At 57.3% G+C, this 56865-nt stretch carries 53 protein-coding genes (1 of these 53 only partly in view); 24 read left to right on the forward strand and 29 right to left on the reverse strand.

The features are described from left to right. Positions 1–75: 75 nt before the first annotated feature. From MDG893_RS04825 to MDG893_RS04835, 3 genes are read right to left on the reverse strand one after another with little or no spacing between them, the layout of a single operon-like run. Entirely contained in the window at positions 76–399 is a 324-nt protein-coding gene (locus tag MDG893_RS04825; RefSeq protein WP_007152605.1) for an AzlD family protein, read from the reverse strand. Further along, positions 396–1145: an AzlC family ABC transporter permease gene (locus MDG893_RS04830; protein ID WP_007152606.1), complete on the reverse strand. Its 750-nt coding sequence runs from the start codon at positions 1143–1145 to the stop codon at positions 396–398. Before MDG893_RS04830 ends, MDG893_RS04825 begins: the two co-directional genes overlap by 4 nt. Before the next feature lie 53 nt (positions 1146–1198). Beyond that, positions 1199–2053, reverse strand: coding sequence for an NAD-dependent protein deacetylase (locus MDG893_RS04835; RefSeq protein ID WP_007152607.1), 855 nt, complete (start codon positions 2051–2053; stop codon positions 1199–1201). Positions 2054–2288: 235 nt separating this feature from the next. Between MDG893_RS04835 and MDG893_RS04840 the strand changes: the two genes are divergently transcribed. Then, entirely contained in the window at positions 2289–2717 is a 429-nt protein-coding gene (locus MDG893_RS04840; protein WP_007152608.1) for an organic hydroperoxide resistance protein, read from the forward strand. Positions 2718–2779: 62 nt separating this feature from the next. On the opposite strand, the gene MDG893_RS04845 is transcribed toward MDG893_RS04840, so the two are convergent. Next, positions 2780–3394, reverse strand: coding sequence for a LysE family translocator (locus tag MDG893_RS04845; protein ID WP_007152609.1), 615 nt, complete (start codon positions 3392–3394; stop codon positions 2780–2782). Between the two features lie 114 nt (positions 3395–3508). Next, positions 3509–4072, reverse strand: coding sequence for a DUF1415 domain-containing protein (locus MDG893_RS04850; protein ID WP_007152610.1), 564 nt, complete (start codon positions 4070–4072; stop codon positions 3509–3511). Positions 4073–4242: 170 nt separating this feature from the next. Between MDG893_RS04850 and MDG893_RS04855 the strand changes: the two genes are divergently transcribed. Then, entirely contained in the window at positions 4243–5148 is a 906-nt protein-coding gene (locus MDG893_RS04855; protein ID WP_007152611.1) for a haloalkane dehalogenase, read from the forward strand. Here the strand turns inward: MDG893_RS04855 and MDG893_RS04860 are convergent. Then, the gene (locus MDG893_RS04860; protein WP_007152612.1) at positions 5139–6725 is read right to left on the reverse strand and encodes an ABC-F family ATPase; all 1587 of its coding nucleotides are present in this window, start codon (positions 6723–6725) and stop codon (positions 5139–5141) included. The genes MDG893_RS04855 and MDG893_RS04860 overlap by 10 nt on opposite strands. Positions 6726–6918: 193 nt before the next feature. Between MDG893_RS04860 and MDG893_RS04865 the strand changes: the two genes are divergently transcribed. The 3 genes from MDG893_RS04865 to MDG893_RS04875 all read left to right on the forward strand — a co-directional run bounded on the left by MDG893_RS04865 (position 6919) and on the right by MDG893_RS04875 (position 9016). Continuing rightward, complete coding sequence (locus MDG893_RS04865; RefSeq protein ID WP_007152613.1) at positions 6919–7197, forward strand: peptidylprolyl isomerase; 279 nt, start codon at positions 6919–6921, stop codon at positions 7195–7197. Further along, positions 7197–8141 carry a hypothetical protein gene (locus tag MDG893_RS04870; protein WP_007152614.1) on the forward strand — a complete coding sequence of 315 codons (945 nt, stop codon included), beginning with the start codon at positions 7197–7199 and terminating at the stop codon, positions 8139–8141. Before MDG893_RS04865 ends, MDG893_RS04870 begins: the two co-directional genes overlap by 1 nt. 92 nt (positions 8142–8233) lie before the next feature. Beyond that, positions 8234–9016 carry a substrate-binding periplasmic protein gene (locus tag MDG893_RS04875; RefSeq protein ID WP_007152615.1) on the forward strand — a complete coding sequence of 261 codons (783 nt, stop codon included), beginning with the start codon at positions 8234–8236 and terminating at the stop codon, positions 9014–9016. An 11-nt stretch (positions 9017–9027) separates the two neighbouring features. On the opposite strand, the gene MDG893_RS04880 is transcribed toward MDG893_RS04875, so the two are convergent. Beyond that, entirely contained in the window at positions 9028–10206 is a 1179-nt protein-coding gene (locus MDG893_RS04880; RefSeq protein WP_007152616.1) for a M24 family metallopeptidase, read from the reverse strand. A 74-nt stretch (positions 10207–10280) separates the two neighbouring features. Beyond that, entirely contained in the window at positions 10281–11099 is an 819-nt protein-coding gene (locus MDG893_RS04885; RefSeq protein WP_007152617.1) for a DUF2059 domain-containing protein, read from the reverse strand. A gap of 205 nt (positions 11100–11304) precedes the next feature. Here MDG893_RS04885 and MDG893_RS04890 point away from each other — a divergent pair, with 205 nt between their 5' ends. Next, positions 11305–11958, forward strand: coding sequence for a transglycosylase SLT domain-containing protein (locus MDG893_RS04890; protein ID WP_007152618.1), 654 nt, complete (start codon positions 11305–11307; stop codon positions 11956–11958). A 20-nt stretch (positions 11959–11978) separates the two neighbouring features. Here the strand turns inward: MDG893_RS04890 and MDG893_RS04895 are convergent, their stop codons facing one another. Next, entirely contained in the window at positions 11979–12872 is an 894-nt protein-coding gene (locus tag MDG893_RS04895) for a LysR family transcriptional regulator (RefSeq protein WP_007152619.1), read from the reverse strand. 127 nt (positions 12873–12999) lie between these two features. Here MDG893_RS04895 and MDG893_RS04900 point away from each other — a divergent pair, with 127 nt between their 5' ends. Further along, entirely contained in the window at positions 13000–13197 is a 198-nt protein-coding gene (locus MDG893_RS04900; RefSeq protein ID WP_007152620.1) for a hypothetical protein, read from the forward strand. Positions 13198–13290: 93 nt separating this feature from the next. Here the strand turns inward: MDG893_RS04900 and MDG893_RS04905 are convergent, their stop codons facing one another. Next, a complete protein-coding gene (locus tag MDG893_RS04905; protein WP_040474332.1) occupies positions 13291–14973 on the reverse strand; it encodes an AMP-binding protein in 1683 nt (560 codons plus the stop codon). 208 nt (positions 14974–15181) lie between these two features. Between MDG893_RS04905 and MDG893_RS04910 the strand changes: the two genes are divergently transcribed. Further along, positions 15182–16096 carry a glutathione S-transferase family protein gene (locus tag MDG893_RS04910; protein ID WP_007152622.1) on the forward strand — a complete coding sequence of 305 codons (915 nt, stop codon included), beginning with the start codon at positions 15182–15184 and terminating at the stop codon, positions 16094–16096. A gap of 4 nt (positions 16097–16100) precedes the next feature. Here MDG893_RS04910 and MDG893_RS04915 read toward each other — a convergent pair whose 3' ends face one another. From MDG893_RS04915 to MDG893_RS04930, 4 genes are all read right to left on the reverse strand, one after another. Further along, on the reverse strand, positions 16101–17342 hold the full coding sequence (locus MDG893_RS04915) for a DUF5610 domain-containing protein (RefSeq protein ID WP_157132766.1): 1242 nt from the start codon (positions 17340–17342) through the stop codon (positions 16101–16103). 89 nt (positions 17343–17431) lie between these two features. Continuing rightward, positions 17432–18058, reverse strand: coding sequence for a TPM domain-containing protein (locus tag MDG893_RS04920; protein ID WP_007152624.1), 627 nt, complete (start codon positions 18056–18058; stop codon positions 17432–17434). Positions 18059–18118: 60 nt separating this feature from the next. After that, complete coding sequence (locus tag MDG893_RS04925; protein ID WP_007152625.1) at positions 18119–18874, reverse strand: TPM domain-containing protein; 756 nt, start codon at positions 18872–18874, stop codon at positions 18119–18121. Next, positions 18874–19476, reverse strand: coding sequence for a LemA family protein (locus MDG893_RS04930; RefSeq protein WP_157132772.1), 603 nt, complete (start codon positions 19474–19476; stop codon positions 18874–18876). The genes MDG893_RS04925 and MDG893_RS04930 overlap by 1 nt, the downstream gene beginning before the upstream one ends. Positions 19477–19682: 206 nt before the next feature. Here MDG893_RS04930 and MDG893_RS04935 point away from each other — a divergent pair, with 206 nt between their 5' ends. Beyond that, a complete protein-coding gene (locus tag MDG893_RS04935) occupies positions 19683–19958 on the forward strand; it encodes a YebG family protein (RefSeq protein WP_007152627.1) in 276 nt (91 codons plus the stop codon). Positions 19959–20022: 64 nt separating this feature from the next. Here the strand turns inward: MDG893_RS04935 and MDG893_RS04940 are convergent, their stop codons facing one another. Both MDG893_RS04940 and MDG893_RS04945 read right to left on the reverse strand, forming a co-directional pair. Further along, a complete protein-coding gene (locus MDG893_RS04940) occupies positions 20023–21570 on the reverse strand; it encodes a peroxidase family protein (RefSeq protein ID WP_007152628.1) in 1548 nt (515 codons plus the stop codon). Positions 21571–22196: 626 nt separating this feature from the next. Further along, entirely contained in the window at positions 22197–22625 is a 429-nt protein-coding gene (locus tag MDG893_RS04945; protein ID WP_040474313.1) for an Lrp/AsnC family transcriptional regulator, read from the reverse strand. 130 nt (positions 22626–22755) lie between these two features. Between MDG893_RS04945 and MDG893_RS04950 the strand changes: the two genes are divergently transcribed. After that, positions 22756–23886, forward strand: coding sequence for an arginine N-succinyltransferase (locus MDG893_RS04950; RefSeq protein WP_007152630.1), 1131 nt, complete (start codon positions 22756–22758; stop codon positions 23884–23886). After that, entirely contained in the window at positions 23873–24679 is an 807-nt protein-coding gene (locus MDG893_RS04955) for a DUF1338 domain-containing protein (RefSeq protein WP_007152631.1), read from the forward strand. Before MDG893_RS04950 ends, MDG893_RS04955 begins: the two co-directional genes overlap by 14 nt. Positions 24680–24691: 12 nt before the next feature. Here MDG893_RS04955 and MDG893_RS04960 read toward each other — a convergent pair whose 3' ends face one another. After that, the gene (locus MDG893_RS04960) at positions 24692–25564 is read right to left on the reverse strand and encodes a diacylglycerol/lipid kinase family protein (protein WP_007152632.1); all 873 of its coding nucleotides are present in this window, start codon (positions 25562–25564) and stop codon (positions 24692–24694) included. 154 nt (positions 25565–25718) lie between these two features. Then, complete coding sequence (locus MDG893_RS04965) at positions 25719–26507, reverse strand: TSUP family transporter (RefSeq protein WP_007152633.1); 789 nt, start codon at positions 26505–26507, stop codon at positions 25719–25721. Between the two features lie 235 nt (positions 26508–26742). On the opposite strand from MDG893_RS04965, the gene MDG893_RS04970 reads away from it, so the two are divergent. Beyond that, entirely contained in the window at positions 26743–27408 is a 666-nt protein-coding gene (locus MDG893_RS04970) for an AbiTii domain-containing protein (protein ID WP_007152634.1), read from the forward strand. A 16-nt stretch (positions 27409–27424) separates the two neighbouring features. Here MDG893_RS04970 and MDG893_RS04975 read toward each other — a convergent pair whose 3' ends face one another. From MDG893_RS04975 to MDG893_RS04985, 3 genes are all read right to left on the reverse strand, one after another. Continuing rightward, complete coding sequence (locus MDG893_RS04975; protein ID WP_007152635.1) at positions 27425–28492, reverse strand: peptidoglycan -binding protein; 1068 nt, start codon at positions 28490–28492, stop codon at positions 27425–27427. Positions 28493–28504: 12 nt separating this feature from the next. Further along, positions 28505–29227, reverse strand: a complete 723-nt coding sequence (locus MDG893_RS04980; protein WP_007152636.1) for a hypothetical protein — start codon at positions 29225–29227, stop codon at positions 28505–28507. 105 nt (positions 29228–29332) lie between these two features. Further along, positions 29333–30118 carry a substrate-binding periplasmic protein gene (locus MDG893_RS04985; protein WP_007152637.1) on the reverse strand — a complete coding sequence of 262 codons (786 nt, stop codon included), beginning with the start codon at positions 30116–30118 and terminating at the stop codon, positions 29333–29335. A 203-nt stretch (positions 30119–30321) separates the two neighbouring features. Here MDG893_RS04985 and MDG893_RS04990 point away from each other — a divergent pair, with 203 nt between their 5' ends. The 8 genes from MDG893_RS04990 (at position 30322) to MDG893_RS05025 (ending at position 41368) form a co-directional block, all read left to right on the forward strand. Then, positions 30322–34023 carry a DUF1631 family protein gene (locus MDG893_RS04990; protein ID WP_007152638.1) on the forward strand — a complete coding sequence of 1234 codons (3702 nt, stop codon included), beginning with the start codon at positions 30322–30324 and terminating at the stop codon, positions 34021–34023. Positions 34024–34059: 36 nt separating this feature from the next. Next, on the forward strand, positions 34060–34344 hold the full coding sequence (locus MDG893_RS04995) for an Rdx family protein (protein ID WP_007152639.1): 285 nt from the start codon (positions 34060–34062) through the stop codon (positions 34342–34344). Between the two features lie 165 nt (positions 34345–34509). After that, positions 34510–35217 (forward strand): DUF3581 family protein, encoded by a 708-nt coding sequence (locus tag MDG893_RS05000; protein ID WP_007152640.1) that lies wholly within the window; start codon positions 34510–34512, stop codon positions 35215–35217. Positions 35218–35221: 4 nt separating this feature from the next. Further along, entirely contained in the window at positions 35222–35725 is a 504-nt protein-coding gene (locus MDG893_RS05005; protein WP_007152641.1) for a DUF4112 domain-containing protein, read from the forward strand. 48 nt (positions 35726–35773) lie between these two features. Beyond that, entirely contained in the window at positions 35774–37534 is a 1761-nt protein-coding gene (locus MDG893_RS05010) for an N-acyl-D-amino-acid deacylase family protein (RefSeq protein WP_007152642.1), read from the forward strand. A 475-nt stretch (positions 37535–38009) separates the two neighbouring features. After that, on the forward strand, positions 38010–38852 hold the full coding sequence (locus MDG893_RS05015) for a formate/nitrite transporter family protein (protein WP_007152643.1): 843 nt from the start codon (positions 38010–38012) through the stop codon (positions 38850–38852). 6 nt (positions 38853–38858) lie between these two features. Continuing rightward, positions 38859–40577, forward strand: a complete 1719-nt coding sequence (locus MDG893_RS05020; RefSeq protein WP_007152644.1) for a bifunctional protein-serine/threonine kinase/phosphatase — start codon at positions 38859–38861, stop codon at positions 40575–40577. Between the two features lie 47 nt (positions 40578–40624). After that, positions 40625–41368 carry a maleate cis-trans isomerase family protein gene (locus tag MDG893_RS05025; protein ID WP_007152645.1) on the forward strand — a complete coding sequence of 248 codons (744 nt, stop codon included), beginning with the start codon at positions 40625–40627 and terminating at the stop codon, positions 41366–41368. On the opposite strand, the gene MDG893_RS05030 is transcribed toward MDG893_RS05025, so the two are convergent. Beyond that, the gene (locus tag MDG893_RS05030; protein WP_007152646.1) at positions 41365–42258 is read right to left on the reverse strand and encodes a DMT family transporter; all 894 of its coding nucleotides are present in this window, start codon (positions 42256–42258) and stop codon (positions 41365–41367) included. The genes MDG893_RS05025 and MDG893_RS05030 overlap by 4 nt on opposite strands. Before the next feature lie 144 nt (positions 42259–42402). Beyond that, positions 42403–42882, reverse strand: coding sequence for a sll1863 family stress response protein (locus MDG893_RS05035; protein WP_007152647.1), 480 nt, complete (start codon positions 42880–42882; stop codon positions 42403–42405). 221 nt (positions 42883–43103) lie between these two features. Between MDG893_RS05035 and MDG893_RS20630 the strand changes: the two genes are divergently transcribed. Continuing rightward, entirely contained in the window at positions 43104–43280 is a 177-nt protein-coding gene (locus MDG893_RS20630; RefSeq protein WP_007152648.1) for a DUF1328 domain-containing protein, read from the forward strand. 33 nt (positions 43281–43313) lie between these two features. Here MDG893_RS20630 and MDG893_RS05045 read toward each other — a convergent pair whose 3' ends face one another. Further along, positions 43314–43838 (reverse strand): shikimate kinase, encoded by a 525-nt coding sequence (locus MDG893_RS05045; protein WP_007152649.1) that lies wholly within the window; start codon positions 43836–43838, stop codon positions 43314–43316. Between the two features lie 179 nt (positions 43839–44017). Here MDG893_RS05045 and MDG893_RS05050 point away from each other — a divergent pair, with 179 nt between their 5' ends. Next, positions 44018–44719, forward strand: coding sequence for a lytic transglycosylase domain-containing protein (locus MDG893_RS05050; protein ID WP_007152650.1), 702 nt, complete (start codon positions 44018–44020; stop codon positions 44717–44719). Positions 44720–44724: 5 nt separating this feature from the next. On the opposite strand, the gene MDG893_RS05055 is transcribed toward MDG893_RS05050, so the two are convergent. Both MDG893_RS05055 and mtgA read right to left on the reverse strand, forming a co-directional pair. Continuing rightward, positions 44725–45351: a LysE family translocator gene (locus MDG893_RS05055; protein WP_007152651.1), complete on the reverse strand. Its 627-nt coding sequence runs from the start codon at positions 45349–45351 to the stop codon at positions 44725–44727. A 68-nt stretch (positions 45352–45419) separates the two neighbouring features. Further along, entirely contained in the window at positions 45420–46121 is a 702-nt protein-coding gene (mtgA, locus tag MDG893_RS05060) for a monofunctional biosynthetic peptidoglycan transglycosylase (RefSeq protein ID WP_007152652.1), read from the reverse strand. A 65-nt stretch (positions 46122–46186) separates the two neighbouring features. Here mtgA and MDG893_RS05065 point away from each other — a divergent pair, with 65 nt between their 5' ends. Next, the gene (locus MDG893_RS05065; protein WP_040474338.1) at positions 46187–46879 is read left to right on the forward strand and encodes a pseudouridine synthase; all 693 of its coding nucleotides are present in this window, start codon (positions 46187–46189) and stop codon (positions 46877–46879) included. 55 nt (positions 46880–46934) lie between these two features. On the opposite strand, the gene MDG893_RS05070 is transcribed toward MDG893_RS05065, so the two are convergent. Beyond that, on the reverse strand, positions 46935–48677 hold the full coding sequence (locus MDG893_RS05070; protein ID WP_007152654.1) for an extracellular catalytic domain type 1 short-chain-length polyhydroxyalkanoate depolymerase: 1743 nt from the start codon (positions 48675–48677) through the stop codon (positions 46935–46937). Positions 48678–48909: 232 nt separating this feature from the next. Between MDG893_RS05070 and MDG893_RS05075 the strand changes: the two genes are divergently transcribed. Further along, positions 48910–49554, forward strand: a complete 645-nt coding sequence (locus MDG893_RS05075) for a DsbA family oxidoreductase (protein ID WP_007152655.1) — start codon at positions 48910–48912, stop codon at positions 49552–49554. Between the two features lie 49 nt (positions 49555–49603). Here the strand turns inward: MDG893_RS05075 and putA are convergent, their stop codons facing one another. Further along, complete coding sequence (gene putA, locus MDG893_RS05080; protein ID WP_007152656.1) at positions 49604–53233, reverse strand: bifunctional proline dehydrogenase/L-glutamate gamma-semialdehyde dehydrogenase PutA; 3630 nt, start codon at positions 53231–53233, stop codon at positions 49604–49606. Positions 53234–53402: 169 nt separating this feature from the next. Next, positions 53403–56865 carry the 3' portion of an NAD-glutamate dehydrogenase gene (locus tag MDG893_RS05085; RefSeq protein WP_007152657.1) on the reverse strand. Its footprint extends 38 nt past the window's final position, so 3463 of the gene's 3501 nt are visible here — the last part of the coding sequence; its start codon lies off the right edge, out of view; it ends in the stop codon at positions 53403–53405.

A 56865-nucleotide genomic window follows, 5' to 3' on the forward strand; every position in this document is an offset into this window, starting at 1 on the left:
CGCTTGGGCTCCGCCATCCATGGCTCCGCACATTTTTGGGAGACCGTTCGTGCCCCGCCGTAGATTCAGATGGCCTTACAGTGCTGTGACTCCTAAGTAACGGACTAACCCCGCAGTTACAATACCGGCTGCGATAGCGGGTAAAGGCTTTTTCGTAGCCAGCATGATGATCGCAGTGACAACCAGCGCTGCCAATGAGCCAGCATCGCCGCTTACCGCCATGGGGACGATGATCGCGATCAGCACCGAACTGGCCATGGTGTTGATGAAGCTTTCGATTCGGGGGTTGATCGTTACGAACGACATCAGGAACACACCGCCGAAGCGCGTCGCCAGGGTGACAAGCGTCATGATGGCAATCAGGGCCAGGGTTCCGGCAACCGTGGTTTCAACCGTCATGATGGACTGCCCTCCTCATCCGTCGCCGGACTACCCTCACCGGACTTCTTTTCCATCCAGAAAAAACCAATAGCGCCACCTGCCAACGCACCTACAACCACGTGGGTATTGGGCGGCAGCCACTTCCAGGCAGCCAGTGACGAGATCGCTGCAACCGTCCAGGCTACCAGTGTCCGCGGTGACTTGTTGCCTCCAAGCGCCATGGCCAGCAGGAAACAACCGAGAACCATATCCAGGCCCAGTGCTTTGGGGTTCTGCAGCAACCCACCGAAGTAAACGCCGAGCCAGGTTCCGATAATCCACGCCACCCACAGAACAAGACCGCCACCAAGGATGACTTCGAGGTTGCGCTTACCGCTCTGGTATTCCTGTGCGGAAACAGCCCAGTTGGCGTCAGTCAGGAGTAGCAGTAGGCCATAGCGTCGCCCCGGGGACACATCCCTGAGCATGGGGTACAGGGAAGCCCCCATCAGCAGATGGCGGGAATTAATGGCGAATACAACAGCCATCAACGGAATCAGCGATACCTCGCTACCCCACATATCGACAGCGGCAAACTGGGAAGCGCCCGCAAATACCGTGGTGCTCATGAGTATCGCCTGCAGTGGCTCCAGGCCTTTCTGGAGGGCTACCAAGCCAAAGGCAGCGCCGAACGCCACCACAAATAGCGAGATGGGAAGAAGCCGGAAAAATTCCGCGCGGACTTTTTCGGGTTGAAGCTGGTAGGAATATGTATGAACGTTCATCTGAGCAAGCTAATGAAACCAGCTTCAGATGCGTATAGGTAGATGCCGAAGAGTCAGAGCTGGCCCAGAGTGTAGGACAGGGTATCGCTGATGCCGGCGTTTAGTTTCAGGTCCACCAGCGAATCGGCACGGGTACGGCCCAGGTTCAGTGTCGCCATGGGTTTGCCCCATTCCTTGGCATAGCGACAAAACCGAAATCCGGAATAGACCATCAACGAAGAACCGATCACCAACAGGCCATCACACGTCTTGAGCGTGTCCAGTGTCGACGTCACCCGGTCTTTGGGCACGTAGTCCCCGAAAAACACCACATCCGGTTTGAGGATGCCGTCGCAAAAGGGGCAATCCGCAATCCGAAACTCAGAGAAGTCCACCTCCAGATCTGCGTCACCATCCGGCGCGGCACTCGCGGAATAGCGCTCAAACGTCGGGTTCATGTCCGCACAGCGCTCATGGACTTCGTCCCGCTTGCAGCGATACCCGCACTCCATACAGATAACCTCGTCGGCCCTGCCGTGCAAATCCGTTACCGAACGGCTACCCGCCTGCTGATGCAGGCGATCCACATTCTGGGTGACGAGCAGGCGGCTGTGTCGGCGAAATTCCAACTCAGCAACATGATGATGCGCTGTGTTGGGTCTGGCATTGCGGATGATCGGCCAGCCAATCAGGCTTCGCCCCCAGTATCGCTGGCGAACCATCGTGTTTGTCATGAAATCCTGATGCTGAACCGGCTGTTTACGTTTCCACGCACCATCGCCGTCCCGATAATCAGGAATGCCGGAATCGGTACTGACACCGGCTCCCGTCAATACCACCAGGCCAGGATGACGGTGGATGAACTCCGCCAGCATGGCTCCCGCCTGTTCGGAAGAATGCAGCTCCAGTGGCTGGTCAGCAGCCGGCATTGTTATACCTTTGACCGGTTTTGGAATGACAGGCATCACACTCGCACTCGTTGGGAAACCTCTTTACTTTAGGGAGCAAACCCGCCGCTGCCAATGGTAGCAACCGGAAAACTTTTTGCTGGGGCACATTGCGCTATTTGTATTGTGCAAAATTTAATTTTGTGCAACCATTGATCGCGTTATAAAATGATCAACACACGATGCGTTAGTAATGCGCATAAAGGAGAGTCGAAACATGTCTATTGAACAGGTTGTTTATCGCGCGTCAGCAGAAGCCACCGGTGGCCGTGACGGCCGGGCCATCTCCTCGGACGGCGTTCTTGATGTTGAGCTGACAACACCGAAAGAAATGGGCGGTGCCGGCGGCAAAGGCTCCAACCCGGAGCAGTTGTTCGCGGCCGGTTATTCTGCGTGCTTCATCGGCGCCATGAAGTTTGTTGCTGGCCGGGACAAGCTTCCCATGCCAGAGGATGCGTCCATTGAGGGCGTGGTCGGCATCGGCCAGATTCCCGGAGGCTTCGGGATTGAGGTGGAACTGAAAATCTCTCTGCCGGGCATGGACGATAGCAAGGCAAAGCAGCTGATTGATGCGGCCCACCAGGTGTGCCCCTATTCCAACGCTACCCGTGGCAACATCGATGTGACATTGACCCGAGTGGATTGATATCGACCTGGTCGATCACGGAATTCTGACAGCGGGCACGTACACCCGCTGTCAGAAACCGACTAGACCAGCTTTGCGGTTTCCACCGACAACATGGGAATCACCGACAGCGCAAGCAGCGCGCCCATGGTCCAATTGAACATCCGTCGATACAATGGCTTGCGCAGTAGTTTCCGCAACCCTGCCCCACCAAGCATCCAGCTGCCGACACAGGGCACGCTGACCAGTAAAAAGGTCAGCCCGATCCAGAATGACTGCTGCAACACTTCGCCACTGCTGACCGTAGTGAACGTCGCCAGCGCGCCAACCGCCATGACCCAGGCCTTGGGATTCACCCATTGGAAGGCCGCCGCCTGAAGGAACGACAACGGCTTGCTGGTTTTCTCACCGTCGATTTCTGTGGCTGTGGTCGCGATTCGCCAGGCGAGATACAGCAAATAGGTTATGCCAAGAACCTTGATCACCAAATGCAACTGCGGAAATGCTTCAAACACTTTCCCCAGGCCCAGGCTGATCGCAACCACCATGGCGGGAAAGCCGATACAGATGCCGAGATAGTGAGGCAGCGTTCGCCACACCCCAAAATTGACGCCCGATGTCATGATCATGATGTTGTTCGGGCCCGGTGTCACCGTCGATACCAGCGCGAAGAGCAATACGCTTAATAAGATTTCCATGTTGCTTGCCAAGCTCCCTGTTACCAATTCGTTCCTCGTAAATCCTACAAAGCGGGCTGCCAGCGAAACAGACTCAGAAGTGTGTTTTTTTGACCATAACAGTTGAGAGGCTCATTACCCGTCAAAGCTTTTCTGCGGGTACAAAGCCCGGATCAACAGCTCGCGCATGTGACCTGCACCCAATCGATTCATCAGCTCGATGTTCTGCTCCGGTATCGATTCCGTTCCGGGGTAGCCGGCGATGGCACGCTCCAGACTGCGCTCCCTCAGCAGGTGCAGCATCGGGTAAGGAGAGCGATTGGTGTAGTTTTCGGCGTCAGTTGGAAGGGTACCACCAAACTGGTAGTCAGGATGAAAACTGGCAATCTGATACTCCCCGTCCAACTCGAGATGCACAAGAAGACCGTCTGCGGCATCGAGAAAGTCGTTGTAGTCCAAGAAGTTTGTCAGCACTTCGGGGTGCACAAGTAGCGTTGTCTCGACTTCCGGATGCTGGTCCAGATGCATCATTTCTTCCTGCAGTGAAGTTAACAGCCCCTCCTCAGAGTTGGCATCCGTGACCACAAATCGAATGCGCTCATTCACCAACTCCCGACGGGCAAATGGACACAGATTGAGACCAATGACCACCTCTGACACCCACCGCCGCGTGGCGGCCAGAACCGTTTTACTCTCCAAGTTGGAACTCCCATACGTTAAAAAAAAGGGGGGGGGTGAAGGGTGGCGAAAATGCTGCCAGAGTACTCAAAAAGTGCCGAAAAAGACTGAAAGCAACCAACACAGCCGGGATAAGTCATGATACGTTAAGCAAGCTTACAATAATTTCGTGACCGATGCCGGAGAACACGATGAACGCGCTGCGAACACCTGATAAACGATTTGAACGCCTGCTGGATTATCCGTTTGCCCCTCATTACGTGGAGGTCGACGGACTGCGCATGCATTACGTCGATGAAGGCCCATCGGACGCCAGCCCGGTGCTGATGATGCACGGCGAGCCTTCCTGGTCATACCTCTACCGCCATATGATTCCCATCTGCGCAGCCGCAGGGCACCGGGTGATCGCGCCGGACCTGATCGGTTTTGGTAAATCCGACAAACCCACGGACATCAACGCTTACAGTTACCAGAGCCACATGGACTGGATGCAGGCGTTTCTGGAACAGACCGACCTACAGAACATCACCCTCGTATGCCAGGACTGGGGATCTCTTCTCGGCCTGAGACTGGCGGCGGAAAACCCGGACCGGTTCCGCGCCATCGTTGTCGGTAATGGCATGCTGCCTACCGGCGACCAGCCCGTGCCCAAAGCGTTCCAGTTGTGGAAGAACTTCGCCCTATACAGCCCCTGGTTTCCCATTGCCCGCATTATCAATGCCGGAAGCTTCCGCACATTGGGCCCCGACGAGCGCCGTGCCTACGATGCGCCATTCCCCGACAAAAAGTACAAAGCCGGTGCCCGCGCTTTCCCGAAACTGGTGCCGGTGACACCGGACAATCCCGCCAGCGCGGCCAATCGCGAGGCCTGGAAGGTTCTGGAGCAATGGAAGAAGCCGTTCCTGACCACCTTCAGCAACGGCGACCCGATCACCCGGGGCGGCGACCGCTATATGCAGGAGAGAATTCCCGGCGCGAAGAACCAGCCGCACACCACCCTTACCGGCGGACACTTCCTGCAGGAAGACTCACCGGTTGAGTTTGCGGGGGCGATCAATGCCCTGCTGGCCCGCCTGGACGAAAGCGATCAGACGTAACCCTGGCTTCGCAGGTAGTCGTCGTAACTACCGCTGAAGTCAGTTATGCCGTCAGCCTTCAGTTCAATAATTCGAGTGGCAAGGGATGAAACGAACTCCCGGTCATGGCTGACAAACACCAGCGTGCCCGGGTAATTTTCCAGCGCCAGGTTCAGGGCTTCGATGGATTCCATATCCAGGTGGTTGGTGGGCTCGTCCATCAGCATGACGTTGGGTTTCTCCAAAATCAGCTTGCCGAACAGCATGCGGCCCTGCTCTCCGCCCGAAATGACTTTCACCGATTTACCGATATCATCCCCTGAAAACAGCATGCGGCCGAGGGTTCCCCTAACCAGCTGTTCTCCGCCGGTGGTCCATTGCGACATCCACTCGGTCAGATCCATATCCTCCTCAAAGTCGGCGCCGTGATCCTGGGCGTAGTAGCCTACCTGGGCACTGTCGGTCCACTTAACATCACCGCTGTCAGGCGCCATGGCACCGGCCATACATTGCATCAGCGTGGTTTTACCGATGCCGTTGGGCCCGATGATGGCCACCCGTTCCCCCGCTTCGATCTGCAGATTCATTCTGTCGAACAGGGGCTTGCCATCGAAACCCTTGGTGAACTCCTTCAGCGTTACCGCCTGGCGATGTAGCTTCTTGGTCTGCTCAAACCGGATGAACGGGCTTACCCGACTGGACGGTTTGACTTCCTCCAACTGGATCTTGTCGATTTGACGAGCGCGGGAGGTCGCCTGCTTGGCTTTGGAAGCGTTGGCGGAAAAGCGACTGACAAACTGCTGCAACTCGGCGATCTGGGCTTTCTTCTTGGCATTATCCGACAGCATGCGCTCACGGGCCTGGGTGGCAGCGGTCATGTATTCGTCGTAGTTGCCCGGGAACAGCCGAAGTTCACCATAATCCAGGTCCGCCATGTGGGTGCACACGCTGTTCAGGAAGTGGCGATCGTGGGAAATGATGATCATGGTGCTGTTGCGGGCCACCAGGATGTTTTCCAGCCAGCGAATGGTATTGATGTCCAGATGGTTGGTGGGCTCGTCCAGCAACAGGATATCGGGGTCGGAGAACAACGCCTGGGCCAGCAGAACTCGCAGCTTCCAGCCTGGCGCAACAGCGCTCATGGGACCGTTGTGCTGTTCCAGGGGAATATCAAGGCCCAGCAGCAGTTCGCCGGCACGGGCGTCGGCGGTATAGCCGTCCATCTCGGCGAACTGCACCTCCAGGTCCGCCACGGCCATGCCGTCTTCCTCACTCATTTCCGCAAGCGAGTAGATACGATCCCGCTCGGCTTTTACGCGCCAGAGCTCTTCGTGGCCCATAATGACCGTATCAATCACCGAGCAGTCCTCGTAGGCAAACTGATCCTGGCGCAGCTTACCCAGCCGCTGGTTCTGGTCCACCATGACCTGGCCGGCCGACGGCTCCAGGTCACCGCCGAGGATTTTCATGAACGTGGACTTGCCGCAGCCATTGGCGCCGATCAGACCGTAGCGGTTGCCATTGCCGAATTTGACGGAGACGTTTTCGAAAAGGGGTTTGGCCCCGAACTGCATGGTAATGTTCGCGGTGGATATCAAGAATAGACCTGCTGAGAGTGAAGACCGGGCACGGGCCGGCGAAAGAAAAGCCGGCATTGTACAGGTTTGTGGCCCAAACCGTGAGACAGCAGAAACACGGATAAAAAGCGCTTGCCTCAACGGCCCAGTGCGGGCAGCATTTCACCCTCGGTGATTGCAACATAATCCTCAATCGAAAAAAGGAAACCACACCATGACACAGGCAACCGCGCGTCACATCCTTGTAGACAGCGAAGCAAAATGCGAAGAGCTGAAGCTAGCCATTGAAGGCGGCCAGGACTTCGCGGAAGTGGCGAAGCAACATTCTTCCTGCCCCTCTGGCCGCAACGGCGGCGACCTGGGCGCGTTCGGCCCGGGCCAGATGGTTCCGGAATTCGACAAGGTGGTTTTCAGTGGTGAAGTGAACAAAGTGCTCGGCCCGGTAAAAACCCAGTTCGGCTACCACCTGCTGGAAGTGACCAGCCGGAGCTAATGGCCTTAAACCTGCCAATGTACCGGCCTGCCCGCAACGCCCAGATATTCCGGTATCTGGCGTTTGCGGGCATGATTCTGATTGCACCTCTGTTTTTTGTCGGCGGCCCCGGTTGGTCCGATGGGCCGTTGTTCAAGTCCGCCTGGAATCTCGGGCACATCCTGTTCTTCGCTCTGTCGACCCTGGCCATTCAGCCCTGGCGGATCTGGACGGGATGGTCTCTCTGGGGCATTGGCACCCTTGCCGTACTCGTACTGGGCACTGGCATCGAACTGCTTCAACACGGAACCAGCCGCCAGATGGACTGGCAGGATATCCTCCGCAACCAGGTAGGCGTATGGACCATCCTGGCCGTGCGGCCACGGGCCTCGCTCACCCGGCAGGTCTGGCCATTGAGGCTCATTGTGACCGCGCTGCTGGTTGCGGAAATCGGCGCCACGGCAAGAATCGCCATTCAGCAGTACCGCGTCAGCCAACTATTGCCGACACTCTACGACTTCCGCCAGCCAGACCCTTCGCCATTTTGGGACGGCGTCATAGAGCCGGTAACCGACCATGCTATAAACACCCATAACCGTGCACTGAGGATATCCCTGTCCACAGCGCGTTATTCAGGAGTTTCCCTACACAATTTACCCGAAGACTGGCGTGACTATGACCGCCTCGTCATCAATTTGTACAACCCTCAGGATCACCCATTGCCAATGATTCTGAGAATCAACGACATGGAGCATGACCTGGGCGACAACGACTACAATGACCGCTTCAACACCCGTCTCCCCCTGGCGCCCGGCCCCAACCAATTCGAACTGGACCTCGACAGGATCAGGACAGCCCCGAAAGGCCGATCAATGAATATGCAGGCCATCAGGCGGCTGATTCTGTTCACGGTTGCACTGCCAGAGCCCAAGACCCTCTACCTGCGTGACATTCGGCTGGAATGACGGATCATTATCCCTGGTCTACTATCAAAAGGAGAAGCACCCGTAAGGTATCTCCTTGCCTCTCTTTGCAACATCCTTGTGTAGGCGATTGCATGAAAGCTTTAAAAGCGTACTTCGTTGCGCTGGTTGTGTTGTGGTCGGTTCCGGCATTAGCAGATGATGGCGAGCGACAACTGAGCATTAGCGTTGGCGACTGGCCTCCCTTTTTCGTGGAGAGTGAGCCTGGTCAGGGCACGGTTGCCCGGCTGGTCAGAGACATCTTTGCGGCGGAAGGTTACACGGTCAAATTCCACTTCCTGCCCTGGAAACGTGCCTATCGTGAAGCCGCGAATGGCAGGCACGACGCCACAGCCATCTGGATGTACACCGCCGACCGACAGAAAGACTTCCTCTACAGTGATCCGGTGATGAACGAGCGCTTCGTGCTGTTTTACCGCAAGGATACGCCCATTGAATGGAACCAGATGCAGGACCTTGCCGACCTTACGCTTGGGGGAAGCATCGGATACAGCTACGGCCCCGAATTCGATAGCGCCATCGAGAACGGTACCCTGAACGTGGAATGGGTCGCCTCCACGGAACTTAATTTCCGCCGCCTGCTATTTGGCCGGATTGATGCCTTCCCGGAAGAAATCAACGTTGGCTACTACATTCTTCGCAGGGAAACGGATCCACAGGAAACCAGTCAGATTACCCATCACCCGGAGCCTATTCTGGAGAATCAAAGCTTCGTGCTGTTCCCGGCCAACGAACCGGAAACACAAGTCCTGCGAGAGGTCTTCAACAAGCGCTTGCAGATGTTTCGGGAAAATGGCCGCTACGACACCTATTTTGAAACCAAGCCCCAGGCATCACTGAACGAAGTGAGAAAGTAGCCGGTTTACATTCAGTCGAGCCGCCAGGGGTTCGCCGTCAGCGGTTCACCACCATGCTCTCCCACCAGTACCGTATCGCTGCACCCCATGCCCCACTGCCCCGGAATCCTCAGGCAAATGGGTAGATGAAACACCATCCCCGGCTGGAACACCGTCGACTCTCCCCGGGCGATAAAACCGGACCCTTCCACCCATGACGGGGGAAACTGCGCCCCCACCGTGTAGCCAAACACCCCGGAGAAAAACACCTCACTGGCCAGTGGGGCCATAACCTGCTCCGCAGCCCTGGCGGCGGAATCGAAAGTTTGGCCCGGCACCATGGATGCCTTAAGGGTATCCACCACGCGACGGCAACCGTCGAAAACCGCCCGCATCCTGGCCGACGGCTGACCCGCCACCAGCGTACGCATCATCGGTGCCGTGTAACGTTGCCAGGCAGCGCCAAACTCAAGGAACACCGTATCGCCGTCTTCGATCCGGCAGCGCTTGTGATTGGTGTGGATGACACTGCTGCGCAGCCCGACCGTTACGATAGGCTGCATGCTCATGAATTCACTGCCGCCCGCCAGAAGGCTTTCGGCACCGACGGCTGCGATGTCGTTGTCGGTCATACCGGGGCGGATGGACGCAGCCGCGGCTTCGATGCCCTGGCCCGTGATGCGGGCACTCTGCCGCAGACAGTCAATCTCCGCGGGTGATTTCACGATACGGATGCTTTTCAGCAGGCCGGACGCATCGACAAACGGCGTATCCGGAAGTCGCTGTTTGAGCCCTTCCAGGACCCCCTGGCGGAGGGAGCCATGCCAGTAATCAACGCCAACCTTTCCGCCTTGCCCGGTCAGCGCGTGAGCCAGGGGGTCAAGCACATCGCCTACACCTTCCCAACGATAACCGATAACGTGATCTACCCGGGTGGTCACCATGGCGGGACCGGTTTCGATGGAGGGCACTTGAAGGGTTATCGTGTCGGCCGTGACCACCAGGGCAACATGAACGGACACTTCAAAGGTACTGTAACCGGTCAGATAAAACAGGTCGGACGGGTCGGTTAACAGAACGGCTCCGAGGCCCTCTGAAAGCATCCTGGCGCGAAGGTGTTTGAGACGCTGTTGGTACTCCGCCTCGGGAAAAGGACATTCCCGGCCCCTGAGTTCGGTGGCCAGGGTTTGCTGGTAGGCATTGAAATCCATGGGGCCGTCTCCGCTGCGGAAAGTTACTACTGGAGACTGGACCCAAAACAGTGGCTTTTCAATCTTTGTCGGTGTCAGCGCGGATTAAAAAAGCGCACCAACTGGTTGCCGATGGATTCCACCGGTTCTGTAATCGAAGTCTGAACGCTGTTGGTGACTACCCGGGTGAATGCCGAGCCGGCATCACTTTCGAGAAACTCGATGTACGCCTTCAACTCGGAAGGGCTGAGATCCTGATAGGTGTAGAGGTAGCCATCGTAAACCTGCTGGGCGACCATACCCCGCAACATGCCGCGTTGGTTCTCGATTTTTTTCTGAAGCTGTTCGAAGGTTGGGCCCTTGCTACCGTTGAACGCCGCCATGGCGGAGGCCAACCCCAACTGCACAGCGACGGTGGTATCCACGGCACTCTCCGTTGCGCGGGCAGCCCGGTCAAAGCGGGTAAACAGTTTGGCCCTTTCGCTACCCTTATATTGCTCCTGCAACGCCGCAGCATTGGCTTCCACCTGCTTCCAGGAGTCAGGGTTGGAGGCGGCCACCTCGGCCTTGGAAATTTTCTCTGCCAGCGGCGTCTTATACCAGGCCAATACCGAGTTCAGTTGCCCCTCGCTGAGCCCCTGGTCCAGATCTTCCACCAGTCGCGCGCGAATCTCGGCAACGCTGAACGCATTACTCACAACGCTGCTGATGGTGTTGGCAACAAATGGCTCAACCCGTCCGCTTTGTTTCAGACCCTGGCGGATGCCCTGGCTCATCATCGCCGGGTACTGGGCGACAACCTCATCAATGGGCGACACCCGGAGCACCGAGTCCGCCAGTGGGCTTGCGGTGGCAGAGCCGCAGACCAGCAAAAGAAAAAGTAATGCCGGTTTAACTTGGGATAGTGCGCGCATGAATCTAGTATCCTCTGGTAACGAGAATCTCGTTATGCCATGGAGCCGGCGGGAGCTGCAAGCAAAGCCGGCCAGTAACAGATGACCATTTTGTAGTGTGGAGTGACAGGGCCCGGTCCCGCCCATGAAGAAACGCCGTAATCGACCGAAAAACAGACGACTCAGCCGGCTTAGAAGCAGCCGAGTGAAAATCTGGAAGTCCCGAATGCGGTGGTATGGCCTACCAACGCTGGGCTTGGGGCTGGCAATCACCATTGTCGCCATCATGCGTTTCAGTCTGTTGGAGCCAGACCCACCGGCAAATCCGGAAGACGTCTGTGAAATCTTCCGTGAGCATCCGGTATGGTACGACTATGCGAGCCGTTCAAAGGAGCGCTGGGGCACTCCGATTGCAACGCAGCTGGCCTTTGTCTACTACGAATCGTCGTTTCGCAGCCACGCCCGCCCACCACGGACCCGCCTGCTGGGGTTCATTCCCTGGCGCCGGCCAACATCCGCCTATGGCTACGCCCAGGCGCTCGACCCGGCATGGGCCGAGTACCTGGCCGCAAACGGAGACGGTCTGTCCGTAGTAAGAACCAACATGAAATACGCACTCGATTTCGTGGGCTGGTATAACCACCTGACCCGGAGAGACGTGGGCATTCCTCTCACCAGCCCCGAAAAACTGTACCTCGCCTACCACGAAGGCAGGACCGGCTACCAGCGACAGAGTTACCTCGCCAAGCCGGAGGTAAGGTCACTGGCCACTCGGGTCCAGAACCGGGCCTTCCGCTACGACCGCCAGCTCCAGACCTGCGAGGAGGAATTCCAGTGCTGGCGTTTCTACCAGTTCTGGCCCTTCTGTGGTGACTGGTAAGCACAGACCATGATTGGGCTTCAGCTCTCGCCTTCCACCCGGGGTGTCAGCCGGGCCAGACTGGCGGTCAGGAACTCCATCACTATCCTTACCCGGGCCATTTGTTGTGTGTCGTGGTTCACCATCAGCCACAGGTCAACGCCCTCACCGTCGAGTGGCTCCGACAGGCGCGTTAGCTCCTTCGTACTGTCGCCCAGGTAGCAGGGCAACGCCGCCAGTCCTGCCCCGGCCCGCGCCAGGGCATGCATGGCCTGGAGACTGTTGCAGCGGATGATGGACGACGCGTTCTTCAGGTGCTTGCGATACCACCGCCCCGTTGCAAGGTGGCTGAAGCTCTCATCCGGCAGAATCCAGAGCGCCTGTTCCGGTGACTGCTCAAGATCCAGGTCAGTATGACGCTTACAGTAGCTGGCAGCGCCGTAGATGGCCGATTCAATCGTACCTATGCGCTCCCCTTCAAGTGTGGCCTGGGGTTTGTTCACCGGCCGCAGTGTCAGGTCTGCCTCGCGGTGGCTCAGGTTCAGCACATCGTTGTCGGTGAGCACTTCCAGTTCAATGTCCGGGTATTCCCGGACGAGCTCTGCAATCATCGGACTGATAAGGGCATTCACCATGGTGTCGGTCGCCGCCAACCGGACCTTGCCGACCGGAGCTGAATCCTGCCCGACCAACTGTCGTTCAAGATTTTCCATATCAGCGGCCAGCCTTTCGGCTTCGCGAAATGCGGTTTCCCCCACAGGTGTGAGTTGCAGACCATCCCGGTTGCGCTCAAAGAACTGAACGCCCATCTGCTCTTCCATCTGGTCCAGGCGGCGAAGCACCGTGGTCTGGTGAACGCTCAGTATTTCACCCGCTTTGGCAAGGGTTCCCCCTATTGCCAGGGCGTGTATATATCGAAGATAATCCCAATCCATAGATACTGCATATTTGCAACGTGAGTACGGAGTTTAACGTATTTAAACTGCAAATACGAAGCCGTAAACTTCTTTATATAGTCAGCTAACCAATATTTTTAATCCACCAGATAAGGAGGAAGGCGCTATGACTCAAGACCATATCGCAACCGTAAACCCGCTGCCGTCAAGTATCCTCCACAACAGTACTGAGGTCAGGCGCCAGTATACCCGTGCAGCTGCAAGGCAGGCGGTACAGATAATCAGTCGGAAAGTGAATTCCTTGAGAAAGAAGGCAGCAACCGCGTCGCCGGAGATGCCCCAGATGATGCAGGGCGAGCACTAAGCCCGCACCTGTAGGGAAGGCGTAAGGGAAGACAGATTTCGAAAACACCGGTGGCCCTGGATATTCAGGCCCACCGGTGTTTTCGTTTTGGGATCAGAACTCCCAGATCACCTTTTGCTTCTTGCCAAACCACTCGTCCATTTTGCGGTTGTAGAAGTCCTCGATCACATTCCGCTTGATCTTCATGGTGGGTGTGAGCATGCCGTTTTCCATGGTCCAGGGTTCTTTCACCACCACCACGAACGCCAGCTTCTCATGGGCCTCGCACGCACTGTTCACCGCGTCGAGCTCCGCTGCCAGCTCCCTCTCCAGCTCATCACGACTGCCACCGGCTTCCAGTGCTTCCCGGGCTTCTTCGGATAACAGAACCATCAGGCAGGGCTGAGGTTGGTTGGCTCCGGCCACACACACAACCTCGGCCTTGGGATGATTGAAGCGGCTTTCGATGGGCACTGGCACCACATACTTGCCCTTGGAGGTTTTGAACAGATCCTTGACGCGACCCGTGATGCGCAGATACCCCTCGCTGTCGATCTCGCCCATATCCCCGGTTTTAAGGAAGCCGTCGTCGGTAACATCCTCGCGGGTTTTCTCTTCGTTTTTATAGTAGCCCAGCATCTGGCCGGGGCTCTTGACCTGCACCTCGCCATTCTCAGCCAGACGATGCTCCGCACCAGGGTTAGTGACACCCACGGTACCCACTTTGGCCCGGCCCGGGCGGTTGGCATGAGAATAGCCGAAATTCTCCGACATCCCATACACCTCCAGCAGTTCCAGCCCAAGGTTCCGGTACCAGCCAATAATCTCGCCCGAGAGCGGTGCCGCCCCTGTCAGGGCCGCACGGCAGTGATCCAGACCCAACTGCCTCAATACCTTCTTCTTCACCAGCTTGTTCAGTACCGGAATATTGAACAGCACCTTCTGCTTCTTCGGCGGCAACTTGCTGTTAATGGCCAGATAGAACTTCATCCACAGCCTGGGCACCGAGAAGAACAGGGTCGGCCGGGCCCGCTGCAAATCTTCCTGGAAGGTGTCCAGGGAATTGGCAAAATACAGGTGGAACCCGTAATAAAGCGACTGGGTTTCCACGGCCGCACGTTCAGCAACGTGGGCAAGGGGCAGATAGGAAAGCATTCTTTCATCCTGGGTGACCGGGAATATCTGCTGCAGCCCATCGGCGACGGAAATCATGGTGCGAAAACTGTGCATAACGCCTTTGGGGCGACCGGTGCTTCCAGACGTATAAACAAGGGTGGCCAGGTCATCAGGGTCCGGCAAGCTGGGCTCTGCCGGCTGCTGCTGGGCGATAATGTCCAGCCACTTCGGCGTGTCGTCCCGGGGTGACATCGGCAAAGAGATAACCGGCATGTCCCCGGGAATATGGCCCTTGATATCGTTCCAGCCATCCGCCTTGCCGTCCAACTTCCCCAGGAACAGCAGTTTTGCTTCGCTGTGCTCCAGCACATAGACTGCGGTGTCACCATTGAGCGTCGGGTATAGCGGAACTGAAACGTGGCCGGCAGCCCAAATGGCAAGGTCTGACAGGATCCAGTGCGCGCTGTTCTTGCCAAGAATGGCGACATTGCTGCGTTCCGGCAGGCCCAGGGTTGCCAAGTGAGCCGACATCCGGGACACCTGGTCGGCGGCCTGTTGCCAGGTAATGTCTTCGGTGGTGCCATCCGGAAATGGCTGGGTCAGGTATACCTTGTCGGGCGTTTGCTTTGCCCAGTAGTACAGGCAATGGAGGGACGTTTGCTTGTTGCTGTCTGCAGCCATCAAGGGCTCCTTATTGTTGTCGTCTTCTAGGACGTTATTTTTGGGCAACTCAAGCATAGTAGCTGTATTTCCGGTTTCCTCAAGCCTGGGCGATGGTGACGGGCCGGCTGGCCCACACGGACAACTCCCGGCCTTTCACCCAACGGGATTGCAGGGTAACCTCGCGGATCGCGCCAGATAACATTGCCTAATAAGGATGGGTTACCCCATGCAAGAGTTCATTCTGTACCACTACGCCATGTCGCCTTTTTCCGAGAAGGTTCGGGCCATGCTGGGCTACGCCGGCCTTTCCTGGCAGTCCGTTATTGTCCGGGAGATGCCGCCCAGGCCTATGCTTTCCGCGCTGGCGGGCGGTTACCGCAAGGTTCCCGTGGCCCAGAGTGGCGCCGATGTGTTCTGCGACAGCCGCGCCATCGCTGACGAAATCGCACGCCTGGGCGGCAAACCGGAACTGAGCCTGGCCAACCAGCCGCAAGCAGTCATCGACTTCGTGCGAACCACGGACCTTGAGGTGTTTCTTGCCTGCGTGATTGCCGCCAGCGATGGTCGCCTGTTGCGGAAGCTGATCCGCGAGACGTCACTGCTGAACGCCTTACGCTTCCTCAAGGACCGCATCACCATGGGCACAAAGTCCCGCGTGAAAGCAGTACGGGGGCCGCAGGCAAAAGCCAAGGTTATGGCGCACATCGAAACCATGGAGTCGATGCTGGAGAAAGACTTCCTGTTTGGTGACGCTCCCTGCATCGCGGATTTTTCGGCCTACCATGGCCTGTGGTTTGTCTGCGACCTGGCGGGCAAGCCCTGGCTTCGGGACACCCCCGAAGTGGCAGCGTGGCTTGAGCGAATGAAAGCCTTCGGACACGGCAAACATCAAGAGATCACCGCCGACCAAGCCTTGGACATTGCCCGTAATGCAACGCCGCGAGCCATTGAATCTGCCGGTGATGATGAGTTAACAGGAAAGAATGTCGAAGTCGCACCCGATGACTACGGGCGCGACCCCGTCGCAGGATGCCTGGTGTTCGCAGATGAGCAAACCCTGATTCTGGAACGTTCCCACGCGCGTGTCGGGCAGGTCCATGTCCACTTCCCGAAACAGGGTTATGCAATCAAGCCGGCCTGATACCTCAAGCCGGCTCGCCCTCCGGGCCGGCGCTGTCAAAAGCGGCCAACACCGACGATAGGAAATCATCCATTAACGAGCGCGGCGCGGGGTTGTTTTCGCCGCCCCGCTCGTCCTGGATCAGTTGGAGATCGTCCAGCAGCCTCTGCATGAGTCCTTCCATTGCCTGAAGGTCCATGCCTTTGGCAACCGACTCCTGAGCGAGCCCCTGGATATCCCGGGCAAGACCGCCAAGCGGCCGCAACTGCATGTTTGCCGGGAGCTCTCTATTGGATGAAGGCTGTTTACTGGCTGAGGGCTCACGGGACACAGACTCGTAAGCGGCGGCAGACACCATCCGGGTAGCAGAGAGGTTCAGGCTGAAGCTAGCCAGTTCATCCCCGCCCAAACTCAACGACTGGGCCGCTTGAAAGGCACTCTGGATATCGCCGTCGAAAAAGCGGCCAGACACTTGCTGCACTTTGCCAAAAAGATCCGCGAGCGCGGCCTTCTCGCCGTCATCCAGACTGCCCTCCACCGAGAATGCATAACGCCCCGAAAACAGGCTGGCCGAGCGTACTTCTTCAGACCGGACGCCATCACTCTCGCGCGCACTTGCCGACATTGCCGAGTACCGTTGCTCCTCCATGCGAACGGTGACCCGGTCACCATCACGAGTGGTGACTTCAAACGCAAAAGACTCTTTGCTGGCGCTCTCCACCATCGCCGCGGCTACCCGGCTCTCCGACGGCATCCCGTTCTGCAGATACCGCGATTCCAGGTCAGACAAACCGTCCTGGATACGCGCGAAGCTGTCGTCGATATCACGACTCAGTGTGCCCGTCATCAGCCCCAGGGCTTCGATTTGCTCCCGTGCCTCGGAGAACCCCTGCTCAACACCACGGCGTGCATCGGAAAGCAAGCCTGCCAGGCGCTCCGAGTCTGCACCGGCAGCCGCTTCCTCTTGCAGGCGCTGCTGGACAAAGCCCAGCACACGGCTGGCCACGTCGGCGGCTGTCGGCGGTTCGAATCGATTTCGGGTGGAGGCAGAGGCGTCGGCGCCGGATGCCCCGAGCCGTTGCTGAAGCTGTTGTTCAAGCCTGCTTCGAAGTGCGTTAATAGCATCCTCGGGCGTGCGGATCGCCCCTCTGCCCTGTTCCCGAACCTTGGTAGGCTCGGGGGCATTGTTTGTCGACCGGCTTGCCGATGGCTCCGCGCCGGAGCGACCTGGCACGCCTGAACCGGGAATATTAATTGGAGAAACCATACCCTCACCCCTCATCAGCGCTGTCTGCAGGCAGGACATGGGATGCATCCACAGCCTGCCCCCGTTTATCGGCAGACTGGCGGCAGGCATTAAGAACGTTTCGGTATTAGCACCAGATGATTAGGCAATTCGTTTTTCTCGCGGGTTGCGGGCAACTGCTCCCGCAGGTGCTGGCCGCAACTTTCGATGCAACCGAGAAAGCCGGCCAGGGTGTCGCCACTGCGAACCTGGTTGGTAAAGGTGCCGACAATCTCTTGCCAAACGCCGTCGCTGACCTTGTCGGCAACGCCCTGGTCCACCAGGATTTCAACATAGTGTTCCGCCTCTGACACGAAGATCAGCATACCAACGCCACCTTGAGTGTGGTGAAGGTCCTGCTCCAGGAATTGCCGCCGTGCCATGTTGGAAGCCCGCCAGTAACGAACAGGCCTGGGAACCAGATGGTGCCCTACACCGGGAAACCGAAACAACAGGCATAGCACGATAAAGGTTACCCACTGGACCACCAGCAACCAGTCCGCGCCCAGCGAACCGGTAAAATAGTTGATCGTTCCAGGCACCAATAGAGCAATAACCCCGGCCCAGAGAAGGGGTATGTAGGAATAGTCATCGGAGGCTGCGGCGAGTACTGTTACCAGTTCCGCGTCGGTCTCACGCTCCACCTCTGTGATGGCCGCAGCCACCTGTTGTTGCTCACTGTCTGTTAGTAACGTCATGTTCGTTCCGGTGTTGCTGAATCAATAGGTTCGCTGTCTACTCGCGTTGAGGAAGTGGTACTACCAACCGCCGGAGGCACCACCGCCGCCGAAGCCACCGCCTCCGCCGCTGAAGCCACCACCGCCAAAACCGCCGCCGCGACCGCCACCAAGACCACCAGCGAGCGCACCGGCCAGCAGGACACTGCGGCCACCACGGCCGCCGCCGACACCGCCCCTGAAGAACGCAATCAGTACGATGACGAAAAACAGGATGCCCAACGCCGGATGGGGCCGGTCGTCCTCGACCGTGGAGCGCCTGGACTTCGGTACCGCAAGCGGCTCACCACCCAACACCTGGACCATGGCCGCGGCACCGTTGGCAATGCCGGTGGCAAAATCCCCCTGCCTGAACGCCGGGGTAATGATCTGGTTAATAATCGTGGCGGATGTGGCGTCGGTCAGGCGACCTTCCAGGCCGTAGCCAACCTCGATGCGGATCCGCCGCTCTTCCTTGGCGACCATCAACAACGCACCATTGTCTTCACCCTCCTGGCCAATTCCCCAGTGACGACCCAACTGATAGCCAAAGTCTTCAATGGCATAGCCCTGGAGATCCGGCAGCGTCACCACAACCACCTGTTCGGTCGTTGATTGCTCGTGAGCCTCCAGCATCTGGCTGAGGCGACGTTCAACTTTGGCGGGCAGCATGTCGGCCTGATCCACCACGCGACCGGTCAGTTCAGGGAAATCAGGAGTGGACTGCGCATGGGCACTGGCCTGGCACAGCACAATCAAAGCCAGAAAAACGATCACGGGGTGGAAGCGAACCGGCATCAGAACTCCACCTGTGGCGCTTCCTGGGCATCCGGGGTAGTGGCCTCGAAGTTGGCCCGCAGCTCAAGGTCGCTGTACAGCATGCTGTGCCAGAGACGGCCCGGAAAAGTCCGGATTTCGGTGTTGTAGCGTTCAACCGCCTGGATAAAGTCACGTCTTGCAACCGAGATACGGTTCTCCGTACCCTCCAGTTGCGACTGCAGCGCCAGGAAGTTCTGGTTTGACTTCAGATCCGGGTAGCGTTCGGAAACCGCCATTAGGCGGCTTAGCGCACTGCTGAGTTCACCCTGCACCTGCTGGAACTGTTTCAGTTTCTCGGGGTTGTTGAGAATGCTTTCGTCGACCTGAATAGAAGTGGCCTTTGAGCGGGCTTCGGTGACCGCAGTCAGGGTCTCCTGTTCCTGATTCGCAAAACCTTTCACCGTTTCAACGAGGTTCGGCACCAGATCCGCACGCCGCTGGTACTGGTTTTCCACCTGCGCCCAGGCCGATTTGACCTGCTCGTCATACGTTGGAATGTTGTTAATCCCGCAGCCCGTGAGCAGCATGGCGAGCAAGGCCAGGCTTGCAAGCTGAAAAGGCGTTCGGCCCGGGCGGGCCATGGGTCGGTCGTGCATAGCGTATCGGTTCCTTGATGGTGGGTCTGGTCATCGTCGGCCTAAGACACTATCACATTTTTCCGCCCGACATCTGCCACGCAGGCAGACCGAAACACTGTATACATATACAGATACCTTAAGTATACTCACCGCAGATTCAATGAACCCCACCAGACACGACAACGTGCGGGAACACACTGGAGAACGTCATGGCCGTACAAGCGCTGTATTACTCGGAGAGGGATGGACTGGAGATGGCACTGAAACACCCCGACACAATGCTTTTCTCGTCCAAAGCCGAAGCCGATGCCCGGGACAAAGTTCTGGAACTGGCCGAGGAAATCACCCAGTTTCTGCAGGCGCGAGTTGAGGGCCTGGATGAAGCCATGGCGGAAAAGGCGGCACTCGCCATTGCCGAGGAAAAGGACCTGTTCGCCAAGGCCCTGAAGAAACCCTCATTGCTGAACGAAACCACCGACGCATAAACCTGAATGGGCGGGGAGGCGCTCATTCACCACACACCTCCCCACCTCGTTACGTCCGCGCGGATCAGTCCCCCAGGGGATTAATATCCCCGACAAACCTCAACATATCCGCCATGGTGAAGGTTCCTGGCGTGGCTGCCGGCAGGGATGGTTTCCAGTCTTTGCCCTCCTGCCAGAGGAACGACTGCTGATCACCGTGGATCAACCCCACGAACACCTCGGACACGATGGCTGCCCCAACCGGGCCCAGCCGGTTACCAGCCTCTTTCACCTGCGCTTCCTTCAGGATGTAGTACCACAGCGGTGTTGACTCGTGCAGCCCCTGGCGCTTGGCTTCCTCGCCATCCGGCCCGGTCGCAATTTCATCGGCAGTCAACGCGTTGGCTATGCCCATTTCACGAGCCACATCCTGACCGGAAGGCAAGCCCAGGCTGACGCCGCGCTTGAGATTACGGAACGCCAGGTTACCGCCGCCACCAGGCAGATTATGAAGCTCCTCCACCAACAACGGGTCCAGTTTCCGCGACGGATTGAATGGCATCGACGATGGTCGGTCAAGATCGTGGAATCGCCGCCAATCGATAATCCAGTTGCTGGGTAGCACGCTGACTGGCGTAGGCCCGGTAGGAGGCTGTGGTGCCAGATTTCCGATGATGCCCCCAGACAGTCCGGAGAACGCAAACAACAGATCAAAACCGGTATCCGCGAATATCCGGTTGTGGCTATAGCGCTGGCGCACCATGCTGTGCCCCAAACGATAGGCCGCCACTGAAAACTCCACCGGCATGTAGGGTGTTTTCTTGAACCGGTAGTACTGCCGGCCATCGTTGAGAATCCGGTCGGTCGCACCTTCCCCGCACAAACGCTCCATCCAGTCGTGGAGCACCATCCACTGATAGTGGTAAGTCACGGTTTTCCTGGCTTCACTCAGGAGTTGTTCCGCTGCTACGCCTTCGCTCTGCAGCTTGTCACACACAGCGTTATGGAACTTCAGGAAGGCCAGGTGGGTCTGCGCAACCAGCAGGTTTTCATCGTTGCGCGGGTCACCAATCAACGCCACGCCTTCCGGGCTACGGGGAAGGTCGTTGGCAAAATCGCCGGTAATGCCGCCAAAATCGACGTTGATATTCCGGCCAATCACCAACTTGGGGCCACGCTGCGAAGGACCTGCCGGGTTCCGGGCATACAGGTGGGGCGAGCCGTCAGGGCCAAGCCCGTAGACATTATCCAGATCCAGTGCCGGGGTACGGAAATTCTCCAGCCCCAATGGGTCCCTTTTTTTGTCGGACAAAGAGCTCAGATCGAGCGTGATGTCGTGGTCGACGAACTGGCCAAAGTAGGTGTAACCGCCCGGAATGCCCGGATTGTCCAGTGAGCGGTCCGTCGGATCGGGATCCAGCATGGCTTCCGCCAACGCCTGTAACTTGTTATCCGGCACATCCAGGGCCGACAGGCCCGGAAACATACGACCAAACATGCCTGGGTCATCGTGGCCGGATAGCTGGTCAAGCCCCTTGCGTGAGGGGTGCCGTCCACCCATGCCATGGCCGGGACACATGTTGACTTTCTTGTACGTTTTTTCGCCCGTTTCGAACGTTTCCTTGATATTCATTCCTCTCTCCCATTTGGACTATCAGGTCCTCAGACCGTCGAAGCCGCGAACAACGGCCAGGGCGTCATGCCCTTCGCGACGAGCCCCAGGGAAATAGCAGCTTCCATGCCAGCGAGGTGTCGAGTGAAACGACTGAACTATGGGTCCACCGGAATCCCTCGGTCAAACAGGCAGTTAACAACAATAGCCAGGAACACCCAGGACCGACAGCCAACATGGGACAACGTCCACGACCGCCCGGGAATCAGGACTCCTGCATACATTACTGACGGTGGGCGACGACGGAACATTTGCAGGAGAGCAAGGAAAATTACGAGCTTTGAGACTTTTGCAGACAAGAGCCAACACAATCGTTGCACTTTAGAAATATTTACAGAATTTTCTGATTCTCTTTACACCCTACGTATCGAAATCTGACACTTTTTAGTCAAACTCCCCTGGCCTATTCAGCTTTGAGCTCCAATAACCAACCCTTGCCTAAGACCTAAACTGCATTGCCTCGTAAAATCAGCCACCTGACTGCGTATAGACCGGAATGAGGAATCAACACTCAGGCGATATGTCGTATATGCAAAGATGTTGAAACTCATTACAGCTTTTACAAACCATTTCCGGAAATCGTTGTATCAGCGCCTGAAACGGGTCTCCAGAACCACCGCTGAATTGGTGCGCTCCACGCCCTCAAGATTACCGATCTCATCCAGAACAGCGCTCAGTTCTTCCAGGGATTGAGCCTGCACAATGGCGATCAGATCATACTCGCCGCTGACAGAATACAACTGGGATACCTGGCTGATCTGCTCCAGGGCTGCATTTGTTCGAGCCGTCAGCTTCTGGAAAACCTTGATCGACACATGGGCCTCCACCTGGGTTGCCGTGTACTCACCCCCAAGCTCAACGGAATACCCGCGAATCACGCCGCTCGCTTCGAGCTTTGCAATGCGGTTCTGCACCGTTGAGCGCGACAGATCCAGCGCCCTGGCCAGGTCCGAGACACTGCAGCGGGCATTCTGGCGCAGATGTAAAAGCAGCCGCTGGTCCTGTTTGCTGATCATATCGACATCATTCCTGGTCAAATTGCCATAATATATCATCATTTATCATTTTTTGACGCTACAAAATGGCATAACTCCCCATCATACTGGCCCTGCCACTCTCCGCTTCCAGCGGTCAGCAGATGAGGACATGTCTATGATTATCCGCCCGGTTGCCCTCTCAGACCTCGCCGCTCTGCAGCAGATTGCCGTGGAATCCGGCCCCGGTTTTACCTCACTGGTCGATGACCGTGACTTCCTGATCCAGAAAATTCGCCATTCCATGGACAGTTTTGACCGCCATACCGACACCCCGGGCGACGAAGGCTATCTGTTCGTGTTGGAAGACCCGGAAACCGGGGAAATCATGGGAACCACCGGCATTGAAGCCTCGGTAGGCATCCGACGCCCGCTGTATCACTATCATCGCAGCCAGGTCGTTCACCACTCGCCGGAACTGAATCTGCTCCGCCGACTGGAAGTCCTCAACATGTGCAATCATTACACTGGCTGCAGCGAGATCTGCACACTGTTCCTGCGGCCCAAGTTCCGGCGCGCGCACGCGGGCAAGCTGCTCTCCCGGGTTCGCTTTCTGTTTATGGCCCAACATCCGCAGCGTTTTGCCGAGACTGTCATCGCTGAAATGCGAGGCATCTCAGACGAAGGCGGACAGTCGCCGTTCTGGAATTGGTTGCGGACCCATTTCGTGGATCTTGATTTCAGCACGGTGACACGCATGGTAGGCACGGGCGACAATGGCTTTATCGCTGACCTGATGCCCCGACACCCGCTCTACACCCATTTGATGGACGAAGACGCCCGCGCGGTTATCGGGCAGGTGCACCCGCACACCCGTCCAGCCCTGGCCATGCTGGAAGCCGAAGGGTTTCGCCACAACGGCTACGTGGATCTGTTTGATGCCGGCCCGACCGTTGAAGCAAGGCTGGCCGATATCCGCTCGGTATCGACATCCATCGGCTGCCGCATCCAGATCGTCGATGATGTGCGACCGACGCTCGAGGAATGGAACCGGGGCGGCCAGGGGCGGCTGCTGGCCATCACCAACACCGAAACGGCGGATTTCCGCGCCACTGTCACCAGTGCGGCCAGATACCTGCCAGCTCACAATCTCCTGCAAGTACCGGCGGCACTGGCAAAGTCACTCCATCTGCGCAACGATGGAGACGTCCGATTCATGGAACTTGCAACCGCACAGAGCGGCGCTGCGACGACAGCCATTCCACTGCGCCAACAACAGGAGGCCATCCATGCACACCGATAGAGATACATTGTTCCGCCACCTTTGGGACAATTACTGCGAGGTGACACCCTCGGCACAGGATATCCACCGGTTGCTGGACGACACCCAGGGTGGCGACATCGTGAACGACCACATTGCCCTGCGAACCTTCAATCTTGAGAAGGTAAACCTGGACAAACTGGCCGCGCACTTCCTGGCGCTGGGATATCACGAAGGCGGCGACTATCACTTCGACGCCAAGAAACTGTACGCGAAACACTACCAGCATCCGGATCCGACTGCCCCCAAGGTGTTCATTTCCGAGTTGCTGGTTGATCAGTGTTCCGGGTCACTGCAATCCATTGTGGAAAGCCTGGTGAGCCAGATGGACCCTACCGCCGTCACCAGGGACGACTTTCTCTATTCCGGTCGTCACTGGGATGTCGACCACGCCACCTACCAGACCCTGCTGGAGGAAAGTGAATACGCGGCCTGGGTAGCGGCTTGGGGTTATCGGGCCAACCACTTCACGGTAAGCATCAATCATCTCAGCCGATTCAAAACCGTGGCTGAAATCAATCAGGCCCTCAAGGACAACGGCTATCGCGTGAACAGTTCCGGAGGTGAGGTCAAAGGCTCTCCGGAAGAGCTGCTGGAACAATCTTCCACCATGGCGGATCGTGCCGACGTCCGGTTTAAGGATCAGACCGTGGCCATACCGAGCTGTTTCTACGAATTCGCACGTCGCTATGCAAAGCCCGACGGAGAGCTCTACAGTGGTTTTGTCGCCGCCTCGGCGGACAAGATTTTCGAGAGCACGGACAGCCGGACCTGAAGGACAGAGCCTTCAGGTCGTTACCAGTTCCTCACAGATGACCTTCAGACAGGCTGGCCTGCAGCGAGCACGAAGCGGCGTGTGGCCAGCGATGTCTCCATCCATGGTGACCGTTCGTCGCGAACGGGTGGTGATCGACACAGTTGGGCTTTTAAGGTGGACCACCGTACTGGTTCGTTTCGGAGAGTGACGGCTCAACCGTACCGTCAGAAAGGCAATAAAAAGCTGTAACAGCGAACGCGGCCTCACGGCCACGACATCCAACTGACCATCCCCCGCCGATGCCTGGGGAATCTCGTTGCCACCGCCGAAAAAGGCACCGGAGGAAACCGCAATGGTCAACCATCGCCCGGCCACGGTTCCCTTTTCCGTTTCGATGAGGCCATGGAACCCCCGGTTCACCCGCAATTTCTGCAGCAACGCTACGCCATAGCTGAAGCGCCCAAGCAGTCGTTTGGCGTCCGCCGACGACTCCCGAACCGGCAATGTGCCGAGCCCAATATGAGCCACGTTCAGGAACAGACCATTTTCAGTGGCGGCAACATCCAGCATACGGGTCCGTCCCGCCGAGATCAGGTTGCAGATATGCTGGGGATCGTCGGGCAGCCCCAGGTTGCGGGCAAAATCATTGGCGGTCCCGGAAGGCAGAACCGCCAGGGTAGCGCCGGCATCAAGACAAAAACCGGCCGCCGCATTGACTGAGCCATCACCTCCAGCCGCGAGGATGAAGTCCCTGGGGCCCACCTCTTCGGTCCAGCTCTTATCGTCAAGGCTGCAATCCCGGATATCGACAATGCCCGCACTTTCCAGGTAGTTTCGCCAGAACTCGGCGCCTCGACTGTCCTTTTCGCCGGCTTTGGGATTGGCCATCAACCAGTAAACCATTGCATACCGTCTTTCTGGGTCTGTTTGGATTTTTGACGTACTAAGGTATAAGCCATGGGAGCGGAACTTGCCATCAACATGGTCAAGGTTTAACGGCGCTGTAACGCCGCCAACGACGAACTGAGAGAGACCGATGCTGGACGCCACGGTTGGGTTAACCGGGAAACAACACCCTCGCCATACCGATGCTGCTGACGATCAGCAGCACAACGCCCAGCACCCGGAAGAAGATCGGTGTTTCCGCCTTCAGCATGCGATCGTGAACATAAAGACCGATGACATGACCAATGGCAGCGCAGGGTAACAGCCACAAGTGGTGAATCAGCTGCAAGTCTACCCCCACCCAGATAAACGCCGCCATCTTGATCACCACCAGGATGAACCAGAGTGCGAACAGAGTGTCCCGCAAACGCTCTTTCGGCAGATGCTGCGCCACGACTGCAATGATTAAGGGGGCACCGATCAGGGACGTACCACTGATGTAGCCGCCCACCATCAGAAACACCGCGTCCACAGCCCGGCTGCCGCTGCGAAAAGGCCGGTCCAGGATGTAGGAGACCGAGTACAGGGACACGATCACAAAGATAATGGTGCTCATGATCTCTGACGGCAGTGTGATCAGGCCGAACACCCCGATCAGCTTGGGCACAATCATGATCGCCAGAATCCGCCATAGATAATGCCAGTCGACCGTACCTACGACCGCTACGCCATCATCATCCGTAGCCGACGACTTGCGATTGTTCATCCAGATGGTCAGGGAGGAAAACACCAGAAGGTGCACCGCAATGATGGGCAGGAAGACCAGCGGATCGTCCAGCACCAGCAGCAGGAAAGGCAAGGACAACACGGCCCCGCCGAATCCCAACCCCGAACGGACAAATCCGCTCCAGATAAAAATAAGGCCAATCAGGACATACTGGTACAGCGCCAAGTCAGACATAGAGGTATCGAGGTTCCGGGAGCCAGGTTCACAAACACAAAGGGGTAAGAGCATACCTGCCGGGCAGCCCTTACTTCCAGTAACAAACAGGCTACTTTTCTACAACGGAAGAAATGACAGAAAGCGCCTAGTTTTTAATCAATGCTTCCGGTAAAGCCGCCGGACAGAATTTCCGACAAGAACAACAGCCAGGCAGGAGGTGCGCCCTTCTGCCCGTGGTAAATGGAGAACAGCCATGTCAGCAGCAGTTGATCATCTGGACGAACGGCTCCGGGACGACGGAGAATCACTCGAGGAAATCATGCCCTCAGCCATCACCCTGGCCATGATGCTGCGCCACCGAACCATGGCGGCGTGGATGCGAATCGAGTTTGACGGCTACAGTGATACTTCGGAGCTTCCTCCGTACCGGCGCGATGTTCCCGGCCATATCGTGGCCCGCTCACCCCAGTATGGCTGGATCCCCGCCCCGGTCGACGACAAGCAGAAGCAGGACTTCGGCCATCGAGACATGCCAGAAGGCATCAAATCCCTGGAAAAAACCTGCATGGCCTGCAAGAAAGGTACGGGGCACCGCATTGTTTTCGACAAAGAGGAAATGGCCACGCTTCAGGCGCATATCAACCTGACCGCCGAACTGGCCATTACCATTAGCAGGGACAGCTATAACAAGCTGCTTCGCGTTGTTCGCTGCGCCCTGTATCTCTGGGCCCAGGAACTCATGGAACACGGGCTCAGTGGGGACCACAATTCCTACAGCGCACAGGAACGGGAGAAAGTCGCCCACCTCGATGACCCCGAGCGGTTCTGGCGTAAGGCGCTCGAGGACAATGCAGACCTCCCCATTCCCGACGTGCGGGAAACAGGGTTCTTCGAACGTTTCTTTGGGCGGACAGGCTGATACAGCCTACGGCGGTTTAACGGTCCGTCAGCTTGATCTCGATACGCCGGTTCTGTCGCAGCGCCTCGGCAGAACCGCCCGAAGCAACCGGGAAAAACTCCCCGAAACCGGCTGCCACCATGCGGTTCTGGGGAACACCTTCAGAGGCGAGATAGCGCACGACGGCCACAGCCCTGGCCGTGGAGAGTTCCCAGTTCGAGGGAAACGCTTCGGTATTGATGGGAATCCGGTCGGTGTGGCCGTCGATGCGCAGAATCCAGTCGATATCCTCAGGAATGGCCGCCACCACATCGAGCAGAACTTCAGCCAGCTTGTCCAGCTCCCGCTGCCCTTCCGGCCCAAGACGGGCGGAGCCGGAGGCAAACAGTAATTCCGACGGCAACAGGAAGCGATCGCCGACAATGCGGATGTTCTCGTTATCCTGAAGGATATCCCGCAACCTGCCAAAGAACTCAGACTGATAGCGTTCCAGCTCATTGACTCGTTCAGCAAGCAATGTGTTCAGGCGTTTCCCCACCTCTTCCAGCTCGGCTTCCTTCTCCGCGGTGAGATCCTCCTGTAGCCGCAACGCAGCGGTGATTCGACTGAGCTGATCCTGCAGCGCCGAAATCTGGTTCGAGAGCTGCAGGATGATCGCGCGCTGGGAAGCCGTCAGCTGCTCTTCATCCTCCAACTCCGACTCCGCACTGGCGATTGCCTTGCCCAGATCCTCAACCCGCAGGGCCTGGGCTTCTGCATTGTATTGCTGCTCCAACCGCCGGGCCTTCTCCTCCTCCAGCTCCTCACTAAGCCTGTCGTTCAGCGCAAGGCTTTCGCTGAAGCGGTTCTGGACCGCGGCCATCTCGTTTTCCAGGGCGGCGGTTTCCTCCTGCTCAAGGCCGAGCAGCCGGGAAATCTCCTGCAAACGGCTGTTGAGCCTGGCCAGTTCTGAGTCCCGATCCGAGAGGGTTTGCGACAGGTACAACTGACTGACCACGTAAATCAACAGCATGAAGATGATCAACATCAGTAACGCCGACAGGGCATCGACGTATCCAGGCCATACGTTGATGCTGCTGCGGGTTCGACGCCGGGAACCGATCATGGCATGGGCCTGCTATCGCGGATCATCGTCAACCCGGTCCACGAGATTGGTTACGCCAGTCAGCCATTCCTCCAGGCCGTCGTAAAACCGGTTCTGGGCGTGGCCCGCCTGGATATCCAGAAAACCCAGTACCAATGAGCCACCAAGCCCCAGCAACGACGAGCTGAACGCCGTGCCCATGCCTTCCAGGGGCTCAAGCAGACCAGACTGCAAGCCGGCAAACACCTTGCCGAAATCCTCCTGACTCATGTCCAGGTTTACGATGACGGCGCCCACGGAATTGATGGTTCCAAGCAGACCCCAGAAGGTGCCCAGCAATCCCAGGAAGATAAGTAGACTGATGAAATAGCGGGTAATTTCCCGTTGTTCGTCCATGCGGCTGTGGATGCCATCCAGCACCGTACGCAACGACATGGTGGATAACGAGAAACGATCGCGCTTGGAGTCGTCATCCAACTGTCGCGCCAGCGGTTTCAGAAGACGGGGCTCCTGCAATACGGAGAGCCCGGCATTGCCGGTGCGGAACTGCGCAATCCAGCGCATTTCCGGAAACAGTACAAATACCTGGCGATAGGTGATGGCAATGCCGACCAGGAGCACACAAACAATTAAAAGGTTGAACACCCAGTTCGCCATAAACGCGGCCTGTAACGGTTTGTGGATCAGGGCACAAACCACCACAACGACCACCAGGAACAGCGTCATCCAGAAAAGGGTATGCTTGGGATTGCTCATTAACGCCACCGCATTCGTCGGGAAACACGTTAAAAGCTAGCACAAGCTTGCCATTACTGCTGGCCACATCCCCACTGGTTGCGTTAAGGATTTGTTACCACCGCTTCAAGGCCCGTAGCGTTGAGCGATACTGTCCAGGGCCCCGCTATCTCGCGCTTCATCAAGCGCTGCCTGAAGATCCTCCACAATTGCCGGGGCCGTTTCGTTGCTGACCGCCAGATACATCGGTGTCTCACGGAACACGAGAACCGGCTTCAGGCCGGTGATGTCGTGCTCTTCCTCCGCCACCAGCGGCCCTACGAGACCATCGGTCACCCAAAGATCGGCCTGGCCCAACACCAAACGGCGAGGATTCTGCTCACCGGACACGTTCATGACCAGATCAAACCCCTCACTCACCAGGTAGTCCGACATGACGTCACCCTTGTACCCGGCAATCTTGTACTGCCGGGCACCTTCGAGGGACTCAAGCTGAATGTTGGAATCGGGCGCGGCAAACAGGGTCCACTTGATCGACGCCAGCGGGCCGACCCACTGAAACTCGTCTTCCCGCTCCTCAGTCCTCGCCGTGCAGAACAGAGCATGGTTCTCACGACCCTGGACCCACTCGTAGGCACGGCTCCAGTCTCGCATTTTCATGACGTATTCGTAGTCCACCCGCTCCATCATGGTTTTCACCATATCGGTACAGATACCGGTGATATCGTCTTCATTATGAGCAAAGCCCTGCCCGGTGGTTGACGCGTTATAGGGAGGGTAGTTCTCGGTGAAGATATACAGCTTCTCGTCAGCAACGGCCGACGACACCACCGCCAGCATAAGGAGGCCTTGCAAGACCGGTCTGACGAACTTCAACGGGCCGGTCGTTTCTGAGCCGGGTTTGGCGGGCATGTTTTTGTCCTCGTCGCAATGGGCATTGGTAGTTTAGGCTAGTCACTTTGAGCGATAATGCCAATATACCCATCATTACCGTTATGCACCGGAATAAACAGATTTTCCGCCGAAACTGGTCTACCGTGATGAGTGAATAAGTGTAAAATTTGAATGCACATTTATGGAATCGTTGGCAGTCAGCCTGCCCAGGGAACCCGTTTATGACAGAAAGCCAGCCCCGTATCACCGGCCTCCGTCAAAACGCTCTCATCGTTGTTCGCGGTTTTATTCCTTGCGGATGTGAACTGGTCGCAGCCTCTTCCGGCGGCGACGGCGCTCAACTGACACTGGCAGGCCTGACATCACCCGGTTTGATACAACACCTGAATGGGACGGATCGCACCCGCGCGGAACTGTTTCTGTTTGATGGCAACCACCCGATCCGTGTAGGTGGTGATCTGCACACCCCCAACGGGGACAGCGTGCGGATGACCAGCGATCCCGATGATGCGGAAACCATTGAATACCTGCGACGATTGCCACAAAGGGTGCCTGATCAGTTGGTATCGCCCTCCGCCAGTTTGCCGTTGTTACGGGAGGCCTACCAAAAACACACCCGGCGTCTGCTGAGCACCCTGGTAACCGACTTTATCGACCAGGCCTGCGAGGGTATCGGGAACGACCTTGAACATGCGGCGGAAGTGCGTGACATTACCCGTCTGAAGGACATGCGCTTTATCTTCAACAGTCGCGGGGAGCAGATATACCGTGATTTTACGCTGCAGTTCCAGGCGCTCGACCGCCAGCTCAACCCGAGCACAGTCGACGACAGCCAAAGCGGCGAACTCAGGGTCGTGGAACAGCATGTCTTTGAGGACTGGCTGGAACTCCAGATGGTGGCATCCGAACTCGCCAGCAAACACACCAATACTCTGTTCGTGCTCAGCCAGTTGCTCAACCAGCTTTTTTCCTGCGATATCAGCGATCGCAGCAACCCTCTTTCACCATTGTCACTGTGCACCTGCCTGCAATTCACCATTGATCGACTTGGCATTGCCCGGCAGCATCGAGGCACGCTTTACCTTGCTTTCGAAACCGTGCTGGACGACCTTTGGCCCCGGGCCGCAGAGTCTCTGAACCGCGATCTCCTTGCGGCGGGCCTGCTTGCACTCGATCTGACCAGCCTGCCTTCCAACTGGTCGCTGAGGGGATCTGACAAGGCCCGGGAAGCACCAGCAGACGCGCCCCGCGCCGAAGCCTCGGCGGATGATTCCCCGCCCCCTGCGGCACCTGCACCGGCCCCCGGGCGTTCGTTACTCCGCCTGATGAGCCTACAGCACGATGCCAGCAACCTGCGGGATACCTGGCCACGCACCAATCCGCAGTTTACCGCCGAACTGCGACCGCACAGGGACGATCTGCGCAAGGTGCTGGGAGAGCCGGGCCCCAGCATGGAGGAGGCTATTCGACATCTGGCATCGTCCAATCCGGATCTGGAACAGGCACTTGACGACGGGACGTGGGACAAAGTCACCCTCGTGGATCGTCTGTTTGCCCCACTGGAGCACGAACAGGGGCTGAACAGAACTCTGAGGGAACAGCTTGAACAGTTGAGACTTCCGGTTCTGGAGGTCCTGCTTGAAACCTCGGAATTCCTCGACAGTGACAACCATCCGGCCAGAACCATCGTCAACGACCTCATGCGCCTCTGCCTGGCCGAGCGGAGTTCAAGCCGCAACCTGGAACAGACGGTAACGGGGATTATCGACGAACTCATCCAGACGGAAGAACGGGATGAAGCGTTTTACCGGTCCATTGGTACCCGGTTGAGTGGCCTGGTAGATCGACAGGAACAATCGTTCCAGAGGAACTCCGAACGTATCGCCAAGACCCTGGAAGGCAAAGAGCGCCTACGGCAGACGCGGCTCGGCGTGCAGCGACGCCTGAACATGATCCTCGCGGGCAAGGCTATTCCAACGGTGCTACTTGATCTGCTGAACGCAGGCTGGGAGCAGTTGATTGTATTGGCGGTATTGCGGGAAGGCGCCGAGAGCCAGACCGCAACCAGCTTCATCAACATCGTTGACCAGATTCGCCTCTGGCTATCGGACGGGGAAACCAGCAAGGATCTCGCGTTTGAACGGGAACTGGAAAGTGATGCCTTGATCCAGCTTATTGACAGAGAGCTGCGCACTGTCGGTGAAGTGTCTCCGGTGCGCGAGGTGGTGGCGAGACTGACCCGGGAATTGCATCAGCAGGTATCAAGCGAGACAGTGACCCTCGACGCCTATCCCCCGGGTTCCTGCCAGCAGGAGGAAGCGGAGGCCTCTACAGAGTCAGTTGATACCCGCTGGGCCAGGCGAGCCCAGGATATTGGCGTGGGTGATTGGGTTGAGATTGCCCTCGACAACGGTGAAAAACGGCGCATGCGACTGGTCTGGGGTGGCAAGGACGTCTTTCGCTTTGTATTCCTTTCGCCCCAGGGACTGGGAGAGGTGAGTTTTCAGTATTCCGAATTCGTGTCGAGATTGGCCCGCGGTGATGCGTGGCTCGTCAAGCAGGGCGATATTCCCTTTGTCGACCAGAGCCTGTTCGACATCGTTCAGGAGGTCTACAGCAAGCTCAACTTCGAAGCCACTCACGACGCCCTCACGGGCTGTCTTCACCGGCATGATTTCGAGAAGCAGTTGGCCCAGGCTCTGTCCGCAATGGACGACAACCCTGGCACTCATACCCTGATGGTGTTCGACATCGATGAGTTCAGTGTGATCAATGCCACCTATGGCACCGGCATCGGAGACGAGCTACTGAAACGGTTTGCCTCCCTGCTTCAGGAACAGGCGTCACAACACTCCGGCGATCACTGCATCGGGCGACTGGGAGGCAACGAATTTGCGTTGCTGGCCAAAAAGATGCCGGTGGAGGAAGGGCTGGATTTCTCCGAACGGCTGCGCGACGCCTTTCGAACGGAGTCACATACCATTGGCGACACCGAATTCGCCACCACCCTAAGCGCAAGCGTATGCCCTTTCGAAGACACTGTGCGCTCCGCTGGCGAACTGATGAACCAGGCAAACCTGGCACTCAAATCCGCCAAGCGAAAGGGCGGAAACAGCGTTGAACGGGTTCGGGACCAATCTCAGCAAGCGCCCGCCTCAGGCCCCCTGTGGGTACCCGAAATTGACCGCAGTATACGCGATGGCAGCCTTTACCTGCGGGCACAGAGAATCCTTCCCCTGACCGGCGGCAGCACCGGTGACATGTACGAACTGCTTCTCGGCCTTCAGAATTCCTCCGGACAGGAAATTTCTCCACAAAGTTACATTGAGGCCGCAGAACAGTTCCGCCGCAGTTCCCGCGTTGACCTTTGGGTGATCGACGAAGCAATAGGCTGGATGGAAGAGCACCCAGACGCTATGGAGAGCATCCATACGTTCAACATCAACCTCTCCGGTGCGTCATTGAGTGACGATGCCTTCCTGTTCGACCTGGAAACCAGGATGAAGCAGCACAGCGCCCTCACCCACCAAATCTGTTTTGAAGTCACCGAGACGTCCGCCGTTGCCAATCTGCATTACGCCGCCGACTTCATGACCGAAATGAAACGGCTTGGATGCCGGTTTGCACTGGACGACTTCGGAACCGGCCTTTCCTCCTACGCCTACCTGCAGAAACTACCGGTGGATTACGTCAAGGTGGACGGTATTTTCGTCCGCGACATGGCCAGCAACCTGACCAATTATGCCCTGGTTCGATCCATCACCGAGCTGTGTCATTTCCTCGACATGAAAACCATCGCCGAGTATGTGGAGGACATGGAGACACTGGAGCTGCTCAAGGAGATCCAGGTAGATTTCGGGCAGGGATTCTGTATTGCAAAACCCCGGCGAATGGATAGCCTGGGGGCCACCGCAAAAACCTGATGCAACATAATCACCCAATCAACAGGAGACCACCTCATGCCAAACAGCGTAAAGATCACGTACTGTACGGGCTGCAAGTGGATGCTTCGATCCGCCTGGATGGCTCAGGAACTGTTGAGCACCTTTGAAGAAGAGCTGAGTGAACTGACCCTGATACCGGGCACGGGCGGAATATTTGAAATTCACGTCAATGGCAAGCGCATCTGGTCACGTAAGGAACAGCAAGGCTTCCCGGACATCCGGGAACTGAAGCAACTGGTCCGCAATGAAGTCTCGCCCGATCGATCACTCGGCCATACCGACGGGGTATCCACGGCCTGAACGCCCTGGCGTGCCTGGAGATCGGCCGCCGTCATCGCCGGGTGCCCCAGCGAAACCAATTATTTGCGTCCAGGCCTTAGACATTGGTTTCGTAGTGTCTTGCTGCAAAAGACGTTTCAGGCCACTATCATGGCTTCTCTATTTGCGAAAACGAAAAGGCAACGCATGTTTCTTGAACGCTACCACGCCACCCAGAACGGACTCGTACTGATCAGCGCGACCCAGGCCAGTCGATTTGCCAAGGAAGTGGCTGGTGATTTTAATCCGATCCACAATCCGGATGCCCGGCGTTTCTGCGTTCCCGGAGACCTGCTGTTTGCCCTGCTGTTGTCACACTTCGGTCTTTCCCGACAGATGACCTTCCATTTTCGCAGCCTGCTGGGTGAAAACGTCCCCCTGGACTTCCGCGAGGATGACGACGGTTTGATCCGCGTTTACGACCAGAATAACAAGGTCTACATCGAGGTGGAACGCAGCGGTGAGCGAACTCACGATGACACCGTGATTGAGAATTTCACTCGCTGCTACGTCGCCGCTTCCGGCAAGAACTTCCCCCATACGCTCAAACCGCTGATGGAAAATGCAGGCGTGATGTTCAATCCGGATCGGCCAATGATCATGTATCAAAGCATGAGCCTGGCCCTGGACACGCTTGATGCGCCAAGCCCTGACCTTGAACTCCACAACGCAGAGCTGAAGCCGGACGGAAAGCGTGGCAATGTGTCACTGGACTACCGGCTGATCTCAGACGGTAACGTTGCTGGCGAGGTTTCCAAAAAGCTTGTGGTCAGCGGACTTCGTGACTATAACGCCGAGGCCATGGATGCCGTGGTCGAGGAGTTCTATCGGCTCAAGGAAAAATCCTGGGACTGATCGGATGTCAACGCCAGTAAGCCAGGAAGAGAAACAGGCAGCCCTGGCCCGCCTGAACCGATTCAGTCAGATGGCCGACAATGCCATCGGCATCCCCTTCACTCGCTTTCGGATCGGGCTGGAACCCATCATCGGCCTTATACCGGTACTGGGAGATCTGGCCGGGCTGCTCATATCCTGCTACGTGCTCCTGGAAGCGCACCGTGCCGGAGCCAGCCCCCGGATCAAACAGCAAATGGTCAGGAACATGCTGATCGACTTTTTCGGCGGCCTTGTTCCGGTCGTTGGCGACGTCTTCGACTTCGCCTGGAAGGCCAATGTCCGGAATACCCAACTGCTCCGGGCACACCTGGAAACCGAGCTGAGCGTGCAACAAAAGCCGCGGTTTCCCTGGGGACAACTCCTGATGATCGTGGGGGCCCTGGTCATCGTGCTCGGCGCCATCTATGTTATAGCCAAGAACGAACCCGCCAATCCGGCCGGTAGCACCACCGAGATCAGGCCCTGACGTACGGTCCGGCTACGCGGGAAAAACACAACAAACCGTGAGGCACGCATGAGCGATACCACACCCGATACAGTCTGGGACTATCTGATCCAGGGTGCCAAGGTCTTCGACGGTATTGGCGAACTACCGGCCCGCGAAGACATCGCCATCGCAGACGGCAAGGTCGCGGCGCGAGGACAGGACCTTGATCCGCAAAAAGCGCGCAAAGTCATCGATGCCACTGAACGCTGGGCCATGCCAGGGTTGTTTGACATCCACACCCACTACGACCTGGAATTGGAGGTTGCTCCCGGCCTGCCCGAATCCGTGCGCCACGGCACCACCACGGTTGTCATTGCCAACTGCAGCCTGGGGTTGGCATTCGGAGCACAACGCAAGGACGGTGCAGACCCGATTGTGGACTGTTACGCCCGAGTGGAGAACATTCCCAAGAACGTCCTGCGGGCGACCGCGGATCGAGTGAACTGGAACAACCCGAAGGAATACATCCAGCATCTGAATAGGCTTAGCCTGGGCCCAAACCTGGTCACCATGGTGCCCCACTCCATGTTGCGGATTGAGGTCATGGGATTTGACGCCAGCATTTCCCGTGACCCCACGGAAGACGAACTCAAGACCATGGAGGCACTGCTGGCGCAGGCCATGGATGACGGCTATGCCGGATTCTCCACCGATGCCCTGCCGTTCCATTACCTGGCCAACCAGCCCAATACCCGCAAGACCATACCCACGCAGTTCGCCAAATACCCGGAAATCAAACGTCTGACGGAGGTCGTGCGGCGCAAGGGCGGTGTCTGGCAAGCCACGCCACCGAAAGACAGTACCTTAGGCACCATCAAGACCTTTCTTCTCAGCTGTGGCCTACTCCACGGCAAACCACTCAGAACAACGGTGGTGGCAGCCCTGGACGTACAAAGCAACCGCAAGATCGTGCGGCTGGCGAGGTTGCTGGCCCGGGTTCTCAATTCCCGACTTTTGCGGGGTGACTTCCACCTGCAGGCCCTGGCCGCCCCCTTCAAGGTGTGGTCAGACGGCGCCGTAACGCCGCTCTCCGAGGAGATTGAGGAACTACGCATTCTCAATGAGACGGAACTGGAGGACCGTGAAGGCCGACAGAAAATCCTCAACGATCCAGCCTACATCGAGTCGTTCAAAGCCATGTGGATGAGCGGCAAAACCGGTTTTGGCCTCAAGCGTCTCAAACGCCTGGTACGCCTTGAGGATTACGCCTTCAACCGTACCCTGGCGGACATGACCATCGACGTATGCCCCCTGAAGGAATGGCAAGGCTTTACCTTTGCCGATGTCTTCGCGCGGGTGAACGCCGTGAATGCAGGAAAACCACTCAAAGTCAGCGATGCGGAACGGGCCCTGCTAAAAGACCACTTCTCCGGGGTGAAGGATGAAGGCGATTTCGTGCTGGCGATGCTGCGGGCGTTCGACCGTGACCTGAGCTGGTATACCGTGTCCGCGAATCGGAACGAACGCGTTGTCCGAAAGCTGCTGATGGACCGACAACTTCTGCCTGGCTTCAATGACAGTGGCGCCCATCTCACCAACATGGCCTTTTACGATGGCAACCTCAGAGCCCTGAAGCTGGCCTCGGACGGCGGCGACATTGACGTCGCGTACATGGTACGCCGTCTCACCCGTGACCCTGCCCGTGTATTTGGCGTCAAAGGGGGTGGCATTGAAGTGGGTGATCAGGCCGACCTTATCCTGATTGACCCGTCAGCTCTGCGTCGCATGGACCACAACAATACGTGCACCGTCAGTACCGGGATGCCTTTCAGCACGAGCAACTGGTGATCGCACCGACGGAGTCGTGCCCCTGGTCATGATTGCCGGTCATCCAGCGTGGCACGGAAAGGCGTTCGACAGTGCACTGGGCCAGAAAAAGATGGGCACGTATTGGACACCACTTTCTGACACTGCTCAGGAGCCATACTGAAGGGGTTCCGTTTCGGGGCAAACGAGCTCTGTACGCACTAATTTGAATCACGCCGGGTTCAATCCAGGGCTCTTACCCCATTGCCTGGCTACCGGCTCATCGCAAACATCACCCTACCTAATTAATTTAAAAGGGCTTTTTCTCCGAAGAAAAATTCGGGCATGGGTCTTGCCTAGAACTAGACGACACTAACCAGCGAACACCGGGCCTTCGAGCCCCCAGAAAATAGAACACTATCTGGACAACGGCGTCCTCACCAACCTGACACTCGGGTTGTGTAGGCGTCGTTTTTTTATGCCCGGGAATAATCACCGTTGAATGAGGTAATCAAGAATGTCCTATCTAGTTCCGTCAGAGTTCGTCACCAAGATGGTAGACGCGGGTGAATCCAAGGTTCACATGTCGACCCGAGATACACTGATACGCGCGTTCATGGCTGGCGCTATTCTTGCGCTGGCTGCCGTTTTTGCGGTCACCGTTGCGGTGCAGAGCGGCAGTTTCCTGCTCGGAGCCGTGCTCTTCCCCGTCGGGTTCTGCATGCTGTACCTGATGGGTTTCGACCTGCTTACCGGGGTTTTCATGCTCACCCCGCTTGCCCTGTTGGATAGGCGTCCTGGGGTTTCCCCTAGCGCCATCCTCCGCAATTGGGGCCTGGTTTTCGTCGGTAACTTTGCTGGCGCGCTGACCGTCGCGTTCATGATGGCGTTTATCTTCACCTACGGCTTTAACACGGAGCCTGGAGCCGTAGCCGAAAAAATTGCCGGCGTTGGTGAAGCCCGTACTCTCGGTTACGCGGAATACGGCGCGGCCGGCTGGTTTACCATCTTTATCCGCGGCATGCTGTGCAACTGGATGGTCTCCATGGGTGTGGTCGGTGCCATGATCTCGACCAATGTCGGCGGCAAGGTGCTGGCCATGTGGATGCCAATCATGCTGTTCTTCTTCATGGGCTTCGAGCATTCCGTTGTGAATATGTTCCTGTTCCCATTCGGCATCATTGTCGGCGGCGGTTTCTCGGTGATGGACTACCTGGTCTGGAACGAAATCCCCACGGTGCTGGGCAATCTGGTCGGCGGCCTCGCCTTTACCGGCCTGACCCTGTACACCACGCACATCCGCACCGGTGCCAAGCGCAAGGCCCCCAAGACCGCCAGCGTCGATCGCGTGCCTGCCTGATTGCCCATGAGCAATCGCCTGAAGGTCTCTGTGGGACACTACTCCGACAGAGGCCGCAAGCCCTCCAACCAGGATTTTCACGGCTGCACCATGCCCGCCGAGCCACGACTCGGGATGAAGGGCATGGCCTTCGCTATGGCTGACGGTATCAGCAGCAGTGACGTCAGCCACATCGCCAGCGAAACCGCCGTCAAAAGCTTCCTTGACGACTATTTCTGTACGTCCGAGGCGTGGTCAGTCCGCAAATCCGCCGAACGGGTTCTGACGGCCACTAACTCGTGGCTACATGCACAAACCCGCAACGGCCCGTACCGGTATGAGAAAGATAAGGGTTATGTCTGCACCCTGAGTGCCCTGGTCATGAAGGCCTCCACCGCGTATCTGTTTCACGTCGGTGACACCCGGATTTACCGGCTGCGGGAGAACGCTCTGGAACAGCTTACCAATGATCACCGGTTGTGGGTCTCCCAGGAAGAAAACTACCTGAGCCGGGCATTGGGGGTGGATTCACTGCTGGAAATTGATCACCAGTCATTGCCGCTGCAGGAAGAGGATATTTTTATCCTCGCCACCGATGGTGTTTACGAACACACCAGTGCGCAGCAGTTTATAAACATCATCAACCGATACTCATCAGACCTGGACTCCGCCGCCAAAGCGGTGGTCGAAGGCGCCTATGACAGCGGAAGTGACGACAACCTCAGCGTGCAGATTATTCGCGTGGACCAACTGCCGGATCGGAAAACCGCAGAACTGTCCCGGCAGGTGGAAGCTTTACCCTTTCCACCCATACTGGAAGCACGGCAGGCCTTTGACGGCTATACCATACTCCGGGAATTACACGCCACCAGCCGCAGCCATGTGTATCTTGCGCTGGATACCGAAACGGACACACAGATAATCCTGAAAACCCCGTCCATCGACCTGAGAGGCGACCCGGGATACCTTGAGCGGTTCCTGATGGAAGAGTGGATCGCACGGCGCGTGAACAGTGCCCACGTTCTCAACGCCGGCATTCAGGACCGGCAGCGCAATTACCTTTATACGGTGACCGAATACATCGAGGGCCAGACCCTCAAACAATGGCTGATCGACAACCCCAAACCAGACCTGGAAACCGTGCGAGGTATCGTGGCGCAGGTAGCCCGCGGGCTCTATGCGCTGCACCGCATGGAGATCCTGCATCAGGATATCCGGCCCGATAACATCATGATCGACACCAACGGCACGGTAAAAATCATCGATTTCGGGTCCGCCCGGGTGGCCGGTATCGTGGAAGCCACCACTCTGGAGCCCAACGAGATACCTGGCACCGCAATCTACATGGCACCGGAATACTTCATGGGCGAAACCGGCACCACCCGCTCAGATCTCTACTCACTGGGCGTACTCTGCTATCACATGCTGTCTGGCCGGTTCCCCTACGGCACCCAGGTGGCCAAATCCCGCACCGCCTCTGCCATGCGCAGGCTCAACTACACCTCCGTTCTGGACGATGATCGGGAAATTCCCGCCTGGATCGATGAGACCATCAAAAAGGCCGTGCACCCGACCCCGGACAAACGGTACCAGGAACTCTCGGAGTTCACATTCGACCTGAGACACCCCAACCAGACTTACCTCAACAAAAGCCGGCCGCCACTGCTGGAACGCAATCCCGTAGCGTTCTGGCAATGCGTCTCGGCCCTGCTTGCCAGTGCTGTGATCTACTTGCTCAGTCGTTGAGACACAACGTGTTGCCAACACTGGCAGAACTCTAATACTGTTCAGATATGGACAAGAACACATCAATTCCCCACATCGCCTTTCTTTACCCTGGATACGCTGCCGAGGATGACTACCCTCGTCTGGCCGGAATGATCTCGACACCGGCAGAGGTGAGCGTCATACATACGGCGTTCGATGAAGATGCACATACCATTAAAGCACTGACCGAAATGGGAAGCCCAGAGCGGCTTAAAGAAGGCGCCGAGCACCTGAAAGATGCGAGTATGGAAGCTGTTCTATGGACCTCCACCAGTGCCAGTTTCGTTCGTGGTATCGACGGTATAGGGGAACAGATCGAGACGCTCGAAAACCTGCTTCACATCCCGGCCTCTACCACAGCCATGGCGTTCGCCAGGGCCGTTGCCGCCATCAACGCCAGGCGGGTTGCCATCGCGGCTACCTACCCGCGGGACATAGCCCTGCTGTTCAAAACGTTTCTGGAGCACTTTGATATCGAGGTGGTGCACATAACCTGCCGTGACATTATTACGGCGGCTGAGGTCGGCACGCTGGAGAAAGAGGCCGTACTACAGTTCGTGACAGACAATGACCACCCGGACGCAGATGCGATATTGATTCCCGATACCGCACTGCATTCCGCCGCCTGGCTGGAAGACCTGGAAGCCGCGGCGGGTAAACCGGTACTGACCGCCAACCAGGTCAGCTTCTGGGAGGGACTGAGGTTGTGTGGCAAGCTGACACCACAATCCGGTTTGGGCACCCTGTTCCGTGTGAACCCCTGGAATTAGGCCGTCTGTTTTCGCTGCTGCGTTACCACCAGCGCAACCCCGGTGATGGAGATAACACCCCCAATCATCGCGAGTACGCCCAGCCTTTCATCAAAGAGCCAGTAGGCTTCCAGTGCCGTTACGGGAGGAACCAGATAGAAAAGACTGGCCACCTGCGAGGCCGCGCCGCGTCGAATCAGCCACATCAGCAGCAGTATCGCCCCGATGGAAACACCGAACACCAGCCAGACCATCGACCAGATCAACGGCTGAGCCCACACCACCTCGCGGGTTTCAAACGCAAAAGCACCAACGGCAAAAAACGTTGCCGCAGCACTGTACTGAATGAACGTACCTGCGACGAGATCCGACTGAGTGCCGTTACGTTTCTGGTACACCGTGCCCAGGGATATACCGCCCAAGGATAGCGCAGCCCAGAGCAGGGTCCAAAGCGGGAAATCGGAGGCAGAAGCCCCACCGCCGAACTTCTCCAGCAACACCAGTGTTACACCGACCAGGCCCAGCGCCAGGCCTAGCCATTGCCGACTCGAGACACTTTCCTTCAACACCAGAATAGCCACGGCGGACGTTACCAGCGGCTGCAGGCCGACAATAAGCGACACGATTCCCGATGGCATGCCCCCCTGGATCGCGTAGTAAACCCCGCCCAAATAACAGCCATGCACCAGCAGACCAGTGACCGCCAGGTGACCGGCACCACGCCAACCGGGCCAGCGGGTTTTCAGTATCCAGGCGAGTACGCTGAGTAGTACCAGCGTAAACAGCATGCGTATCAGCAGGAGGGTAAACGGCTCAGCAAAGGGTAAGCCATACTTGGCGCCAATGAAGCCCGTGCTCCACAACCAAACGAACAGCGCCGGCACAAAAAACGAATAGAAAATCGGGGGCATACGGTTAACCGAGAGGCAGACGAATGTGAGTTTGCCTACTGTAACCCGTGACCGACAAACAAAACAGATACAGTAATTGGAATCAACAACCGGTACAGATGATCAGGGTGACTCTGTCTGGCCGGCGCGATTCCGAAAAGGCGGCTAAATGCTGTCCTTCTTCTTGTCCGAGTCGTCCATCAGTTTGCGCTCGGTTTCATTCCACTGTTCTGATAGTGCCTCATAGGCATTGGAGAAGCCCTGCTTTGTGCGTTCCCAGGCGGAGGATGAACTGGTCTGTAACTCGTCATACCATTGCTGGACGCGTTGCCGCTGCTCCTGAAGGGACTCAAGACTTTTCCTTGACCGTTCCCGGGCCGTGTCACTCATGTCGTCCCAATTCTGATCCAGTTCACGTTGTAGCGTTTCAATGCGCTTGTCGAGAGCCGAGAGCGTGTTTTCAATGGCGGTTTCCGCCTCTGCTTTCTGGTCCGCACCGAACTCTTTCAACGCCTGGCCAAGCTCGCGGGTTTCCTTTTTCAACGACTCAACCGATGAATCCGCGGACGATTCCGCCTGCAAGGAACCGGACACGCCAAATGCAAGAACGAAGGCCAGCGAATAACCAAGTTGTTTGAAGAGCATTGAAATTCTCCCGATATCATTTGGTAGACAGTAACAATCTGTGGTGCCATACCGCACCTTAGCAAAGCTTAATCAACCGACAACAAAGAAATTTAGGCTGACAAAACAATCATTTGCAGTACAAACCATTCTCTTGCGAAGCACTTGCGGACTTCCACTATTTGTAGCTTTCACGTCCATGTGCCACGTTGAAAGTGACGTTACACAACAGGAGAAATACTATGCTCTATTGGGCTATTGTATGCCTGATCGTCGCGGTTATCGCCGGTGTACTTGGTTTTGGTGGTATCGCGGGGACAGCCGCAGGGTTTGCGAAAATTTTGTTCTTTATCTTTCTGGTTCTGCTGGTTATTTCACTGGTGGCCAATGCGCTTCGGGGCAAGGGGCCGAAACCTTAGAAACCTTCACGTCAGTTCCGGCGGCACACTTATCTATCGTGTCGTCGGCGACTGCATTATCACCATCGATATGTCGTCGCAAACGTCTTCCTGACTCTTGCCAATACAATTTACCGTCACGTCCGCAGCCCGCGAGTAAAGTTTAAAACGTTCCCAAAACAGCTGCTCCAGCGACTGATCTGGTCGCCGGGAGATGCCCCGGGCACTGTAGTCCCCTATCCGCGCAACGACCGTCTCCAGCGGAATATCAAGAAACACCACGAGACCATCCGCCTTCAGGTGGGTCATCGCTGGCTCGCTGTAGACAGCACTGCCGCCCGTGGAAATCACCTGACGTCGCACATCCAGCCTCAGCAATACCTGCTCCTCAATTCGCCTTAGCGCCTGATAGCCATCACCGTCGACAATATCCTGCAGGGTTCGCCCGGCCTCCTCCTGAATCAGCAGGTCCGTATCGATAAACCCCAGACCAAGCTGTTTTGCCAGCAGCACCCCAACCGTGCTTTTACCGCTGCCGGGCATTCCGATGAGTACAACGTTGCTGCGGGGCGTATTCAAGGGCACAAGGTCTCCATAATTTCGCCAACAATGAGAATTGACCGGCTATATTGAGAAAAGTAACACTTTTCCGACAAACATTGCGGTTTCTTCAGCCAACTAACGCCGTATAATCCGCCGTATGTTTGTTAGTCACGAAGGCAGGCCGCGTTCTTGACCCTGCACTCCGAGAGTAGACGATGATCAACGGCAAAACCCTTTTCACTTTCTCGCTGACGTTTCTGCTACTGGCCCTCGCTGCGCCCGTATCGGCGGACAGTATCAAGCGCATCGTGCATCCCGACGGTACGGTGGAGTACACCAACGTCAAGGGCCGTGGCGACAAGCGTGCGTCAACAAAGGATGAAGTGGTTTACCGTTACACTGATGACAATGGCGTGATTGCCTACAGCGGTATCCAGCCTGCCAGCTCGAATTTTGATGTCATCCGGTTCCACTGCTACGCCTGCGACCCGGATTCCAACGTGAATTGGCGTACCACACCGCTGTTCCTGTCGCCCTACCGGGATGAAATCAAGACGGCCGCCAGGGAGTTCAACGTTGACCCCGCTCTGGTTCGGGCAGTCATCCATGCGGAATCGGCGTTTAATGACAAGGCTCTGTCGCCCAAGGGAGCTCAGGGGCTGATGCAGTTAATGCCTGCCACCGCAGAGGAGCTGGGTGTTCGCAATGCCATGGTTGCCCCGGAGAACATTCGCGGTGGAGTCAATTACCTGGCCCGCATGCTCAAGCGCTTCGACGGCGACATCAAGCTGGCAACGGCCGCCTACAATGCCGGTCCGGGGGCCGTCGGGCGTCATGGCGGCATACCGCCCTACGCGGAAACCCGCGCCTATGTGGAACGGGTTGGAATCCTTCATCAGCGCTACGCCAGTAACTGACCGACCTAACCGAACGCCAGCCAGGCGCCCACCAGAACCATCAGACTGCCCGCCACACGGTTAACCGTGCGAACACCACCGCCTTGCTTTAGCGCTTTGCGCAGAGTCTTTCCGCCATGGGCATAGAGCTGAAGGCAGAGGAATTCCAAGGCCAGTATGATCAGGATGAGGGCCGTGAGTTGTGGCGCCAACGGCAGTTTACTGTCGATAAACGGCGGCAATAGCGCGATGAAAAACGCCCAGCCCTTGGGGTTGGCAATAGCGGTCACAAATCCCTGGAGCGCCAGTTGCAATCTTGAGCTCTCCACCGGTTGCGAATCCTCTTCCGGCATGGCCATTTTGCCTCGGGACCGCCACATCTGGATACCTAACCAGGCAAGATAGGCGCCGCCCGCATACTTGAACACAGCGAACGCCGTTGGGTATTTCAACATGAAGGTAGCCACACCCACCGCCGCCGCCGTCGCCACTACAGCCACACCAACCAATTCCCCGGCCATCATCCACAGTGCCCGCTTCACGCCAATGGTGATGCCAAGGGACAGCGCCAGGGTCATACACATGCCCGGCGTAATGGACACCACAAAGAACGTCGGGATAAACGCGGACAGCAGGGCCAGGTTCAGTGACATCACGGGCAGACTCTTACGTTGAAAGAACGTTGGACGTTGGACGTTGGACGTTGAGAGAAACGAAACCTCTAATTATACAGTCCACGCAGATAATGCAACCCGGACAGCTGAGCCATCTGCCCACGAATCCAGGCCACCCTCTCCCATACATAGGACGAGGGACTGGCGGCACTGAGCACTTTCGGGTTGGGAAGAACCGCGGCAAGCCGTGCCGCCTGGGTTTGCGACAGCCGGCTGGCGGGAATGCCGAAAAAGGCCCGACTGGCGGCCTCAACTCCGTAAATCCCATGACCAAATTCGGCGATATTCAGGTACACCTCCATGATTCGCCGTTTCGGCCAGATGGCGTCGATTCCAAGCGCCAGCCCGGCCTCCAACGCCTTGCGCACAAAACTGCGTCCGTTCCACAAGAACAGGTTCTTGGCCGTCTGCTGCGTAATGGTGCTGGCACCCCGCAAGCCCTGGCCCGCACGATACTCCGCAAGCGCCTTGCGAATGGCGCTGAAATCCACCCCCTGATGGTACGGAAAGCGTTGATCTTCACTGGCCACCACTGCCAACGGTACCCAGGGTGAAATCTCGTCCAGGCTAACCCACTCCTGCCTGAGCTCGTAGCTGGAACCGGAAAACAGATGCCCCAGCATGAAGGTCGACGTCGGCGGATTCACGAACCTTAGCAGGCCAATCAATGCGATCATCAGCAGCAAAAAGCCCACCAGCGACCAGGCAAGCGCACGCAGGAATTTTTGGGTCACGGATCGTTGAGCCACAGTGTTATCATCACCCAGGTTTGGGAATCACGGAGAAAGTCGGAAAAGACTATAACATTGCCACCATGAAGCTTTCCCGAATTCTCAGTAATCAAAACGGTGTCAGCCGCAAGCGGGCGAACGCCCTGATCGCCGCCGGAACGGTTACAGTGGACGGTTGTATTTGCAGGGAGACAGCCCGGGAAATTGATCGTTTCAGCACTGTAGCCTGCAACGGCAGGGTTATCCAGCACGGGGACCAGGCCCACTACCTGATGCTGAACAAACCGGCCGGATACCTCAGTGCCACGGCGGACAAGGTTCACAAAACCGTAATGGAGCTGATCGACCCGGAACTGCGGAAGGACCTCCACATCGCCGGCAGGCTCGACCGCGCCAGTACCGGTTTGTTGATACTGACCAATGATGGCGCCTGGTCACGAAGGCTTACGGAGCCCAGGATAAAGCTCCCCAAGGTCTATCGGGTCACCACCGTCGAGCCGGTTTCAACGAATGCCATTGAGCGCTTCGCACAGGGAATCTGGTTCGAATACGAACGGCTGACCACCTCTCCTGCACGGCTGGAGCCGCTGTCTGCCAACGAATCCAGGGTAACGATCTACGAGGGCCGCTATCATCAGATCAAGCGCATGTTCCATGCAACGGGCAACCGTGTGAGCAGCCTGCACCGAGAACAAATGGGCGCGATCACATTGGACCCAACGCTGGAACCCGGGGAATCCCGGCCACTGACCAGCCGCGAAATTATTCTGGAATAACAACGAAACAGGGGGCGATTCCCCGCCCCCTGTGATTGCCTACCTTCGATGGTGATCAGTTACACTGGCCGGCTTCGAAGATGCCGCTGTCGATCTCCTTCACCCAGCTGTAGGTGCCAGACACTGCGCCCAGGTAATCGTTACCACCGGTTGTGTAATAACCGCCCGAATAGTAAGCCCGGCCAGCCGTATCGTGGTTGAGATGCGTGTCGTTCCAGTCCTGGCAGGTGACATCGCCGCCGGAGCCACCGTCATCACCGCCTCCGCCGGTTCCACTGCAGGCGCTGGGTTCGGACGTATACCAGAGCCCCGGATCGCCCTCATAGAGGGTGACATTGCTCCAGGTGTCGAAGGAACCACCAATGTCTACGTCGTCGCCACTGGCATAGGCCCTCAGATTGGAGTTACCTCCCGCATAAGCCCGGTTTGCCGAGATGTGAGCACTGGGCGACGCTGTAGCCTGCTCGCAGGTCTCGGTAGGCGCGTTGGGATCATACACCTCGACCTGACGGCTTTTCGTTGTGGTATTGCTGTCGCTGTCGGTCGCACTGTAGTCGCAGGTGTAGGTTCCGACCGTTGACGTGTCCACCGCACTGCAGTCGGCCGTTACCGTCAGTGAACCGTCCTCTGCATCCTGCCCGGTGGCCCCCGGATCGGTAAACGTGGTGTTGATCGCCACTGTCATCGGGTTATCGCCGATCAACGTGATGACCGGAAAACCTTCGGGCTCGGTACCGTCGCGGCTGTGACGGTTAAAGAAATCCCAGATGATATCCGGATAGCTGGGCCCCACCCTCACGGACCATTTGCCATTATTACCATGCTCTCCGCCAACCCAGTAGTGACCATGATTGGTGTCCTGGGTATTGGGGGTCGACAAGGGGCCGTCCAGGTAGACGGTTTCAACCACCGAACGCGCTCCGTTGGTGCCATCCTGGGTATAACGGATGTGCTCGCAGCTGTGGTTGTTCTGGTAATAGGGTGAACAGGTGACTGACGAGGCGTAGGCCTGGCCGGTGGTCTGGAAGCCGGACTCGCCAAACACCTGCAGGTGCGCATCCCGGGTGTTATCAGCTGCCTCTTTCACCACAGTGCAGTCGTTCTCGTTCTGCAACACCATAAGCGGGATCGGATATTGGTCGTCCACCTCCGACTGCATGTCCGATGACACCTGCGATACGCTGTGAAACGTCGCGCTGCCGGGGCATTGTCCGGACAACGAGACAGAAGCCGAGTCCTCACCGTAGGGCAGGCCCGAGGCAGGCGCAGCCGCCGCCCAGTATTCGTTATGGGTCACCGAGGCTACGGTTGCCATAGCACCGCCGGAAGACAGGCCGGTGATGTAGCGGCGATTGGCGTCAATGGTGTAATTGGACTCAACGGCCAGTGCAATCTGGTGCAGGTCCTCTACTTCGCCAGCGCCTTCATGGCGGTGGTGGTCAAACCAGAAGCCCCAGCAGTTTTCATTACGCAGCCCGTCGTAGCTGGTAATAAAGGGGGCCACCAGAATGAATCCATACTCATCGGCGGCTGCTTTCAGGCCCCAATCATTGAGCACGTCGTTGTTGGTCTGCTTACAACCATGCAAAGCCATCACCATGGGCGCGGGCGATTGCACGTTCGAGGGCACGTACACCTTGTAGTTACGAGCCCTGGACTGGTTGTAGGATTGCTGTGGCAGGGTGTAGGAATCTGTCTGGCCCGCGAACGCGGGAAGAGCAGGAATCATCAGGACTGCAGAGGCCAGCAACGCCAGTAGCGTGCAACCACGCACCTGATGTGCGATCAGTTGGAACATATTGAGCTCCTTTTATTGGATTTATTGTTCGGCAGTGTTGGAACTGAAAGATACGTGCCAGGATTGCAGGTTGCTGATTTCCCTCACACCAGGGAGCGGCCTGGATAACAATATGCCCGGAACGCCGGACAGGGTGTCCGCGCGCCCGGACGGCCAAGAACCTTGCACGGGCAGTCATTCGCTCAACTTTCAGGTACCCTGCTTTTATTCGCCCTTACACACAGGAGCCACCATGACCCAAATAGCCATCGACATTGTTTCCGATATTGCGTGCCCCTGGTGCGCCATTGGTTACGCCCGCCTGGAAAAGGCCATGGACACCCTGAAAGATGACATGGACTTCACCGTTGAATGGCATGCCTTTGAATTGAATCCGGATCCATCCGGTGACGGCGAACCCATCCTGCCCGCCCTGAGCCGTAAATATGGCCGTAGTGAGGACGAGATGAGAGCCAATCAGGCGCAGATGATGGACATTGCCAAGGGGCTGGGACTGAACTTCGAGAAGCTCCAGGAACGCTACACTCGCAACACCTTTGATGCCCACCGTCTGGTGAAGTGGGCCGGTGAACAGGGCAAGCAGACCGATATGAAACTGGCGTTTTTCGAAGCCTATTTCGGACGAGGTGAGAATATTTCCAATCCGGATACGCTGATCCACTGCGTGGAAACGATTGGCCTGGACGGCTCGCAAGCGCGCGAGGTACTGGCGTCTGACCAGTATGCAGAGGCTGTGCGGGAGGAAGAGGCGCAGTATCAGCAGGCGGGGGTGTCGGCGGTTCCTGCGTACATCATTAACCAGAAATACCTGATATCCGGTGCGCAGGAACCAGAAACCCTGGTCAACGCGTTCCGGGAAATTGCTGACTCTGAGTAACCAAAACCCTTGCAACGCCCTTCCCTGAGCGTTGCAAGGTGACAGGTCATTACTCGGATGCCGCAATCAGGCTGGCGTTACCACCTGCGGCCGTGGTGTCCACACACAGATGGCGCTCAATCACAAACCGCTGGTCAAGCTTGTGCTCGGTGATCAGCGGTAGCAGCGCACCTTCCCGTTTCGCCAGAGCCTGCCGGTACTCTTTCAGCAAGGATGGCTCAGCGCAGCTTACGGCTGCCTGGAAACCGCGCGCCTGTGCCAAAGCACCTGGCTCCAACAGGCCATCAACGCCCACGATCGGAAGACCGGCTTTGGCGGCACGCTCAACCACGTCCTGGGTGCCCGGCGCAACCACGACCACCTTGTTGCCTTGAGACAGTGCCGTTGCGGCCTGCTCCAATGCGGTCTCCTTGTCCGGGCCGAGGCAGAGCACCACACCCCGAGCATGATTGCTCAAGCGGTTCAGCTCACCCGTTGGCCCGGGTAGTTCTTCAGCATGGGCGTCCAGTGGTGCAGGCACATCACCGAAAATAGGCTTCATGGCTTCAATTCTTGGCTCCGGCGCGGGTGCTTTAACATCCGCCACCTTGCCAATCAGCCCTTCAAGCTTCTTGATATCCACCATTTTGGCACTGGCATCCGCCGGGCGTTCAACCGTTTCGCTTTTCAGGAAACGACGCACGTACTGCGGGCCGCCGGCCTTGGGGCCGGTACCGGAAAGCCCTTCACCACCGAACGGCTGGGAGCCGACAATGGCGCCGATCTGATTGCGGTTCACATAGGTGTTCCCCACTTTGATACGGCTGGCAATACGATCCACGCGACGATCCACGCGGCTGTGAACTCCGAAGGTGAGCCCGTAGCCCTTGGCGTTAACATCATCAACCACCTTGTCCAGGTCCTTCGCCGCAAAGGTAGCCACATGCAACACCGGGCCGAATATTTCCTCTTCCAGCTCTTCAATGCCACTGACACTGATCACGGCAGGGGAGACAAAGTTTCCCTTCTCGGGCACCGCCATTTTCTTCTTCAGCTGGCCCTTGGCTTCATACTTGTCACAATGGTCGACAATCTTCTTCCTTGCCGTCTCATCGATGACCGGGCCAACATCGGTGGACAGCAACCAGGGATCACCAATGCCCAACTCGTCCATCGCGCCGTACAGCATTTCCAGCAGATGGTCGGCAATGTCTTTCTGCACATACAGCATGCGCAGTGCCGAACAGCGTTGGCCCGCACTCTGGAAAGACGACGCCAGAACGTCGCGCACCACCTGTTCGGGCAATGCCGTGGAATCCACGATCATGGCGTTCAGACCGCCGGTTTCCGCCACCAGGGTGGCATCGGGTGCCATGTTCTCGCTCATTTTCTTGTCGATGCGCTGGGCCGTTGCAGTCGAGCCGGTGAAGCAAACGCCGGCGACCCGCGGATCGGACGTCAACGCTCCACCCACAGTGGCACCGGTGCCTGGCAGCAACTGAATCGCGTCTTCCGGAATTCCAGCCTGGTGCATCAGTTCCACGGCCCGCACTGCCAGCAATGAGGTCTGCTCGGCCGGCTTGGCCAAAACGGCGTTACCCGCGACCAGGTTGGCAAGAATCTGACCGGTGAAGATCGCCAGCGGGAAGTTCCAGGGCGAAATACACACCACGACTCCGCGCGACTCACCGCTGTCCTTGTAGCGAATACCTTCATTGGCATAGAACTGGGCGAAGTCCACCGCCTCCCGAATCTCAGCGACGCCGTCCAGCAGTGACTTACCGGCTTCCCGGGTGGCCAGCGCAAACAGTTCGTAAGCATTTTCCTCGTACAGGTCCGCGACTTTTCGAAGACACTCGGCCCGCTCTTCCGCAGACCGGGCCGACCAGGCCTTGAAACCTTCCTGGGCAGCCGTAACCGCGGTGTTCACGTCCTCTTCGGACGCCTGGGTAATATGGCCGACAGTATCTTCCGGATCAGCCGGGTTACGGACCATCTGCACTTCCGCACCAGATACCTCGCCAGCAATGATCGGCCCGCCTTTCCAGCGATGGTCGCGATAGGCATCCCGGCCTTCGTTGATTTCCGCTACCGTCACCGGATCAGTGATGTCCCAACCCTTGGAATTTCTGCGCTGTTCGCCGAAGAGTTTGAATGGGTGGACAATCGCCTTGCTTGAGATATTGCTGCCCATCTCTTTAACGGAGTCTATCGGGTCTTTGGCGATCTCTTCCGGCGTAATGCTCTTGTCCACGATCTGGTTCACGAAGGAACTGTTGGCGCCATTCTCCAGCAGGCGGCGCACCAGATATGCCAGCAGGTCTTTGTGGGGGCCAACCGGGGCATAAATCCGGCAAGGCACACCGCTGGTTTTCAGCACTTCGTTATGGAGTGATTCACCCATACCGTGCAGGCGCTGAAACTCATAGTTATCCACGCCTTTGGATTTGGCCAGTTCGAGCACCGCCGATACCGAGTGGGCATTGTGGGTAGCAAACTGCGGATAGATCCGGTCGGTCATGTTCAGCAGCTTTGTTGCGCAGGAGAGGAACGAGACGTCACTGCAGGCCTTGCGGGTGAACACCGGGAAACCGCTCAGCCCCATTACTTGGGCGCGTTTGATCTCCGCGTCCCAGTAGGCGCCTTTCACCAGGCGTACCATAAAGCGACGGTCGTACTTCTCTGCCAGCCCGTACAGCCAGTCCAGTGCAAAGGCCGAACGCTTGCCATAAGCCTGAACCACAACACCAAAACCATCCCAACCGGCCAGTTCCGGGTCTGCGACCAGGGCTTCAATGACGTCAAGGGACAGATCAAGCCGATCCTGTTCCTCGGCATCAATATTGAATCCCATATTGGCCGCTGCGGCCTTTTTTACCAACTCCTTGGCTCGGGGCAACAGTTCGTTCATCACCCGATCTTTATTGCCATATTCGTAACGGGCCAGAAGTGCGGACAATTTGACGGAAATGCCCGGATTCTTGCGCACGTCGCCTTTGCAGGCCTTGGCAATGCTATCAATGGCATTGGAGTAGGAGTCGAAATAGCGCTTGGCATCCGCGTCGGTGCGGGCAGCCTCACCGAGCATGTCATAGGAATAGGTATACCCCTTTTCCATGTATTCTTTGGCTTCATCCTGGGCTTCGTCAATATCACGGCCCAACACAAACTGACGGCCCATTTCCTTCATGGCCTGACCGGCAACCGTGCGAATGACCGGTTCGCCGAAACGCTTCAGCAGCTTACGCAACGTGTCACCCACGCTGTGTCGCTCAGAATCTTTCAACAGGTTGCTGGTCATCAACAGCGCCACGGTCGCCGTATTGATCAGTACTGAGGACGCTTTGCCTACGTGAGTGCCCCAGGCCCCCGACGTGATCTTGTCTTCGATCAGCTCGTGGATCGTCATATTGTCCGGCACGCGCAGCAACGCCTCTGCCAGACACATCAGGGCAACGCCTTCCTTGGTAGTGAGGCCGTACTCCGCCAGGAATTTTTCCATGATGGTGGACTTGGCGTTCTTGCGGACACTGCGCACCAGCTCGGCGGCGCGCTCCGAGATTCCATCGCGCTCGGCCCGGGTCAACTGGGCGCCAGCAATCATCTCACAAATCACCTTGTGTTCGTCCGCGAGGTAATAATTGCGGATGGCCTGCCGGCTATCGACAAGTGTGGGAGTCTCTGATTGCTGCGGTCTCATGGTTGAACCCTCTCAGTTGTTTGTCTCTCCCGCATTCTACCGGGAACGACAAAGACTATTTGACTGTAAAAACCAGACAAGCGCGACGTTCAGGCTTTTTTGGTTAATTAAAATTTACATTTTTCCTGTGAAATGGTTAATTTTCAGACGAAAACACCCTGACCAATGATTAAGCCGCCTTTACAGCCAGCTCCCGAAGCACGCCGTGGGCCACCGAGAATACTGCACAATCCACGTCACTCGCGGCCTGCATATCACTCAGCATTTTTTGCCAGCGGCTCAGCAGCGCCTGTTTGTCTTCACGCCAATGTTCAAGCGACTGCTCTGGGGACATCGATACGCCCCCATCGGAAGCGAAGGACAGTACACTCGCGGTCAGGTTCCGCAACTGGTGGTCCAGCTCATCCCTGTAATGAAGCGTCGCCAGTACCTGCCAGTGCCCCCGGGCCTTGAAGGCGCGCATCTGTCGGTCCAGCCAGGTCAGTTTGAGACCTTCACCCAAGCTGAAGTACACCCAGGCTACCGACTCAAGATCCCGATCCAACTGACGGCCAATTTCGATAATATCCATCAGCCAATAGCGGCTTTCTGCAGAGGCGGCATAGGCGGCCAGTTTTTCCGGAACACTGTGTTTACAGTATTTATCATAGCGTTCCTGCCACCGACTTGCAGGAATTACCGCCTCCAGACTCTCTGTGGACGCCAACACCTCCGTCAGCGGTCGCTGATAGTGAGCAACACAGGCTTCCGGGTCCAGGTCAGCCCGGCGGTTGTGTAACAACCAGCTGGTGCTGCGGGTAACCAGGCGAATTACATCACTGAACAACTCTGCCTGCACACTGGCATTGATTTTCCCATCAAGCGCTTCAATCGCTTTCCATTGGGTCTCTACGTCATGGATCTGGAGGGAGATCAGGTAGCCGGCAGCAAACCGGCCACAGTCGGCACCGGTGGCATTACGCAGCTTGTCCGCCCAGCTGATGCCCATGCGATTCACCATATCGTTGGCAATCTGCGTCGCCGCGATTTCCCCGCGCAGGGGATGGGCATCGATCGCAGCTGGAAAACGCTTGAGCAACGAGCCTGGAAAGGCGGAGTAGAGGGCTGCGGAGAAACGATCGTCGTGAACAATGGGAGCAGCCAGCAACGCCTGCTTCAGCTCAATCTTGGCGTATGAAATCAACACCGAAAGCTCCGGGCGAGTCAGCCCCGAAGCGCGCTCGCGCCGCAAGCGGAGCTCCTCGTCATCGGGCAGGAACTCAAGGGACCGGTCAAGCTTGCCTTCTGATTCCAACCGCCGCATCAGGCGCTCGTACTCGTCCGTGGTGGCCACCGCACCCATGGCGGCCAGACTCAAAGCCATAGCCTGGCGGTAATTGTTCCGCAGCACCAACTCCGACACTTCCGGGGTCATCGCCCGGAGCATCTGGTTGCGTTGCTTGAGCGTCATTTTTCCGCTTCGTACCTGCTCGTTGAGCAGGATCTTGATGTTCACCTCATGGTCCGAACAGTCCACCCCGCCGGCGTTGTCTATAAAATCGGTATTGGCGGCACCACCGGTTCTGGCAAAACCGATGCGAGCAAGCTGGGTGAAACCGAGGTTTCCACCCTCACCAAGAACCCCGCACCGTAGCTGGTGGCTGTCGATCCTTACGGCATCGTTGGACTTATCGCCGACGTCGTCATGGGTTTCGACAGCCGCTTTCACATAGGTGCCAATCCCACCGTTCCAGAGCATGTCCACCGGGGCCTGCAACATCGCGCTGATCAACTCATTGGGCGGCAGGCGGGTGTCACGGATGCCCAGGCGTGCCTGCATTTGCGGCGACACGGGAATCCATTTGGCAGCCCGTGAGAACACGCCACCACCTTCACTGATCAGTTCTGCGTTGTAGTCCTCCCAGCTCGATCCCGGCATTTCAAACAAGCGCCTGCGTTCGGCGAACGACGCCGCTGCATCCGGCTCCGGATCCACGAAGATGTGCAGGTGATTGAACGCTGCCACAAGGCGAATGCGATCCGACAACAGCATGCCATTGCCAAACACGTCCCCACCCATGTCGCCTATACCTACAACGGTGAGTTCGTCCGTTTGGGTATCGATGCCTTTCTCAAGGAAATGGCGTTTGACCGACTCCCAGGCGCCCTTTGCGGTAATACCCATTTTTTTATGGTCATACCCCTCACTGCCTCCGGAGGCAAAGGCGTCTCCAAGCCAGAAGCCGTATTCCCCGGCAAGCCGGTTCGCAATGTCAGAGAAGGTCGCAGTGCCTTTGTCGGCGGCCACTACCAGGTAGGTGTCATCGCCATCATGACGGACCACGTCAACCGGGGGCACGACGCTGCCTTCATTCAGATTGTCAGTCAGGTCCAGCAAACCACGGATGAATGTCTGGTAGCAGGCAATACCCTCTTCTCTCAGCGCCTGGCGTGAGGCACCTTCCGGAGGCTGTTTGACGATAAAGCCCCCTTTTGCACCCACGGGTACAATGACCGAATTCTTGACTTGCTGGGCCTTCACCAGCCCGAGTATCTCGGTGCGGTAGTCTTCGCTACGATCGGACCAGCGCAAACCGCCACGGGCCACGGCGCCGCCCCTGAGATGAACGCCTTCCACCCGGGGCGAACACACGAACACCTCGAAACGCGGGCATGGCCTGGGAATGTCCGGAATGCTGGAAGGATCGAGTTTGAGCGAGATATAGCCCTTGAACTCGCCGGTGTCCTGGCGTTGGAAATAGTTGGTTCTGAGGGTGGCCTTGATCAGTACATAGAACCGCCGGAGGATACGGTCGTCATCAAGGCTTGTTACGGCTTCTAGAGCCTCAAGAATCCGGTTTTCGATCTGCTCGGATTCTGACACCCGATTTCCCAGGGCAGGATCGAAACGAGCGCTGAAGAAGGCGACCAGCAACGCCGTGATCTCCAGGTGCCGGGCCAGAGTGTCAGCAATAAAGGGCTGGCTGAATCCGAAGCGCAGCTGTTTGATGTAGCGGGAGTAGGCACGAAGCAGGCTGACTTCACGCCAGTTCAGGCCCGCCGCCATCATCAACTGATTGAAGTCGTCGTTTTCCGCGAAACCATTCCAGATTTCGCGGAATCCTTCCTGGAGTCTCGGTTTGGCCGCTTCGACATCGGCGCCACGACAGCGGGAATGGCATTCCACGGTAAAATCACTGACCCCGAACGGCTCGCCATCACGCCGCCGAATACGATACGGATGCTCCCCTAACACCCGCATACCAAGGTTCTCAAGGATCGGGATCACGTCTGACAGGATCACCGGTTTACCCTGACTGTAGAGCTTGAAATTCAGCTCCTGATCCCCCTGGTCCGATGAGGTGTAGAACCTCATGGGCACATCAGAACTCAGGGCAATGGACTGGATTTGCTGGATATCGCCCACAGCCTCCGCGACGGAGAATCTTGATCGGTAACTGGAAGGAAACCCGCCGCTGAACATCCCGGCCCAGCGCTTTCCTTCCGCCCTGCCCAATACCTCGGTAAGACGGCGGTGCAGCGCGTCATCCCACGACTGGGACTCCTCCAGCATCGTCGCCACTATGTCTCGCAGATGGCCGGAATCGTCGGGGTCGTAATCCTCACCCTCCAACGCCTCGGAGAGCTGTTCC

This window comes from Marinobacter algicola DG893 (assembly GCF_000170835.1).
Lineage (GTDB): Bacteria > Pseudomonadota > Gammaproteobacteria > Pseudomonadales > Oleiphilaceae > Marinobacter > Marinobacter algicola.

Excerpts from the sequence above, each read along its gene's own strand:
- MDG893_RS05055 (WP_007152651.1), bottom strand. The coding sequence starts at position 45,351 with ATGTCACTGAACCTGGCCCTGCTGTCCGCGTTTATCCCGACGTTCTTT.
- MDG893_RS04840 (WP_007152608.1), top strand. The coding sequence starts at position 2,289 with ATGTCTATTGAACAGGTTGTTTATCGCGCGTCAGCAGAAGCCACCGGT.
- MDG893_RS05025 (WP_007152645.1), top strand. The coding sequence starts at position 40,625 with ATGGACAAGAACACATCAATTCCCCACATCGCCTTTCTTTACCCTGGA.
- MDG893_RS05050 (WP_007152650.1), top strand. The coding sequence starts at position 44,018 with ATGATCAACGGCAAAACCCTTTTCACTTTCTCGCTGACGTTTCTGCTA.
- MDG893_RS04990 (WP_007152638.1), top strand. The coding sequence starts at position 30,322 with ATGACAGAAAGCCAGCCCCGTATCACCGGCCTCCGTCAAAACGCTCTC.
- MDG893_RS05020 (WP_007152644.1), top strand. The coding sequence starts at position 38,859 with ATGAGCAATCGCCTGAAGGTCTCTGTGGGACACTACTCCGACAGAGGC.
- MDG893_RS04890 (WP_007152618.1), top strand. The coding sequence starts at position 11,305 with ATGCGGTGGTATGGCCTACCAACGCTGGGCTTGGGGCTGGCAATCACC.
- MDG893_RS05015 (WP_007152643.1), top strand. The coding sequence starts at position 38,010 with ATGTCCTATCTAGTTCCGTCAGAGTTCGTCACCAAGATGGTAGACGCG.
- MDG893_RS04830 (WP_007152606.1), bottom strand. The coding sequence starts at position 1,145 with ATGAACGTTCATACATATTCCTACCAGCTTCAACCCGAAAAAGTCCGC.
- MDG893_RS04920 (WP_007152624.1), bottom strand. The coding sequence starts at position 18,058 with ATGACGTTACTAACAGACAGTGAGCAACAACAGGTGGCTGCGGCCATC.
- MDG893_RS04945 (WP_040474313.1), bottom strand. The coding sequence starts at position 22,625 with ATGATCAGCAAACAGGACCAGCGGCTGCTTTTACATCTGCGCCAGAAT.
- MDG893_RS04885 (WP_007152617.1), bottom strand. The coding sequence starts at position 11,099 with ATGCGCGCACTATCCCAAGTTAAACCGGCATTACTTTTTCTTTTGCTG.
- MDG893_RS05005 (WP_007152641.1), top strand. The coding sequence starts at position 35,222 with ATGTCAACGCCAGTAAGCCAGGAAGAGAAACAGGCAGCCCTGGCCCGC.
- MDG893_RS04985 (WP_007152637.1), bottom strand. The coding sequence starts at position 30,118 with ATGCCCGCCAAACCCGGCTCAGAAACGACCGGCCCGTTGAAGTTCGTC.
- MDG893_RS04870 (WP_007152614.1), top strand. The coding sequence starts at position 7,197 with ATGGCCTTAAACCTGCCAATGTACCGGCCTGCCCGCAACGCCCAGATA.
- MDG893_RS04825 (WP_007152605.1), bottom strand. The coding sequence starts at position 399 with ATGACGGTTGAAACCACGGTTGCCGGAACCCTGGCCCTGATTGCCATC.
- MDG893_RS04855 (WP_007152611.1), top strand. The coding sequence starts at position 4,243 with ATGAACGCGCTGCGAACACCTGATAAACGATTTGAACGCCTGCTGGAT.
- MDG893_RS04965 (WP_007152633.1), bottom strand. The coding sequence starts at position 26,507 with ATGTCTGACTTGGCGCTGTACCAGTATGTCCTGATTGGCCTTATTTTT.
- MDG893_RS20630 (WP_007152648.1), top strand. The coding sequence starts at position 43,104 with ATGCTCTATTGGGCTATTGTATGCCTGATCGTCGCGGTTATCGCCGGT.
- MDG893_RS05075 (WP_007152655.1), top strand. The coding sequence starts at position 48,910 with ATGACCCAAATAGCCATCGACATTGTTTCCGATATTGCGTGCCCCTGG.
- MDG893_RS05030 (WP_007152646.1), bottom strand. The coding sequence starts at position 42,258 with ATGCCCCCGATTTTCTATTCGTTTTTTGTGCCGGCGCTGTTCGTTTGG.
- MDG893_RS04900 (WP_007152620.1), top strand. The coding sequence starts at position 13,000 with ATGACTCAAGACCATATCGCAACCGTAAACCCGCTGCCGTCAAGTATC.
- MDG893_RS04930 (WP_157132772.1), bottom strand. The coding sequence starts at position 19,476 with ATGGCCCGCCCGGGCCGAACGCCTTTTCAGCTTGCAAGCCTGGCCTTG.
- MDG893_RS05000 (WP_007152640.1), top strand. The coding sequence starts at position 34,510 with ATGTTTCTTGAACGCTACCACGCCACCCAGAACGGACTCGTACTGATC.
- MDG893_RS04905 (WP_040474332.1), bottom strand. The coding sequence starts at position 14,973 with ATGGCTGCAGACAGCAACAAGCAAACGTCCCTCCATTGCCTGTACTAC.
- MDG893_RS04940 (WP_007152628.1), bottom strand. The coding sequence starts at position 21,570 with ATGAATATCAAGGAAACGTTCGAAACGGGCGAAAAAACGTACAAGAAA.
- MDG893_RS05035 (WP_007152647.1), bottom strand. The coding sequence starts at position 42,882 with ATGCTCTTCAAACAACTTGGTTATTCGCTGGCCTTCGTTCTTGCATTT.
- MDG893_RS05070 (WP_007152654.1), bottom strand. The coding sequence starts at position 48,677 with ATGTTCCAACTGATCGCACATCAGGTGCGTGGTTGCACGCTACTGGCG.
- MDG893_RS04835 (WP_007152607.1), bottom strand. The coding sequence starts at position 2,053 with ATGCCGGCTGCTGACCAGCCACTGGAGCTGCATTCTTCCGAACAGGCG.
- MDG893_RS05065 (WP_040474338.1), top strand. The coding sequence starts at position 46,187 with ATGAAGCTTTCCCGAATTCTCAGTAATCAAAACGGTGTCAGCCGCAAG.
- MDG893_RS04845 (WP_007152609.1), bottom strand. The coding sequence starts at position 3,394 with ATGGAAATCTTATTAAGCGTATTGCTCTTCGCGCTGGTATCGACGGTG.
- MDG893_RS04955 (WP_007152631.1), top strand. The coding sequence starts at position 23,873 with ATGCACACCGATAGAGATACATTGTTCCGCCACCTTTGGGACAATTAC.
- putA (WP_007152656.1), bottom strand. The coding sequence starts at position 53,233 with ATGAGACCGCAGCAATCAGAGACTCCCACACTTGTCGATAGCCGGCAG.
- MDG893_RS04915 (WP_157132766.1), bottom strand. The coding sequence starts at position 17,342 with ATGGTTTCTCCAATTAATATTCCCGGTTCAGGCGTGCCAGGTCGCTCC.
- MDG893_RS04880 (WP_007152616.1), bottom strand. The coding sequence starts at position 10,206 with ATGGATTTCAATGCCTACCAGCAAACCCTGGCCACCGAACTCAGGGGC.
- MDG893_RS04935 (WP_007152627.1), top strand. The coding sequence starts at position 19,683 with ATGGCCGTACAAGCGCTGTATTACTCGGAGAGGGATGGACTGGAGATG.
- MDG893_RS04960 (WP_007152632.1), bottom strand. The coding sequence starts at position 25,564 with ATGGTTTACTGGTTGATGGCCAATCCCAAAGCCGGCGAAAAGGACAGT.
- MDG893_RS04895 (WP_007152619.1), bottom strand. The coding sequence starts at position 12,872 with ATGGATTGGGATTATCTTCGATATATACACGCCCTGGCAATAGGGGGA.
- MDG893_RS04865 (WP_007152613.1), top strand. The coding sequence starts at position 6,919 with ATGACACAGGCAACCGCGCGTCACATCCTTGTAGACAGCGAAGCAAAA.
- MDG893_RS04875 (WP_007152615.1), top strand. The coding sequence starts at position 8,234 with ATGAAAGCTTTAAAAGCGTACTTCGTTGCGCTGGTTGTGTTGTGGTCG.
- MDG893_RS04970 (WP_007152634.1), top strand. The coding sequence starts at position 26,743 with ATGTCAGCAGCAGTTGATCATCTGGACGAACGGCTCCGGGACGACGGA.
- MDG893_RS04980 (WP_007152636.1), bottom strand. The coding sequence starts at position 29,227 with ATGAGCAATCCCAAGCATACCCTTTTCTGGATGACGCTGTTCCTGGTG.
- MDG893_RS05010 (WP_007152642.1), top strand. The coding sequence starts at position 35,774 with ATGAGCGATACCACACCCGATACAGTCTGGGACTATCTGATCCAGGGT.
- MDG893_RS04950 (WP_007152630.1), top strand. The coding sequence starts at position 22,756 with ATGTCTATGATTATCCGCCCGGTTGCCCTCTCAGACCTCGCCGCTCTG.
- MDG893_RS04995 (WP_007152639.1), top strand. The coding sequence starts at position 34,060 with ATGCCAAACAGCGTAAAGATCACGTACTGTACGGGCTGCAAGTGGATG.
- MDG893_RS04925 (WP_007152625.1), bottom strand. The coding sequence starts at position 18,874 with ATGCCGGTTCGCTTCCACCCCGTGATCGTTTTTCTGGCTTTGATTGTG.
- MDG893_RS04910 (WP_007152622.1), top strand. The coding sequence starts at position 15,182 with ATGCAAGAGTTCATTCTGTACCACTACGCCATGTCGCCTTTTTCCGAG.
- MDG893_RS04975 (WP_007152635.1), bottom strand. The coding sequence starts at position 28,492 with ATGATCGGTTCCCGGCGTCGAACCCGCAGCAGCATCAACGTATGGCCT.